Origin of the sequence: Pseudomonas sp. MF6767 (assembly GCF_016405475.1) — a bacterium.
GTDB classification, from domain to species: domain Bacteria; phylum Pseudomonadota; class Gammaproteobacteria; order Pseudomonadales; family Pseudomonadaceae; genus Aquipseudomonas; species Aquipseudomonas paracarnis.
In genome coordinates this window covers 1-57671 of the sequence record NZ_JAEKCY010000012.1, presented here as the reverse complement: position 1 = coordinate 57671, position 57671 = coordinate 1, and the positions used below count along the sequence as shown (strand labels likewise).

Annotated in this window: 49 protein-coding genes (1 of these 49 running past the window's edge); 24 read left to right on the top strand and 25 right to left on the bottom strand. The window is 62.3% G+C overall.

Annotation, left to right across the window (positions count from 1 at the left end):
* Positions 1-691: the beginning of a type VI secretion system protein TssA gene (tssA, locus tag JFT58_RS19055; protein WP_054898525.1), read on the bottom strand. The gene continues 851 nt to the left of window position 1, outside the view; the window shows 691 of its 1542 coding nt (coding positions 1-691); its start codon is at positions 689-691; the stop codon falls past the left edge of the window.
* Between the two features lie 468 nt (positions 692-1159).
* On the opposite strand from tssA, the gene JFT58_RS19050 reads away from it, so the two are divergent.
* A complete protein-coding gene (locus JFT58_RS19050) occupies positions 1160-1678 on the top strand; it encodes an Hcp family type VI secretion system effector (RefSeq protein ID WP_034126109.1) in 519 nt (172 codons plus the stop codon).
* 234 nt (positions 1679-1912) lie between these two features.
* Positions 1913-2401, top strand: coding sequence for an HIT family protein (locus JFT58_RS19045; protein WP_054898524.1), 489 nt, complete (start codon positions 1913-1915; stop codon positions 2399-2401).
* Here JFT58_RS19045 and JFT58_RS19040 read toward each other — a convergent pair.
* Complete coding sequence (locus tag JFT58_RS19040; RefSeq protein WP_054898523.1) at positions 2385-2867, bottom strand: GNAT family N-acetyltransferase; 483 nt, start codon at positions 2865-2867, stop codon at positions 2385-2387. The genes JFT58_RS19045 and JFT58_RS19040 overlap by 17 nt on opposite strands.
* 176 nt (positions 2868-3043) lie before the next feature.
* Between JFT58_RS19040 and JFT58_RS19035 the strand changes: the two genes are divergently transcribed.
* Positions 3044-3379, top strand: a complete 336-nt coding sequence (locus JFT58_RS19035) for a hypothetical protein (RefSeq protein WP_044273082.1) — start codon at positions 3044-3046, stop codon at positions 3377-3379.
* Here the strand turns inward: JFT58_RS19035 and JFT58_RS19030 are convergent.
* Positions 3369-4982 carry an ATP-binding response regulator gene (locus JFT58_RS19030; RefSeq protein ID WP_034126112.1) on the bottom strand — a complete coding sequence of 538 codons (1614 nt, stop codon included), beginning with the start codon at positions 4980-4982 and terminating at the stop codon, positions 3369-3371. The genes JFT58_RS19035 and JFT58_RS19030 overlap by 11 nt on opposite strands.
* Positions 4983-5162: 180 nt before the next feature.
* Between JFT58_RS19030 and JFT58_RS19025 the strand changes: the two genes are divergently transcribed.
* From JFT58_RS19025 to argE, 5 genes are all read left to right on the top strand, one after another.
* On the top strand, positions 5163-5765 hold the full coding sequence (locus JFT58_RS19025; RefSeq protein WP_054898522.1) for a LuxR C-terminal-related transcriptional regulator: 603 nt from the start codon (positions 5163-5165) through the stop codon (positions 5763-5765).
* Positions 5766-5954: 189 nt separating this feature from the next.
* Complete coding sequence (locus JFT58_RS19020) at positions 5955-7286, top strand: flavin-containing monooxygenase (RefSeq protein WP_371264156.1); 1332 nt, start codon at positions 5955-5957, stop codon at positions 7284-7286.
* Between the two features lie 23 nt (positions 7287-7309).
* On the top strand, positions 7310-7720 hold the full coding sequence (locus JFT58_RS19015) for a RidA family protein (protein WP_014718154.1): 411 nt from the start codon (positions 7310-7312) through the stop codon (positions 7718-7720).
* Positions 7721-7731: 11 nt separating this feature from the next.
* The gene (locus tag JFT58_RS19010) at positions 7732-8409 is read left to right on the top strand and encodes a DUF1028 domain-containing protein (protein WP_054898520.1); all 678 of its coding nucleotides are present in this window, start codon (positions 7732-7734) and stop codon (positions 8407-8409) included.
* Positions 8406-9548: an acetylornithine deacetylase gene (gene argE, locus JFT58_RS19005; RefSeq protein WP_054898519.1), complete on the top strand. Its 1143-nt coding sequence runs from the start codon at positions 8406-8408 to the stop codon at positions 9546-9548. Before JFT58_RS19010 ends, argE begins: the two co-directional genes overlap by 4 nt.
* Positions 9549-9663: 115 nt before the next feature.
* Here argE and uvrA read toward each other — a convergent pair whose 3' ends face one another.
* The 7 genes from uvrA to JFT58_RS18970 form a co-directional block, all read right to left on the bottom strand.
* Entirely contained in the window at positions 9664-12183 is a 2520-nt protein-coding gene (gene uvrA, locus JFT58_RS19000) for an excinuclease ABC subunit UvrA (RefSeq protein WP_054898518.1), read from the bottom strand.
* A complete protein-coding gene (locus JFT58_RS18995) occupies positions 12180-13892 on the bottom strand; it encodes an ATP-binding protein (RefSeq protein WP_054898517.1) in 1713 nt (570 codons plus the stop codon). The genes uvrA and JFT58_RS18995 overlap by 4 nt, the downstream gene beginning before the upstream one ends.
* Positions 13893-13992: 100 nt before the next feature.
* Positions 13993-17064: an error-prone DNA polymerase gene (locus tag JFT58_RS18990; protein WP_054898516.1), complete on the bottom strand. Its 3072-nt coding sequence runs from the start codon at positions 17062-17064 to the stop codon at positions 13993-13995.
* A gap of 157 nt (positions 17065-17221) precedes the next feature.
* Positions 17222-18637, bottom strand: coding sequence for a Y-family DNA polymerase (locus tag JFT58_RS18985; protein WP_054898515.1), 1416 nt, complete (start codon positions 18635-18637; stop codon positions 17222-17224).
* Positions 18638-18644: 7 nt separating this feature from the next.
* A complete protein-coding gene (gene imuA / locus JFT58_RS18980) occupies positions 18645-19259 on the bottom strand; it encodes a translesion DNA synthesis-associated protein ImuA (RefSeq protein WP_003191873.1) in 615 nt (204 codons plus the stop codon).
* Positions 19259-19876, bottom strand: a complete 618-nt coding sequence (lexA, locus tag JFT58_RS18975) for a transcriptional repressor LexA (RefSeq protein ID WP_054898514.1) — start codon at positions 19874-19876, stop codon at positions 19259-19261. Before lexA ends, imuA begins: the two co-directional genes overlap by 1 nt.
* A gap of 678 nt (positions 19877-20554) precedes the next feature.
* Positions 20555-21142, bottom strand: coding sequence for an NUDIX domain-containing protein (locus tag JFT58_RS18970; protein ID WP_054898678.1), 588 nt, complete (start codon positions 21140-21142; stop codon positions 20555-20557).
* A 165-nt stretch (positions 21143-21307) separates the two neighbouring features.
* Between JFT58_RS18970 and JFT58_RS18965 the strand changes: the two genes are divergently transcribed.
* A complete protein-coding gene (locus JFT58_RS18965; RefSeq protein WP_054898677.1) occupies positions 21308-22234 on the top strand; it encodes an alpha/beta hydrolase in 927 nt (308 codons plus the stop codon).
* A gap of 191 nt (positions 22235-22425) precedes the next feature.
* Here the strand turns inward: JFT58_RS18965 and JFT58_RS18960 are convergent, their stop codons facing one another.
* Positions 22426-23586, bottom strand: coding sequence for an alpha-hydroxy acid oxidase (locus JFT58_RS18960; RefSeq protein WP_054898676.1), 1161 nt, complete (start codon positions 23584-23586; stop codon positions 22426-22428).
* A gap of 120 nt (positions 23587-23706) precedes the next feature.
* On the opposite strand from JFT58_RS18960, the gene JFT58_RS18955 reads away from it, so the two are divergent.
* Positions 23707-24492 carry a DeoR/GlpR family DNA-binding transcription regulator gene (locus tag JFT58_RS18955; RefSeq protein ID WP_054898675.1) on the top strand — a complete coding sequence of 262 codons (786 nt, stop codon included), beginning with the start codon at positions 23707-23709 and terminating at the stop codon, positions 24490-24492.
* Positions 24493-24860: 368 nt separating this feature from the next.
* Here JFT58_RS18955 and JFT58_RS18950 read toward each other — a convergent pair whose 3' ends face one another.
* Positions 24861-25766, bottom strand: coding sequence for a LysR family transcriptional regulator (locus tag JFT58_RS18950; RefSeq protein WP_054898674.1), 906 nt, complete (start codon positions 25764-25766; stop codon positions 24861-24863).
* A gap of 212 nt (positions 25767-25978) precedes the next feature.
* Here JFT58_RS18950 and JFT58_RS18945 point away from each other — a divergent pair, with 212 nt between their 5' ends.
* The 6 genes from JFT58_RS18945 to JFT58_RS18920 all read left to right on the top strand — a co-directional run bounded on the left by JFT58_RS18945 (position 25979) and on the right by JFT58_RS18920 (position 32853).
* Positions 25979-26590, top strand: a complete 612-nt coding sequence (locus JFT58_RS18945; RefSeq protein ID WP_054898673.1) for a cysteine dioxygenase — start codon at positions 25979-25981, stop codon at positions 26588-26590.
* Positions 26587-28170: a rhodanese-related sulfurtransferase gene (locus tag JFT58_RS18940; RefSeq protein ID WP_054898672.1), complete on the top strand. Its 1584-nt coding sequence runs from the start codon at positions 26587-26589 to the stop codon at positions 28168-28170. Before JFT58_RS18945 ends, JFT58_RS18940 begins: the two co-directional genes overlap by 4 nt.
* A gap of 82 nt (positions 28171-28252) precedes the next feature.
* Positions 28253-29227 carry an ABC transporter substrate-binding protein gene (locus JFT58_RS18935; RefSeq protein WP_054898671.1) on the top strand — a complete coding sequence of 325 codons (975 nt, stop codon included), beginning with the start codon at positions 28253-28255 and terminating at the stop codon, positions 29225-29227.
* Between the two features lie 10 nt (positions 29228-29237).
* Positions 29238-30578, top strand: coding sequence for an LLM class flavin-dependent oxidoreductase (locus tag JFT58_RS18930; RefSeq protein ID WP_054898670.1), 1341 nt, complete (start codon positions 29238-29240; stop codon positions 30576-30578).
* Positions 30579-30739: 161 nt separating this feature from the next.
* Entirely contained in the window at positions 30740-31909 is a 1170-nt protein-coding gene (locus JFT58_RS18925; protein WP_198834492.1) for an acyl-CoA dehydrogenase family protein, read from the top strand.
* Positions 31906-32853 carry a D-isomer specific 2-hydroxyacid dehydrogenase family protein gene (locus JFT58_RS18920; protein ID WP_054898668.1) on the top strand — a complete coding sequence of 316 codons (948 nt, stop codon included), beginning with the start codon at positions 31906-31908 and terminating at the stop codon, positions 32851-32853. Before JFT58_RS18925 ends, JFT58_RS18920 begins: the two co-directional genes overlap by 4 nt.
* Positions 32854-32957: 104 nt before the next feature.
* On the opposite strand, the gene JFT58_RS18915 is transcribed toward JFT58_RS18920, so the two are convergent.
* From JFT58_RS18915 to JFT58_RS18895, 5 genes are all read right to left on the bottom strand, one after another.
* Positions 32958-33719: an energy transducer TonB gene (locus JFT58_RS18915; protein ID WP_054898667.1), complete on the bottom strand. Its 762-nt coding sequence runs from the start codon at positions 33717-33719 to the stop codon at positions 32958-32960.
* Positions 33716-34162, bottom strand: a complete 447-nt coding sequence (gene tolR / locus JFT58_RS18910) for a protein TolR (RefSeq protein ID WP_054898666.1) — start codon at positions 34160-34162, stop codon at positions 33716-33718. Before tolR ends, JFT58_RS18915 begins: the two co-directional genes overlap by 4 nt.
* A gap of 15 nt (positions 34163-34177) precedes the next feature.
* Positions 34178-34870, bottom strand: a complete 693-nt coding sequence (tolQ, locus tag JFT58_RS18905; protein ID WP_054898665.1) for a protein TolQ — start codon at positions 34868-34870, stop codon at positions 34178-34180.
* 47 nt (positions 34871-34917) lie between these two features.
* Complete coding sequence (locus JFT58_RS18900; protein WP_054898664.1) at positions 34918-36783, bottom strand: phytase; 1866 nt, start codon at positions 36781-36783, stop codon at positions 34918-34920.
* Positions 36784-36953: 170 nt separating this feature from the next.
* On the bottom strand, positions 36954-39464 hold the full coding sequence (locus tag JFT58_RS18895; protein ID WP_054898663.1) for a TonB-dependent receptor: 2511 nt from the start codon (positions 39462-39464) through the stop codon (positions 36954-36956).
* 757 nt (positions 39465-40221) lie between these two features.
* Between JFT58_RS18895 and JFT58_RS18890 the strand changes: the two genes are divergently transcribed.
* Together JFT58_RS18890 and JFT58_RS18885 are read left to right on the top strand one after the other, a co-directional pair.
* A complete protein-coding gene (locus tag JFT58_RS18890; protein WP_054898662.1) occupies positions 40222-41136 on the top strand; it encodes a GGDEF domain-containing protein in 915 nt (304 codons plus the stop codon).
* A gap of 1 nt (position 41137) precedes the next feature.
* Complete coding sequence (locus JFT58_RS18885; RefSeq protein ID WP_034127395.1) at positions 41138-42175, top strand: AraC family transcriptional regulator; 1038 nt, start codon at positions 41138-41140, stop codon at positions 42173-42175.
* Here JFT58_RS18885 and JFT58_RS18880 read toward each other — a convergent pair.
* The 5 genes from JFT58_RS18880 to JFT58_RS18860 all read right to left on the bottom strand — a co-directional run bounded on the left by JFT58_RS18880 (position 42162) and on the right by JFT58_RS18860 (position 47473).
* On the bottom strand, positions 42162-43043 hold the full coding sequence (locus JFT58_RS18880; RefSeq protein ID WP_054898661.1) for a LysR family transcriptional regulator: 882 nt from the start codon (positions 43041-43043) through the stop codon (positions 42162-42164). The two genes, JFT58_RS18885 and JFT58_RS18880, sit on opposite strands and share 14 nt — an antisense overlap.
* A 244-nt stretch (positions 43044-43287) precedes the next feature.
* Complete coding sequence (gene ycaC / locus JFT58_RS18875) at positions 43288-43905, bottom strand: isochorismate family cysteine hydrolase YcaC (protein WP_003191905.1); 618 nt, start codon at positions 43903-43905, stop codon at positions 43288-43290.
* A gap of 29 nt (positions 43906-43934) precedes the next feature.
* Positions 43935-45773 (bottom strand): amidohydrolase, encoded by a 1839-nt coding sequence (locus tag JFT58_RS18870; RefSeq protein ID WP_057974876.1) that lies wholly within the window; start codon positions 45771-45773, stop codon positions 43935-43937.
* Positions 45770-46360: an antibiotic biosynthesis monooxygenase gene (locus tag JFT58_RS18865; RefSeq protein ID WP_054898659.1), complete on the bottom strand. Its 591-nt coding sequence runs from the start codon at positions 46358-46360 to the stop codon at positions 45770-45772. Before JFT58_RS18865 ends, JFT58_RS18870 begins: the two co-directional genes overlap by 4 nt.
* 204 nt (positions 46361-46564) lie before the next feature.
* The gene (locus JFT58_RS18860) at positions 46565-47473 is read right to left on the bottom strand and encodes a LysR family transcriptional regulator (RefSeq protein WP_003191909.1); all 909 of its coding nucleotides are present in this window, start codon (positions 47471-47473) and stop codon (positions 46565-46567) included.
* Positions 47474-47678: 205 nt separating this feature from the next.
* On the opposite strand from JFT58_RS18860, the gene JFT58_RS18855 reads away from it, so the two are divergent.
* Both JFT58_RS18855 and JFT58_RS18850 read left to right on the top strand, forming a co-directional pair.
* Positions 47679-48077: a helix-turn-helix domain-containing protein gene (locus tag JFT58_RS18855; RefSeq protein ID WP_034127392.1), complete on the top strand. Its 399-nt coding sequence runs from the start codon at positions 47679-47681 to the stop codon at positions 48075-48077.
* A 58-nt stretch (positions 48078-48135) separates the two neighbouring features.
* Positions 48136-50898 carry an ATP-binding protein gene (locus JFT58_RS18850; RefSeq protein WP_054898658.1) on the top strand — a complete coding sequence of 921 codons (2763 nt, stop codon included), beginning with the start codon at positions 48136-48138 and terminating at the stop codon, positions 50896-50898.
* Here the strand turns inward: JFT58_RS18850 and JFT58_RS18845 are convergent.
* Together JFT58_RS18845 and JFT58_RS18840 are read right to left on the bottom strand one after the other, a co-directional pair.
* The gene (locus tag JFT58_RS18845) at positions 50845-52299 is read right to left on the bottom strand and encodes a winged helix-turn-helix domain-containing protein (RefSeq protein WP_054898657.1); all 1455 of its coding nucleotides are present in this window, start codon (positions 52297-52299) and stop codon (positions 50845-50847) included. The two genes, JFT58_RS18850 and JFT58_RS18845, sit on opposite strands and share 54 nt — an antisense overlap.
* Before the next feature lie 150 nt (positions 52300-52449).
* On the bottom strand, positions 52450-53400 hold the full coding sequence (locus tag JFT58_RS18840; RefSeq protein ID WP_054898656.1) for a GlxA family transcriptional regulator: 951 nt from the start codon (positions 53398-53400) through the stop codon (positions 52450-52452).
* A gap of 181 nt (positions 53401-53581) precedes the next feature.
* On the opposite strand from JFT58_RS18840, the gene JFT58_RS18835 reads away from it, so the two are divergent.
* Positions 53582-54304: a pirin family protein gene (locus JFT58_RS18835; RefSeq protein ID WP_034127388.1), complete on the top strand. Its 723-nt coding sequence runs from the start codon at positions 53582-53584 to the stop codon at positions 54302-54304.
* A 145-nt stretch (positions 54305-54449) separates the two neighbouring features.
* Positions 54450-54797 (top strand): hypothetical protein, encoded by a 348-nt coding sequence (locus tag JFT58_RS18830; protein ID WP_072448803.1) that lies wholly within the window; start codon positions 54450-54452, stop codon positions 54795-54797.
* Positions 54798-54906: 109 nt separating this feature from the next.
* Here JFT58_RS18830 and JFT58_RS18825 read toward each other — a convergent pair whose 3' ends face one another.
* The gene (locus JFT58_RS18825; protein WP_014718112.1) at positions 54907-55377 is read right to left on the bottom strand and encodes an Lrp/AsnC family transcriptional regulator; all 471 of its coding nucleotides are present in this window, start codon (positions 55375-55377) and stop codon (positions 54907-54909) included.
* Between the two features lie 123 nt (positions 55378-55500).
* Between JFT58_RS18825 and JFT58_RS18820 the strand changes: the two genes are divergently transcribed.
* Both JFT58_RS18820 and JFT58_RS18815 read left to right on the top strand, forming a co-directional pair.
* On the top strand, positions 55501-56745 hold the full coding sequence (locus tag JFT58_RS18820; protein WP_103299654.1) for a methionine gamma-lyase: 1245 nt from the start codon (positions 55501-55503) through the stop codon (positions 56743-56745).
* A 229-nt stretch (positions 56746-56974) separates the two neighbouring features.
* Positions 56975-57634, top strand: a complete 660-nt coding sequence (locus JFT58_RS18815; protein WP_169918831.1) for a helix-turn-helix transcriptional regulator — start codon at positions 56975-56977, stop codon at positions 57632-57634.
* The last annotated feature ends 37 nt before the right edge of the window (positions 57635-57671 follow it).

Sequence of the window (57671 nt, the reverse complement as noted above, 5' to 3'; positions counted from 1 at the left end):
GGGCCTGCTCCTGTAAAGTGCGCAGCAGTCTGTGCGCGTCTTTTTCGTTATTGATCGGTTGCCCGGGACTCAGCAACTGGGTCGTCTGCTTGACCTGGGCAATGACGTTCGCGACACCGCCAGGTTCGGATACACCCTGCGCCAAGCGCTCCGACAATTGCCGGCGAATCGGCAGCAGCAAAGGTGCATCGCTTCCAAGTTGTTCGCCCCATAGCTGGTCGAGACATGCCAGGTGTTCCAACAGGGCCTGGAATAAAGGCCGTTGATCGCTGAGCGACGGTTTGAGTGCAAACGCTTGCTCAAGGCGCGACACCAGCCAGCCAAACGCCGCAGCACGGGTTCGTAGCTTGCCAGGGTAAACCTGCTCCCAATGGAGTTCACACAGGTCACGCAGCAAACCGAGACCGGCCAGCAATCCGGCAAATGAATCACGTTGATACAGGGCCCAGACCAACCAGACGGCGACGCGTAGATCCTTGGAGTGATCACGCAGCAAATGCTCGCTGATTTCGCTGACCCTCTGCCAATCCGGCTGGCCCGCAACATGGATAGACTGGGCTTTGCCAAGCTCGGCCTCCAGCGCTTCAAACTCGCTCGAAAAACGCACGTCACTACCAACAAAACTGCTTGAGCAACATGCTGTCCGTGCAAGCTTGCGGTAATGAACATAAAGTTCTTCTGAATAAGCCATTTTGAGTTGCACACATCCGTCCGAGGTAAATAGGAGGACTTAACGCCATTGTCGAAACGCCCTTGAACTTCCATTCAAAACTCATCGAAGTGAGTGAACCTTAGCCACGACAAAAACAATCAGCAAGTAACGGAACGGAACTTAAGAAACGTCCTACACACCCAACAAATAAAGGAATGCGCAACTATTTGCGCACCTCTTCATCGAAAAATCCACGCTTTATCTCCGACAGCCGCGCATTTACAACTTATAGGGCATGAGCAACTAAGTGCGCGCAGGCGTGAAACTAATAGCGCTGAAATCCACCTACCGCTCGACAATAAGCTCTGAACAAACGAACACAGAGCCGCCTTGGTCTTTATTTCATTGGTTTTCATACTTTCAGGCACGCTTCTTGTTATAGGCCTCTGCCCCTTCAGCGCTTTTGCTGTTCGGCAATACCTACTCAATCAGGCAAGGAAACCCGTCATGCCAACACCCGCGTATCTCTCCATCACCGGTGTCAAACAAGGTTTGATTACGGCAGGCACATTTACTCAGGACTCGGTAGGCAGCATTTATCAGGAAGGTCATGAGGACCAGATACTGGTACAAGCATTTGCTCACCAGGTGATCATTCCTCGCGACCCGCAATCCGGCCAGCCAACCGGTCAGCGCGTGCACAAACCGCTGATGATCAGCAAGGTTTTCGATAAATCCTCACCCTTGCTGTTCAGCGCCCTGACTACCGGCGAAGAAGTGTCCTGCCGGTTGGAATGGCTGCGCAACTCTTCCTCCGGGACCCTGGAGCACTATTTCACCATTGAACTGGAAGGCGCGACCATCGTGGACATCCAATCGCGCATGCCCAACTGCCAGGACCCCGACAACGCCCATTTCACCCATCTGGAGGACGTGCACTTCAGCTATCGCAAGATCATCTGGACTCACGAGGTCGCCGGGACGTCCGGTTCGGACGACTGGCGCAGTCCAGTGGCCGGCGGCTAAGCAGGGCGATAGGGCCCCGCTAACGAGGTGCCGAGTAATGGGGCAAGAGCGTTTTGCTTGATTTGCCGCTTTTGCAAAGTGAGCCGCCGCCATTGCGGAACCCTAGGTGGCCGTTACCTGAATAACGGATATGTACGCGGTCTGATCTGACATCTGGTCGGCTATCAGGCCGCCTTCGCGAGCAAGCCCGCAGTTTTGTTATCCTGGCGCTCCCGCCCACACGGACGCGCGCGTATGCACATCGACCCGGCCTTCATCCTTCACCAGACCGAGCACTGGCAGCTCAACCACCACCTAGCGTCGAAGCTGCCGGGCTACCTGATGCTTGGCGCCAAGGTACCGGTTGACTCCCTCGCTGACATGCCAGAAGCCGCACTGGCCGAAATGGGCGGTTTGCTCGCCAACATCCAACGAGTGATGCAAGCCCAGCTCCAGCCGAAGTGGCTATATATCAGCCGCTACGGACATATGCCGGGTTTCCCGCTGCACTTTCACTTCATTCCTGTCTATGACTGGGTGGAGCGAGCGTTCTGGCAGGACGAACGCTACCGCTCGCTGTACGCTTTCGGTACGCCGCCCCTCGAACCCATGACCGATGGCGCTGAACTGACCCTGTTTGTATGGCGCGAGTTTGGCGAGAGCCTCACCCCGCCGCAGGTTCACGGGCCAGGGGTGGCGCAGGTGATCGAGCAATTGCGCGCTGCATTCAAGCGGGACTCATAACGCGCAGCCGCTTCACCATCGGCACACACGCCAGCACCAACCCGGACGGAGAGCGATACACCGCCTGCTCATCGCCTACATACCCGCACGCGCTATAAAAACTTACCGCGTTCAAGGTCGCATCCAGCACAACCTGTTCAATCGCTTGCTGGCGTGCCACGCCTTCCAGATGAGCAAGCATTGCCTTGCCAAGGCCTTGCCCCATGTAAGCGGGCAATACAAACAAGGCCCCTATTTCACCGTCGGCAAGATCGAGCATACCGGTGGCGACAGGCTCGTCATTCAGCCAGCCCATGTAGAACTGTTTTTCCATCAACACGCTGTAGCCATCGCTGGCGTGACCTCGGGTCCAGAGCGCCAGTTGCTCAGCGCTGTAGGCGCCAATGCATTGGCCGCGAATGGCCTCGCGTCGAATCTCGAACGCACGCTCGGCGTCATCCGGCGTGGCACGTTTTATCTCCAGCATCGCAAGCTCCTTCCATGACCTCAAACTGCCACTAGCCCATTTGTGCTAATCGACCCCACCCCACGGCGGCGCTATATTCCGCGGCACTTCCAACGTTCTCACCCACACCGCGCACTCAATGCGCGCGGGTTCTTTGCGCGTTGGAAAAACCAAAACAACCCCAAGGAAGAAGCACCATGAAACTCCACTCCCCTGTCACTCGTCTTGCCCTGCTGGGCGCCTTGATTATCGGCGTCGCCGGTTGCAGCAATATCAAACCCACCGAAGATCATCTCAAGAAGCTTTCGGAAACCAATCTGGGCGAGCCGGTAAAACGTATTTCCAATGTGCGCAGCGACTCCATGACCACCTACTACGTCGCTAACACAGCCTCCGGCGAGTACAACTGCTCCGTGCCCAGCGGTGCGAGCGGCGGCGCGTTCGCGATTGCCAGCTTCGGCCTGATGAAGCCCGCGGCCTACTGCATGCCCAAGGGCGCCAAAGGCAATGGGTTGACGCCGTTCATGCAGTAATTTTTTCCTGACTGAGCTCACGCAGGGTGCCGCGCAGCTCCGCAGGGCGTACCGGTTTGGAGAGGATAGCGATCTGCCGATCATGCAACGCGGCCTGGATTTTCTCCACATCGTGCCCGGTGAGGATCAGCGCTGGCACCGCCCAGCCGCGTTGTTCGCGTAGCTGGTCGATGCATTCAATGCCGGTGGCATGGTTGCCCAGATCGTAGTCGGCAACGATGATGTCGCAGTCGCTGACCAAGCCCTGCCCCGTGGACTCGGCCTGCACCTCGCACCCCCAGCGCTCGAGCAAAGCTTGGGTGGCGAGCAGCACGTTGTAGTCATCCTCCACCAGGCACACTTTCAGACCGCTGAGCAGACCGGCCTGGCGAGCATCGTCACGCACTGCCGGTTGACGCGGCGCGGTGGCCAGGGCCAGGCCATGCAGACTCACTGAGGTGCCATGGCCCACCCGCGAACGCAGGCTCACCTGCAACCCCATCAACTGCCCCAGGCGCTTGACGATGGACAGCCCAAGGCCCACGCCTTCAACGTCCTTGTCACGCAGTTGGCGCACGCGATAAAACTCTTCGAAGACCTTTGACAGATGCTCCCTGGCAATGCCCCGCCCCTGGTCGTGCACCTCCACTACCAAGCCGTTATCGCGAACACGCACACCGATCAGCACTGGTCGTTGCGCGCCGTATTTGAAGCAATTGGAAAGCAGGTTCTGCACCATCGTTGCCAACATGGCCGGGTCGACCAGCACCCAGTGAGCGCAGGCGCGCAAGCGCAACTGCACTCCAGCCCAACGCGCAGCCTCGGCGTTCTGGCGCACCAGGTCGGCGAGAAAGTCACCCAGGTGAATCACTTGGTATTTGGGCAACAGGCGTCCGTTGTCGAGGGTGTAAAGGTCGAGAATCGAACGAAACAATTGCGACACGTTAAGCAAAGAGCGGTCGATATTGTCCACCAGGCGCTGTTCGTCCTCCCCCAAGCGGGCTTCGCGCAAGCAGGCGGTGAACAGGCCGATGGAGTGGATCGGCTGGCGCAGGTCATGGCTGGCCTGGGCAAGAAAGCGCGACTTTTCCAGGTTGGCTGCGATGGCTTGCTCGGAAGCCTTGCGTGTGCGCTCCAACAGGATATGGGCGTACACCGGGATCACTGTGCTGGTGATCATCAGCATCAGCATCATGAAGGGTTGCGCCTGCCACAGCGGCGTGAGTTGGTACACGATCAACAGCGCCAGCAACGCCAGCCCCGTCGCAATTGCCAGGTAGCGCGAACCGTAGCGCATGCCGTTGCCCAGGTTCACCCAGACCATCACCGCATACAGCGGCAATGCCGCCTCACCGCCCATCACCAGGCCGAACGAAGTGCCCGTGTAGTCGTGGATCATGCCGAAGATCCGCCGCGCCGGATAATGCCCAGGCCAGCGTGCGATCACCTGGCGCAACACGATGGATGCCAGCAGGAACAGCAAGATATACAGGATCACCGGCAGATAGGTGTCCAACGACTGCCCAGGCAAAAAGCCCAGCACGCCGATGTAAACGATAGCGATGCTGGCCACCACGATGCGCAGATTAGCCTGATCGAGTTCGGAGTTGGTCTCGGGGCTCATCGTCATATCCTTGACCTATCATCTGTAGGAGCGAGCTTGCTCGCGAAAAACGTCAACGATAACGCGTTGACCTGGGAATACGCGGTGCCGGTGCGTGCTTCGCGAGCAAGCTCGCTCCTACACCGAGGGTAAATAAAGTAGCATGCCTCGACACAACCTGGCCCCAGGAAGGAGCTCACCATGACCGGCCGGATCATCATCGCCGACGACCACCCCATGTTTCGCGAAGGCATGGCGCGCACCGTGCAACGCTTGCTGCCCGACGCCCAGGTGCAAGAGGCCGGCGACCTGGCCACGGTGAATACGTTGCTGCGCGAGGCGGGCGAGGTCGATACCCTGATCCTCGATTTGCGCTTTCCCGGCCTGACCTGCATCAGCCAACTGGCCGAAATGCGCCAGCAACTGCGACGCACCACCTTGGTGGTGGTGTCGATGGTCGACGACCCTGCGCTGATCGAACAAGTCATGGCCTTGGGCGTCGACGGTTTTATCGGCAAGAACATCGCCCCGGATGAGATCGGCCAGGCGCTGCTGGCGATACGCGCCGGCGAAGTGCTGGTCAAGTTCGCGCCGTCGGGCCTGCTGCCGCTGGACACTCATACCCTTACCACCCGCCAGCAGGAAGTGTTGCGCCTGATTGCCCAGGGCAAGACCAACAAGGAAATCGCCAAGGCCCTGGATATCTCGCCGTTTACCGTGCGCATTCATGTGTCGTCCCTGCTGCGCAGTCTGAAGGTACCGTCGCGGGCGGCGGCGGCGGTGAAGTACTCCGGAGAGCTCTAAGCTGTTTGTAGGAGCGAGCTTACTCGCGAGAAAACCACAGGCGCCGCGTTGACTCAGAAAACACGCGTTAGCGTTGACGTTTTTCGCGAGCAAGCTAGCTCCTACAGCCCCCTCTGCATCCGATATTTATGCTCAATTCCCAACTTAATAATATTTTATTAATCACCGCCCGCCCCCTAACTTGACGTCATGCCCAAGCTGAATCCAACTGCATTACGCAAGGACAGACACATGACTCAAGCAATAACAAAAATAGACACGCTGGTGGTGGGCGCAGGTCAGGCTGGCGTGGCCATGAGCGAGCATTTGAGCAAGCAAGGCGTGCCGCACCTGGTGCTGGAGCGCAGCCGTATCGCCGAACGCTGGCGCACCGGGCGCTGGGACTCGTTGGTCGCCAACGGCCCGGCCTGGCATGACCGCTTCCCCGGTCTGGAATTCGACGACGTCCCTGCCGATGGCTTCGCGCCAAAAGAGCGTGTCGCCGATTACTTTGAAGCCTACGCACGCAAATTCAATGCGCCGATCCGCACTGGCGTGGACGTGACGTCAGTGGTACGTAACATCGGCCGCCCCGGCTTCACCGTGCACACCAGTGAAGGTGTGATCGAAGCCAACCGCGTGGTCGCCGCCACCGGGCCATTCCAGAAGCCCGTGATTCCAGGCATAGCGCCGACAGGCACGGCTCTGCACCAGATCCATTCCGCCGACTATCGCAACCCTGGGCAACTGCCGGCGGGCGCCGTATTAGTGGTGGGCGCCGGTTCTTCCGGCGTACAAATCGCCGATGAACTGCAGCGCGCCGGTCGCCAGGTCTACCTGTCGGTAGGCGCCCATGACCGCCCGCCCCGCGCCTATCGCAACCGGGATTTCTGCTGGTGGCTGGGGGTTTTGGGCGAGTGGGACCAGGCGGCGATGAAACCTGGCCGTGAACACGTGACCATTGCTGTGAGCGGCGCCCACGGCGGCAAGACCATCGACTTCCGTGAACTGGCCCAGCAAGGCATGACCCTGGTTGGCCTGACCCAAGCCTTCGACGGCACAGTGGCGACGTTCCAACCCAACCTGGTGGAAAACCTGGCACGCGGGGATGAGAACTACCTGGCCCTGCTGGACGCGGCCGACGCGTATGTCGAACGCAATGGTCTCGACCTGCCCCAGGAGCCCGAAGCACGTCGCGTGTTTCCCGACGCTGAATGCATCAAGCAGCCAATCCTGACGCTGGACCTGGCCGAAGCGGGCATCACCTCGATCATCTGGGCCACCGGGTTTGTCGTGGACTACAGCTGGCTACAGGTGGACGCTTTCGACGCCGCCGGCAAGCCGCAACACCAACGTGGTGTATCCAGCGAAGCCGGCATCTACTTCCTCGGTTTGCCATGGCAATCGCGGCGTGGCTCGTCGTTTATCTGGGGGGTGTGGCACGACGCCAAATACGTAGCCGACCATATCGCTATCCAGCGTCAGTACCTCGAGTACCGCGAAGCTGCGCCGGTTGCCCGCCAGACCCCTGTCAGCGCCTGATCACTTTTTCCTGGAGTTTTTTGATGCCTACTCACACTCGCATCCGCATGTTCAACACCAAAGAAACCTATCCCAACCAGAGCCTGGATAACGACCTGTGCCAGGCCGTGCGCGCCGGCAACACCGTGTATGTACGCGGCCAGGTGGGCACTGATTTCGATGGCAACCTGGTGGGCCTCGGCGACCCTCGGGCCCAGGCCGAACAGGCGATGAAAAACGTCAAGCAACTGCTCGAAGAAGCCGGCAGCGACCTCAGCCACATCGTCAAAACCACCACCTACTTGATCGACCCACGCTACCGCGAGCCGGTGTATCAGGAAGTGGGCAAGTGGCTCAAGGGCGTATTCCCGATTTCCACCGGGCTGGTGGTCTCGGCCCTGGGCCAGCCGCAGTGGCTGATGGAAATCGATGTGATCGCGGTTATCCCAGAGTAAGGAGGCTAGCCATGACCTTTTCAATCGTTGGCCGCTGCGCGGAAACCGGCCAGTTGGGCGTTGCCATCAGCTCATCAAGTATCGCCGTAGGCGCTCGCTGCCCATGGCTGCGGCCCGGCGTGGGCGCGGTATCGACCCAGAACATCACCTTGCCGGCCCTCGGCCCAGACGTGCTCGACGGGCTGGAACAGGGCCTGGCCCCAGACGATGCCGTGGACAAAGCACTCACCCGCAACGGCTACAGTCAGTATCGGCAACTGACGGCGATTGACCACCTGGGCCGCAGCGTGCATTTCAGCGGCAGCCAGACCCTGGGTACCCATCACGCGGTATCGGGCGAGCAATGCGTGGCGGCGGGCAACATGCTCGCCGACCGTGAAGTCATCACCGCGATGGTCTCGGCCTTTGAACAGGGCGAAGGCCAGCTCGCAGACCGGTTGCTGGCAGCGATGCATGCCGCCATCGCCGCCGGTGGCGAAGCCGGCCCGGTGCATTCCGCCGCGCTGGTGGTGGTGGGCGAGTTGACTTGGCCGATCATCAACTTGCGCGTGGATTGGGCCGACGAAGCGCCGATTGGCGAATTGCAAAAACTCTGGGACGCCTACCGCCCACAGGTACAGGACTATATCGATCGCGCCCTCGCCCCCGACCGCTCCCCCGGCTACGGCGTGGCCGGAGACGAGCGATGAGCCGCAGCCGCGACCTGCTGGAAACGCTGGTGGGCTTCGACACCACCAGCCGTGAGTCCAACCTTCAGTTGATCGAGTTTGTGCGCGATTACCTGGCCGGGTTTGGTATCGCCAGCGAGTTGGTCTACAACGCGCAACGCACCAAGGCCAACCTGTTTGCCAGCGTCGGCCCGGTTAAGCTGCCAGGTATCGTGCTGTCGGGGCATACCGACGTGGTGCCAGTGGATGGGCAACCCTGGACCCTGCCGCCGTTCACGTTGACCGAGCGTGACGGCAAGCTGTTCGGGCGCGGCACCGCCGACATGAAGGGGTATATCGCGTGCGTACTGGCGTTGGTACCCGCACTGGTCAAAACACCGTTGCGCCTGCCGGTGCATATCGCCCTGTCCTACGATGAAGAAGTCGGATGCCTGGGCGTACGCTCATTGCTCGCTGTTCTGGAACAGCGCCCGGTGAAACCCATGCTGTGCATCATCGGCGAACCGACCGAACTCAAACCGGTGTTGGGTCATAAGGGCAAGTTGGCGATGCGCTGCGACATACAGGGTCAAGCATGTCATTCGGCGTATGCGCCCTCGGGGGTGAATGCGATCGAACATGCCGCCGATCTGATCTGCGAACTCGGGCGCATCGGCCAGCGCTTGCGTTCGCACCAGGACCCACGTTTCAACCCACCTTTCAGCACGGTACAGACCGGCCTGATCAGTGGTGGCAAGGCATTGAACATCGTCCCGGCCGATTGTCGCTTTGACTTTGAAGTACGCGCCCTGCCCGCCTCGGACCCCGCTGAAGTCGCTCAAGAACTGCAAGCGTACGCCATGCAGCAGGTACTGCCGCGTATGCAGGCGGTCAGCAAGCAGAGCTCCATTCGGTTCACAGAGCTGTCGGCCTACCCGGGGCTGGTCACGGATGAGCACAGCCAGGCGGCGCAGCTGATTGCGGCGTTTTGCGGCTCGCAAGCGTTCGGCACCGTAGCGTTTGGCACCGAAGGCGGGCTGTTTGATGCGGCAGGCATTCCCACCGTGGTATGCGGGCCCGGGAGCATGGAGCAGGGGCATAAGCCGGATGAGTTTGTGAGCGTAGCGCAATTGGCGGGATGTGATGCCATGTTGGGGCGCATGCTGGACTCGATCCGCTGAGCCAAACACTGCTTCCACAGACAATGCAAATGGATCGTGTTGGATCAGGCAGATAGGGGTCGGCTGGGGGCCATCATCGCAGGCAAGCCAGCTCCCACAAAAGGCCAGCCTCCAGTCAGACCAGCTCCCGAGCAAGAAACGGCGCAGTCCGGCTGGTCTTGCTCTTGGCCACCTTCTGCGGCGCCCCACACGCCACGACTCTCCCGCCCAAGTCCCCTGCTCCCGGCCCGATATCAATCACCCAGTCACTTTGGGCCACCACGCGCATTTCATGCTCCACCACAACCACCGTATGCCCCGCATCCACCAACTGGTTCAGTTGGCTGAGCAAACGATCGACGTCCCTGGGGTGCAACCCGGTGGTCGGCTCGTCCAGCACATACAAGGTGGCGCCCCGGGCATTGCGTTGCAACTCGGTAGCGAGCTTGATGCGCTGTGCCTCACCGCCAGACAACTCGGTGGCCGGCTGCCCGAGGCGCAGATAACCCAGGCCGATATCGCGCAACACGACTAACGAACGCAGGATGCCCGGCTGCTCGGCAAACACCTGCACCGCTTGCTCCACCGTCAGCCCCAGCACCTGGGCGATGTTCAAGCCCTGCCATTTGATCGCCAGGGTGTCGGGGTTATAGCGCGCGCCGTGACAGGTCGGGCATGGCGCGTACACGCTGGGCATGAACAGCAATTCAACGCTGACAAAACCTTCACCCTCACAGTTCGGGCAACGGCCCTTGGCGACGTTGAAGGAGAACTGCCCGGCATCGTAATTGCGTTTCTTGGCCGCTGGCGTGGCGGCAAACAGTTTGCGCACGTTGTCGAACAGCCCGGTGTAGGTCGCCAGGTTGGAACGCGGCGTGCGGCCGATGGGCTTCTGGTCCACCTGCACCAGGCGCTGAATGTGCTCGAGCCCGGCGCTGATGCGCCCGCCACTGGCTTGCGGTGCAGCATCTTCCAGGCTCGGTTCGTCGTCGCTTTCCAGCACACGCCCCAGGCCCGTGCCCACCAATTCCAGCAGCGCCTGGCTGACCAGGCTGGATTTGCCCGAGCCGGAAATCCCCGTCACCGCGGTGAAACAGCCCAGCGGGAAATCCACGTTCAAATCTTTCAGGTTATTTCGCGTCACGCCTTTGAGCTTCAGCCAACCGGCCGGCTCGCGGCTTGGCACATTGGCCGGGCGAGGTGAGGCAAACAGGTATTCGCGGGTCTGCGAGGCCTCGACATCCGCCAACCCTGCGGGCGGCCCGCTGTACAGCACTTGCCCGCCATGTTCGCCGGCAGCCGGGCCCACGTCGATCAGCCAGTCGGCGCGGCGCATGGTTTCCAGGTCATGTTCCACCACAAACAGCGAATTGCCCGCGGCCTTCAAACGATCAAGCGCGGTGAACAATGCTTCGCCATCCGCCGGGTGCAGGCCCGCCGAAGGCTCATCGAGCACATAAATAACACCGAACAACTGCGAGCCCAATTGGGTAGCCAGGCGCAGACGCTGCAGTTCCCCGGACGACAGGGTCGGCGTGCTGCGCTCCAGGGACAGATAGCCCAGGCCCAGTTCGATCAAGGTGTTGACCCGTTCGAGCAGGTCCTGGGCGATGCGCTGGGCCGCCAGGCGTTTTTCCACCGACAGCTTCATCGTGTCGTGCCCCGCGGCCACCGGCTGCAGCAACTCGGCCAATTGCGCCAGGGACAATTGCGACAGCTCACCGATATCCACCCCGGCAAACTTCACCGACAACGCCGCCTGGTTCAGGCGTTTGCCCTCGCACAATGGGCAGGCACTGCCTTGCATGAACTGCGATACACGCTTTTTCATCAGCGCGCTTTGGGTGTTGGCGAAGGTGTGCAGGATATAGCGCCGAGCGCCGCTGAAGGTGCCTTGGTAACTGGGCTCCAACTTGCGTTTCAACGCCTCGCGGGTCTGCTGCGGGGTGAAGCCGGCGTACACCGGTACGGTGGGGGTTTCTTCGGTGAACAGGATCCAGTCGCGCTGCTTTTTCGGCAGCTCGCGCCACGGGATGTCCACGTCATAACCCAGGGTCACGAGGATGTCGCGCAGGTTCTGGCCCTGCCACGCCAACGGCCAGGACGCCACTGCACGCTGGCGGATGGTCAAGGACGGATCGGGCACCATCAGCGCTTCGGTCACTTCATACACGCGGCCCAGGCCGTGGCATTGCGGGCACGCGCCCTGGGGCAGGTTCGGCGAGAAGTCCTCGGCATACAACATGGCCTGCCCTTTCGGATAGCGGCCGGCGCGGGAATAGAGCATGCGGATCAAGCTCGACAAGGTGGTGACACTGCCCACCGACGAGCGCGCACTGGGTGTACCCCGTTGCTGTTGCAGGGCCACGGCAGGCGGCAAGCCTTCGATGCTGTCTACGTCCGGCACGCCGACCTGGTCGATCAAGCGCCGCGCATAGGGCGCCACCGATTCGAAATAGCGGCGCTGGGCCTCCGCGTACACCGTGGAAAACGCCAGAGACGATTTGCCGGAGCCAGACACGCCGGTAAATACCACCAAGGCGTCCCGGGGAATATCCACATCGACATTGCGCAAATTATGTTCACGGGCGCCACGCACCCTGACGAAGCCCGTTTGCCGGGCGGTGAGCGGTGGGATGTTGCGCTGTGAAGTCATGGGCAACCTTGTCTTGCGCTTAGCACCCTGCGCACGCGTTGGGTCAGGGCATCGGGACTGTAGGGTTTGCTCAGCAGGTGGATATCGGCGCTGAGCAGATGATTGGAAGACAGAATGTCGCGGGTGTGGCCAGAGGTAAACAGCACCGGCACCGGCGGGTTCTGCGCGCGGGCCCAGCTGGCCAGGTCGGTGCTCTTGACCCGACCCGGCATCACCACATCGGTGAAGATCAGGTCCGGCGACACGCCGCGCTGCAACACTTGCATCGCGCGGTCGCCATCCTCGGCGGTCAGTACGGTATAACCCGACTGCTGCAGCAACTCGACCACCGTCAGGCGCACGCCTTCGTTGTCCTCGACCACCAGGATGGTTTCCTGGCCGCCGCCTTGCAGGTCCGCATCACTGTAGTCGTCGAGGCATTCAGGCTCCAGGCAGTGGGGGAAATACATCTGCACCACCGAGCCCTTGCCCTCCTCGCTCCACATGTCCACGTGCCCGCCACTTTGGCGCACAAAACCGAACACCATGCTCAACCCCAGGCCGGTGCCGTGGCCTTCGCGCTTGGTGGTAAAGAAGGGTTCGAATGCGCGCTTGAGGGTCGCCTCGGACATGCCCACGCCGGTGTCGGCCACTGCCAGGCGCACGTATTCGCCGGGCTTGATGCTTTTACCGATGCAATCGTCCGGGTTGAGGATGACGTTTTCCCCGGTGATACGAATCACACCCTCGCCTTGCATGGCATCGCGGGCGTTGATCGCCAGGTTGAGCAGCGCGTTTTCCAGCTGGTTGCGGTCGACATTGATGCACCAGGAGTCCTGGGGCAGTTGCACGTCGATATGGATGGTTTCCCCCAACGCCCGTTGCAACAGCTCGCCCAGGCCGGCGTAAATGCGCTGCGGGTTGTACACCGCCGGAGACAAGGGCTGGCGACGGGCAAAGGCCAGCAGTTGCGACGACAGCTTGGCCCCTCGCTCCACGGCGGCGATGGCCGCGGTGACGCGACGTTGCACCTGACAATTGTCCGGCTCATGCCGGGCGAGCAAATGCAGGTTGCCGGCGATCACTTGCAGCAGGTTATTGAAGTCATGGGCCACGCCACCGGTCAGGCCGCCAATCGCTTCCAGCTTCTGTGACTGGCGCAACTGGTCTTCTGCGGCAGACCGCGCCTGCACTTCAGCGGCTACGCGTTGCTCCAGATTATGGGTGAGCTCCTGGCGCACCCGCTCGGACTTCACCAGTTCGGTGGTTTCCACCACAATCGCCAGCACCCCGGCCGGCTGTTGGTTGTCCCCGGCCACGGGGCTGTAATAGAGGTCCAGCCATACGCTTTCCGGTTGGCCGTGACGCGATAACACCAGCTCCTTGTTATTGAACGACAAGGTACCGCCCGCCAGGCACGTATCCACCACATGCCGATTGAACTCGGCCACCTCCGGCCAGCCCAGTTCGACCGGAGTGCCCAAGAGGTAGGGATGGCGCCCGCCGGCAAATACCGAATAGCTGTCGTTGTAGATCATGTACCCCGCCCGCCCCCACAGCATCACCATCGGCACGGGTGAGGCGAGCATCATTTGCACGGTGCAAGCCAGGCTCGTGGACCACTGATCCAAGGGGCCAAGGTCGGTACTTGACCAGTCAAACGTGCGAATCCGCTGGGCCATTTCGCCGGCCCAGCCTTCACAGCCATGGGGGTTGGATAAAAATTGCATGATTGGGCTCTGTGCAGGGACAAGACAGTCGCAAGTTTTGGAGCGCGCCAGCGGTGGATGGTTTCATCCTGAGCACAGAGGAATGCACAAACCCCTGGAACTAATGAAAATCCCGGCTGCGCACCACCATTCCATCCAGCAACGGCGTCAAATCGGTGAGGCGCCCCGCGATCAAATGCCGCACCTCACCTACCGCCTCCCAACGGCCGTCCACCTTGAGCAAACGCGAGCCCACCAGCGCCTGGCGCTGACGCTCGGCCAGGTCGCGCCAGACCACCACATTGAGGTTGCCGAACTCATCTTCCAGGGTGACAAAGGTCACGCCGCTCGCCGTGCCTGGGCGCTGGCGCCCTGTGACCAGCCCGGCGATGCTCACGTTGCGCCCATGTTCCACCGCCAGCAACTCCTGGGAACTGCGGCAGCGGCGCCGGCGTAACTCGGCGCGCAACAACGCCAGGGGATGGGGCCCCAGGGTGGTACCGAGGGTGGCGTAATCGGCGTGCAAATCTTCGCCGACCGTAGGTTCGGGTAATGCCACCCGCGTTTCATCGGGGCTCGGCAGGCCGGCAAACAAGCCCAGTTGCTGATGCACACCGGCCACGTCCCAGCGCGCCTGATGGCGGTTGCCGGCCAGGGCGCGCAAGGCCCCGGCATCCGCCAACAGCGCCTGGGCACGCGTATCCAGCCCGGCGCGCGCGTCCAGGTCAGCGATGTCATTGAACAGCCGCTGCTGCCTCGCCGCTTCGATACGCCGCCCGTCGTCCTCGCGAAACCCCGAGATCATGCGCAAGCCCAGGCGAATCGCCGGTTGCTGGCCGTCGATGGGCTCCAGGCTGCATTCCCAGTCGCTGGCCTGCACATCTACCGGGCGGATCTGCAAGCGATGGCGCCGGGCGTCCTGCAGGATCTGGTCCGGGCTGTAGAAGCCCATGGGCCAGCTGTTGATCAGGGCGCAGGCAAAGGCCGCCGGCTCATGGCATTTGAGCCAGCAACTGGCATAGGTCAGCAAGGCGAAACTGGCGGCGTGGGACTCCGGGAAACCATAGCTGCCAAAGCCCTTGATCTGCTCGAAAATCTGCGCGGCAAAGGCTTCGGTGTAGCCATTCTTCAGCATGCCGGTGCGCAGGCGCTGCTGATGCGGCTCCAGGCCGCCGTGGCGTTTCCAGGCGGCCATGGAGCGGCGCAACTGGTCGGCCTCGCCAGGGCTGTAGTCGGCGGCGACCATCGCGATTTGCATCACCTGTTCCTGGAACAGCGGGATGCCCAGGGTGCGTTCCAGCACGGCCTTCAATTGCGGCGACGGATAGGTGGTGGGCTCTTCATTATTCCGCCGACGCAAGTACGGATGCACCATGCCGCCCTGGATCGGCCCAGGCCGCACAATGGCAACCTCGATCACCAGGTCATAAAACGTCTGCGGCTTGAGCCGGGGCAACATCGACATCTGCGCCCGCGACTCGATCTGGAACACACCGATGGTGTCGGCCTTGCTGATCATGGCGTAGGTGGCCGGGTCTTCCTTGGGAATCGTGGCCAGGCTCAAGTCCCGGTGGCGATGTCGGCGCAGCAAATCGAAGCAGCGGCGGATCGCGCTGAGCATGCCCAGGGCAAGGATGTCCACCTTGAGCAAACCGACGGCGTCGAGGTCGTCTTTGTCCCACTGGATAATGGTGCGCTCGGCCATGGCCGCATTTTCCACCGGCACCAGGGTGTCCAGCGGGTATTCGCTGATCACAAAGCCGCCAGGGTGCTGGGACAGGTGCCGCGGAAAACCGATCAGTTGCTGGGTCAATGTCAAGACACGCCGCAGCAGTGGGCTGTCCGGGTCGAAGCCGCTTTCACGCAGGCGCTCCAACGGCGGCGCCTCATCGCTCCAGCGCCCGCAGCAATCGGCCAAGACGTTGATCTGGTCCGCCGGCAGCCCGAGGGCCTTGGCCACATCACGTACCGCGCCCGTGGCGTGGTAACTGCTGACCACCGCCGTCAAGGCTGCACGGGTGCGGCCATAGCGCTGGAACACGTATTGCAGCACCTCTTCGCGGCGTTCGTGCTCAAAGTCCACGTCGATGTCCGGCGGCTCGTTGCGCTCTTTGGACAGGAAGCGCTCGAACAGCAGGTTGGTCAGGCTCGGGTTGATTTCGGTGATGCCCAGGGCAAAACACACCGCCGAGTTAGCCGCCGAACCCCGGCCCTGGCACAGGATCGAACGGCTGCGGGCGAAACGCACGATGTCATGCACCGTAAGGAAATAGCTTTCGTAACCCAGCTCGCTGATCAGCTGCAGTTCACGATGGATTTGCTGCAAGGTCTTGTCGTCGATGCCTTCGGGCCAGCGCTGGGCGATGCCTTCTTCGGTGAGGGTGCGCAGCCAGGATTGGGCGTCATGCCCCGCGGGTACCAGCTCGCGTGGATAGTGATAGCGCAACTGGCCGAGGTCGAAGGTGCAGCGCCGCGCGAGGGCGAGGGTTTCATCCAGCAAGGCCTGGGGGTACAGCGCCGCCAGCGCGTCGAGGCTGCGCAGGTGGCGTTCGCCATTGGGGTGCAGGCGCGTGCCAGCTTCGGCCACCGGCACGTGGTGACGGATGGCGGTCATGGTGTCTTGCAGGGCACGGCGGCCTCGCGCATGCATATGCACATCGCCGCAGGCCACGGCAGGGATTTGCAGGCTGTGGGCCAGTTGCAAGCGCTGTTGCAGATGGCGCGCATCGTCCTGCCCACAGTGCAGGTGTACCGCCAGCCACAGGCGCTGGTCGAAGGTGCGGCGCAGCCAGTCGAGGCTGGCCTGGGTGTCGCGGTCTTGCGCCACCCACAACGCCAACAGGCCGGGCAACGGTTGCTCGAAATCTTCCTGTAGCAGGCGATAACTGCCCTTTTCAGCCCGACGCCGGGCCAGGGTGATCAGCCGGCACAGGTGCTGGTAACCGCTCAGGTTCTCCACCAGCAGCACCAGTTTCGGGCCATTTTCGATGTGCATTTCGCTGCCGATAATCAACGGCAAGTCCACGGCTTTGGCGGCTTGCCAGGCACGCACGATGCCTGACAGCGTGCATTCATCGGTAATCGCCAGGGCGCTGTAGCCTTGGCGCTTGGCGCGCTCGAAAAGCTCCAGCGCACTGGAGGCACCACGCTGGAAGCTGAAATTGGACAGGCAGTGCAGCTCGGCATAATTCATGCGCCCCCACCCCCTGTTGTAGGAGCGAGCTTGCTGTGGCGAGGGAGCTTGCTCCCGCTGACTGCGCAGCAGTCTCCGGCTTTTATTGGGGGCGCTGCGCACCCCAGCGCAAGCAAGCGTGCTCGCCACAGTAAGTGCGCTCCAGCTGAGGGGATGCTCATGCAAACCACCCTTGCAACCACAGCCCATCGCCTTGCCCCACCGTGCGATAGGCCCAACCCTGCTGGCCGGCGCGGGTCTGGACCAAGTAATAGTCGCGGCGAACATCGGCGCCATCCCACCAGCCGGATTCAATGCGCTCCGGACCCATCAGGATCTGTACGCCGTGTTCGGCCAGCAAGGTCGGTTGCGACAATAACCAGCCTGGGCGGCGGACCTTGTTCAAGCTCGGGCACGCCTGGTGGTCGGTCGCAGCCTGCCAGGCGCATTCGGGGCGATGGTCGGCCTGAAAACGCAGGCCCTGCACCGCCTCATCCCCCAGGCGTGCACGCAGGCGTTCGCGCAACTGTTCCCACGGCAGGGTTTGTTGCGGGCGGTCGTCGAACAGGTCCTGGCGTTGCGGCACGAACACCGGCAAGTCCTCGGCCACCAGGCGCACACCCCGCACCGGCGCGGTGACCTGTACCTGCTCCAGGCGCCCACGGGCCAGTTCGAACAACATTGAAGGCTCGCGCTCGGCGCTGAGCAGGCCCACCTTGATCACGCTGTCTTGTGCCTGGGCGTGTTCCAGGTGCAGGTCAAAGCGCTGCACGCCACTGTCGCGGCCGCACAGGAACGCGGACAGGTCGCCGGTCAAACGCCGCAAGGGGAACAACAGCGCCTGGTGGGATTGCACATCGAAATTCAACTCGATGCGTGCATCGAACTGGTCGGGCGGTTGATAAAAATCCAGGGCCAATGGCCGCTGCCCGCTCAGGGCGTCGAGGTGCTTGAGCAGGCTGGCGTCAAAACGTCGCGCCAGGGTATGCCGGGGCAAGGCCTGCACCTGGGCCAGGCTGCGCAGGCCCATGCGCGACAAGGCGGTGGCGGCTTGGGGTTCAAGGCCTGCACGGTCGACAGGCAGCGACGCCAGGGCCTGCATCAGGGCGCTGTCATCGGCCACGGCCAGGCCGTCGTAGCCGTTTGCCAATATCCGCGCCGCCGCCGGGTTGGGCGCAGCGACGATGCGATGACGAAAGCCAAGTTCGGTCAGCTCTTTGCGCAAACGCGCCTCAAGTTGCGGCCAGGGCCCGAACAGGCCCAGGCTCGATTCGATCTCGAACAACAAGGCCCGTGGGTAATACAGGCTGACTTGGGAGCTGAATCGGTAGGCCCAGGCGGCCAGAAACTGCTGCAGGCGCTCGATCTCCAGCGGGTCGTATTCGACACAGGCAAACTGCTTGACCAGGGCATGGGCTGCCGTCAACGATTGCCCGGGGCGCAGGCCCAAGGCGCGTGCGGCGGCGTTGACGGTTTGCAACACGCGCCGCTGCGGCGTGCCGGCCAGCAGCGCCAGCGGCTGCTCGGGTTCGGGGTGCACACGCTGTGCCCCGTCCAGCGCCAATTGCGGGAAGACAATACACACCCAACGCATGGCAACCTCAATGCCCCGCCAGGGCAATTGGCGCCGGATGGGCCAGCCCGCCACGGCACTTGAGCACCCGCACTTGCGCGGGCCTGGCCTCGACCGCCAGGCGCAGGGCGGCAGGCGAGGCATTGATCGCCTCGCTCAGGGAGCGCCAGGCAAACGCCAGGGTCTGCCCGGTTTCGGCCGCCACCTGCAAACGCCGCAAGGCACGATCATCGGCCTTGCGCGGCCAACACAACACCGCCCCGCAACTGCCTGAACGCAGGCATTGCTCCACCGCCCACAGCGCGTCACGCTCCTCGGCCCGGATGATGGACAGCTGGCGCACATCCACCCCGGCGTTCTGCCACGCATGGGGATAGGGGGTATAGGGCGGCGCCACCAGCACAATGCGCTCGCCCAGGGCCGACAGGCGCGCCAGGGTAGGCAGCACCAGTTGCAACTCGCCCACCCCGTCCTGGGCCATCAGGATTTCACTCAAGGCCGATTCCGGCCAGCCGCCACTGGGCAGCACCGCATCCAGCGCCGCCAGCCCCGTAGGATGTACGCTGGCCGGGGGCGCGGCGGGCCGGCCCTTCCAGACTCGCCCGCCATTGAACAGCGAGTCCAGGGCAACCACGGCGCCCATCAGCCTTGCCTCACCAGGCCGCAGAACACGCCTTCGATGGCCAGGTCCTGCTCGGGCCCGACCACGATGGGTTGATAGGCCGGGTTGCGCGGCAACAGGCGAACACTGTCGCCGTGGCGCTCGAAACGCTTGATGGTGACGTCGCCGTCCAGGCGTGCCACCACAATCTGCCCGTTCAAGGCTTCGGCACTGCGGCGCACGCCCACCAGGTCGCCATCGAGAATGCCATCTTCAATCATCGAATCGCCCTGCACCCGCAGCAGGTAATCGGGGGTTTTGGCGAAAGTGGCGGGGTCCAGTTGCAAGCGGCTGTGCACCTCGGCATCGGCGCCAATCGGCCGACCGGCCGCCACACGGCCGAGCACCGGTACATCCAGCCACTCGGGACGCGCAGGTTGATTGAGCAAGCGAATGCCACGGGCCTGGTTGGGGTTGACCTCGATAAACCCAGCTTCGGTCAGCGCCACCACATGCTTGCGGGCGACGCTGCGCGAGGCGAAGCCGAACGCCTCGGCGATCTCGGCGAGGCTGGGAGGCTGGCCTTGTTGCGCGATGCGCTCGCGAATGAAGGTCAGGATGGCGGTGCGGCGGGGAGTCAGGTTTGTCATGGAGTACATTTGTACTCCTGTGGGAAACTTCTGACAATAACCGTCAGTCTGCTAGTTGCCACCTACTTGTGGGAGCGGGCTTGCTCGCGAAGGCGATGTATCCGCTAGCACATGTGAAAACTGACCCACCGCTTTCGCGAGCAAGCCCGCTCCCACATGAAGGCATAGGTATCTACATAACTCTGTAGGTTGTAGCCGACGACGGTAACTACGATGCGAAGCGAGCCGCTCTTGATCTTGATCTTAGGCGCCCCGTTAAACCACGCTGGCCGGAATTCGACAGGGATTTGGGGGGTAAACCGGCAGGGATGCCGGTTTAGCCGCCCCGCGCCATGGATGGCGCGTGGCGGCGGCCCCCCAAATCACTGGCGGATTACGGGCACACCGAGCCTGGGCGAGGTGCCGAGTGGTGGGGCAAGAGCGTTTTGCTTACTTTTGCGCTTTTCAAAAGTGAGCCGCTGTAAAAGCGGAACCCTAAGTGGCCGCTACCGCAGGAATGGATATGTACACGGTCCAACTGTGTTGACTGTCAGGCCGTCTTCGCAGGCAAGCCAGCTCCCACATTGGATCGCGGGGCATCAGTTATATCTGTGTCGGCTGCCAGGCCGTCACGGGAGCAAGCTCCCTCGCCACAGATTCAGCGTCGTGCCAAAGTTGTGTAGATACCTATGCACATGAAGGCATACCTCACCACCCCTCTTTCAACATCCGCAGCTCCAGATGCTGCAACAACATAATCGTCTTGCCATCCACAATCTCCCCGCTCTGCACCATCGCCAGTGCCTGCTCAAAGCCCAGCTCCAGTACCTCGATATCCTCGCCCTCTTCTTCCAGGCCTCCGCCCGCTCCCACTCGGTCGCCTGGCTGGTATTCACCGATAAAAAAGTGAATCCGCTCCGTCACAGATCCCGGGCTCATGAACGCCGCGTAGATTTTCTCAACATGCCCGACGCGATAGCCGGTCTCTTCCTCGGCCTCCAGGCGGATGCGTTCTTCGGCGCTGGCGTTATCGAGCAAACCGGCCGCCGCTTCAATCAGGTAGCCGGGGTAATCGTTGACGAAAGTGGGTATGCGGAACTGGCGAATCAGCAAGACTGTGCGTTGCTCATGGTTGTACAACAGGATGGTCGCACCGTTGCCCCGGTCATACACCTCGCGGGTCTGGGCTTGCCAACTGCCGTCGCGACGGCGCAGGTCGAAGCTGTATTTCTTCAGCAGGTACCAGTTGTCCGAGAGGGTTTCTTCGGCGGTGATGCGCACGGGGCTGTTGTTCATGTGTAGGCCTTTGCAGGTAGGGCAGGTTCGAGCCGTCCACCCTATCAACCCGCGCGAGGATTGTTCAATGCTGTAACACTTTCATCCGTCACGGCCGTCGCATTAATGCCTACCCGCCCAGGCCATCTGGTAAAACCCGTGCTTCATCTTTGTTCTGGAACCTTCATGTCTTCTGTTTCTATGCCCCGCCGGGGCCTGCGCTGGCTTGTCTGGCTGTGCATGGCCGTGTTGATTGTCGGCCTGCCGGTCGGCTGCGCCGTGTTGCAACACAAGGAGCGCGAACTTGTGTTTCGCATCGAGCCGGGAACCGCCGGCTGGTACACCGGCCTGCCCAAGGCGGTGCAGGAATTCGAACTCACGCCCGCCAGTTTCAAAGCAGGGCAGAACATTCATGGCTGGTGGTACCCGGCAGCCAACAAAGACGCGCCCGCCATCCTCTACCTGCACGGGGTACGCTGGAACCTCACGGGCCAATTGTTTCGCATCGAGCAATTGCATGCCCTGGGCTTTTCGGTCCTGGCCATCGACTATCGCGGCTTTGGCCAAAGCCAGGGCGACCTGCCCTCGGAAGCCACGGTGTACGAGGACGCACGCATTGCCTGGGAGCGTTTCCAGACCCTGCAACCAGACCCCGGCAAACGCCTGATCTACGGGCACTCCCTGGGTGGCGCGGTCGCCATCGACCTCGCTGCCGAGTTGGGCAAGCAGGTGCCATTGCCGGTGCGTGGGCTGGTGATCGAGTCCACGTTCACCTCCCTGGCGGATGTCGCCACGGCCGTTGCCAACACCTCATTGCCGGTACGCTGGTTGCTGTCGCAGAAGTTCGATTCCATCGACAAGATTGCCGACATCCACATGCCGCTGCTGGTGGTCCACGGCCTCGACGACCGCTACGTGCCGCCGCGCTTCAGCCAGCAGTTATTCGAAGCCGCCCAGCAACCCAAACACCTGTTGCTGGTGCCAGGTGCCAGCCATAACAACAGCATGAACCTCGCCGGACGCAGCTATGGCCAGGCGCTGGAAAACCTGATGCGCACGAAGATGCCGGCTCAGGTGGTAACACACTCCACAGGCCGCGATAACGCCTCATAAATACGCTTTTCGGCACTGGGTTAGCGCTTGGCTGTCAAGCGCAAACCCTGGCCATGTTGGCCCGAAATACAAGTTGATCAAATAATGACCTTCGCTGAAATCGCCAACGCTGCCGGGCCTTCGCAAAGTTATCCACAGAGATACCCACGGTTTTCGTGGACAACTCTTTTTATATTTTTACGTTTTTTTGCTCAAGCCGTGCTTCCAGGAAAGGTACCGGGCAACAGGATTTCGCGATTCACTTCGCGTATATCCTTATAGCCACAGAGCGCCATCGACACATCCAGTTCGCGGGCGATGATATCGAGGGCCTTGGTCACGCCCGCCTCGCCCATAGCCCCTAGCCCATACAAGTGCGGGCGGCCAATCATGGTGCCCTTGGCGCCCAGCGCCATGGCCTTGAGCACGTCCTGGCCGGAACGAATACCGCCGTCGAGCCACACTTCAATGCGGTTGCCCACGGCCTCGACAATCGCCGGCAATTGGCTGATGCTCGACGGCGCGCCATCAAGCTGGCGGCCACCGTGGTTACTCACCACCAACGCATCGGCACCGCAATCGGCTGCCAAGCGCGCATCCTCCACATCGAGAATGCCCTTGATGATCAGCTTGCCGCCCCAGCACCGCTTGATCCACGCCACATCGTCCCAGCTCAGGCGCGGGTCAAATTGCTGGGCGGTCCACGACGACAGCGAACTCATGTCGGCCACGCCCTTCACATGCCCGACGATATTGCCAAAACCACGCCGCTGGGTACCCAGCATGCCCATCACCCAGCGCGGCTTGGTGATCATGTTGAGAATGTTCGGCAGGGTCAGCTTGGGCGGCGCGGACAAACCATTGATCAAGTCCTTGTGGCGCTGCCCCAGAATCTGCAAATCCAGGGTCAGCACCAATGCATCCACCCCGGCCGCCTTGGCGCGCTCGATCAACTGCTCGATAAAACTGCGGTCGCGCATCACATACAACTGGAACCAGAACGGCTGGCCGACATGCTCGGCGATGTCTTCCAGCGAACAGATACTCATGGTCGACAAGGTGTAGCGCAGCCCGAACGCAGCAGCGGCACGGGCAGTGAGGATTTCGCCATCGGCGTGCTGCATGCCCGCCAGGCCAGTCGGCGCCAACGCCACAGGCATGGCCATGTGCTGGCCGATCATGCTGGCGCGGATCGAACGCTCGTCGATATTGCGCGCCACCCGTTGGCGGAACTTGATACGCGCAAAATCAGTTTCGTTGGCGCGGTAGGTGCTCTCAGTCCAGGAGCCGGAATCGGCGTAGTCGTAGAACATGCGGGGGACACGTTTTTGCGCCAGCTTGCGTAAGTCTTCGATGGTTGTGATCAACGGCATCGGGTCACCTCTCCCTGAACTGAACACAGAGAGTAACCGGCAGGAGCGTGGGCAACCAGCCGTTGCGTTTAGATGGGCCGGCGATTAATCTCGCACAAACCCGCAATAAAGCGCACAAACATGCATAACACTCATCAAGCCATCGACCTGCCTTCCCTGCGCAAACAGAAGATCTTGTTGTTGCTGGAACGCGACGGCAAGGTCACTGCCTCCGAGTTGGTCGAGCATTTTGCCGTGTCCCAGGACACCATCCGCCGCGACCTCGGCGAACTCGCTGCCGCCGGCCTGTTGCAACGCGTACATGGCGGCGCCCTGCCCCGACCCAAGGACACCGGCAAGGATTTCTTTACCCGTGTCGGGGAAACCAACGAGGTCAAGCGCCACCTCGCTCGCGTGGCGGCGGAGCGGGTTGAAGACGGCCAGATCGTGCTGTTCGATTCTGGCTCCACCACCTTGCAGATCGCACAGTGCTTGCCCCATGCACTGCACCTGACCGTGGTCACGCCATCCCCCATGATCGCCATCGCCCTGGCCGACCATCCGCATATAAAAGTGATCCTGGCCGGCGGCCAACTCAACCCCGCCACGCTCTCCACCGGTGGCCATGACGCGGTGCGGCTGATCCAGAGCGTCAAGGCCGACCTGTTGTTCACCGGAGTTTGCGCACTGCATCCGCAAGTGGGCATCACCTCGCTGCATTTTGGTGAAGTCGCCGTCAAGCAAGCCTTGCTCGACAGCGCGTCCCACGTCATCGCCGTGACCACCTCAGACAAGCTCGGCGCGGTGGAACCCTTTGTGGTGGCGCCTTGCAGCCGTATTCATACGCTGATTACCGAGTGGGACGCGCCGGAGGTGCAAGCATATGAACAGTTGGGGTTGCAGGTGCAGCGGGTGGACGTGCAGTGATGCAAACCCTGTGTAGGAGCGAGCTTGCTCGCGAAAACGTCAACAATAACGCGTGTTTCCTGAATGAACGCGGCGCCTGAGCGTTTTTCGCGAGCAAGCTCGCTCCTACAAAAAGGGCACACCGAGCCTGGGCGAGGTGCCGAGTGGTGGGGCAAGAGCCTTTTGCTTACTTTTGGCTGGGCCGGCATTCCGGCTCTTTTCAAAAGTGAGCCGCTGTAAAAGCGGAACCCTAAGTAGCCGTTACCGCAGGAATGGATATGTACTCGGTCTGACACCCTGTATCGGCTGTCAGGCCGCTATCGCAGGCAAGCCAGCTCCCACAGTTTAATCGCGGGGTGCCAGGTGGATAGGCGTCGGCTGGCAGAGCGTCAGGCAGCGCTGCGGATCTTGCGCAAAGCATCCGCCACCCATTGACCAAACGCATCCACCGGCCCTTGCAGGTTGCCGAGAAAATGCGGATAGATCAGCCACAAATCCATCACCGGCTTGAAGTCCTTGAGGGGCATCGCCGCCAGGTGCTCGCGATGAGCACTGCGTTCCAGCAACGGACGCGGCACCAGGCCAAGGCCGAGGCCGTCGGCCACCAGGCCCAGTTGCAGTTCGGTGCCGAAGGTTTCCAGGTTCACCCGCAACGCCAGGCCCTGGTCAGACAAGGTGCGCTGCAACCCCGCACGGAACCCGCAACCGTCCGGGTTGAGGATCCAACCGCTCTGGTACACGTCCGCCAGCTTGCAAGGCTTCTTCGGCAACTGCGCCTTGGCACAGACCACCACCAACTCCATCTTGCCGATGGACTCACCGACCAGGTTGTCCGGGAAGATCTTGCCCGCGGGGAACAACGCCACCGCCGCATCCAGTTCGCCGCGTTCGATCTTGCCGACCAATTGGCTGCCCCAGCCGGTGGCAACTTGGGCGCGCAAGTCGGCGTATTCGCTGCGCAGATGCTTGAGTGCGTCCAGCAGCACCACATCGCCGATGGTCTGCGGTACGCCAAGGCGCAGCACGCCGCTGGGCGGCGCATCGGTGGCCACCAGTTCGCGCAGGGCATCCATCTCGCGCAGGATCAACCGGCATTGCTCATAGACACGGGTACCGATCAGCGTTGGCTTGAGGGGCTTGGTGTTGCGGTCGAACAGCTCCACTCCCAGAGCCTGCTCGAAGTTCTGCACGCGGCGGGTGATGGCTGGCTGGGTCAGCTGCAACGACGCGGCGGCATGGCTGATGGACTGGCAACGAATCACTTCGACAAAGGCATCGATATCGTCAATTTTCATTTGGGCCGCACATACAGATCAGTCATTAAGATGTGCGTGAAGCATAGTGGCCGCACACAGGTCTGGATAGCCCAGCCAGTGATCAATAACGTCTAACACTATTCAAACCGGTTCTAAATTACCTCCGGCTATAAGCTAATCATTAAAAAATAGCATATTAAAAATAAACATTATGCTTAGATAAAGCATGCCAACAGCCCGATGGAATGGTCATGACCCAGGCCCGACACCCCGAGAGACTCAGAGCCTTCATAGGCGCCCTGGCGGAATTGATCGACGGCAACCCGCGTGAAGGCGACCTGCTGCACCGTGGCGGCAAGCTGCTGGCGCAACTGGTCAGCCACGATGATTGGCTGCCCGACGAGTTCGCCCAGCCCGACCCCGAGCGCTACCAGCAATTTTTGCTGCATGCCGATTCGCGCCAGCGGTTCAGCGTGGTCAGCTTTGTATGGGGGCCAGGGCAACGCACGCCGATTCATGATCACAGGGTGTGGGGTCTGATCGGCATGTTGCGCGGGGCGGAGGTTTCCCAGGGGTTTGCCCGGGCGCCGGGCGCCAGCCTGATAGCGCGAGGCGAACCCGTGCAATTGCTGCCGGGCCAGGTCGAGGCAGTGTCGCCCAAGGTCGGCGATATCCACCAGGTCAGCAATGCCCACGGCGATCAGGTGTCCATCAGCATCCATGTATACGGCGCCAATATCGGCGCGGTGCGCCGGGCGGTGTATCAACCCGACGGCAGCGAGAAACTGTTTATCTCCGGTTATTCCAACGCCTATCTCCCGAACATCTGGGACCTGTCCAAAGAAAAGAGCCCTGCCCTATGACCACCCTATCGACCCGCAGCTTTGCGCAGATTCGCCAGGCCCTGTTGGCACGTGAAGAAGTCGCGCTGATCGACGTGCGTGAGGAAGCCCCCTTTGCCGAGGCCCACCCGCTGTTCGCCGCGAATATCCCCTTGTCCAAGCTGGAACTGGAGGTGTACGCGCGCATTCCACGCCGCGATACCCAGGTCACCCTGTACGACAACGGCGAAGGGCTGGCCCACCGCGCCGCCGAACGCCTGGTTGCACTGGGCTACACCCAGGTCAGCCTGCTGGAGGATGGGCTGGACGGTTGGCGCCGGGCCGGTGGCGAGCTGTTTATCGACGTCAATGTACCCAGCAAGGCGTTTGGCGAACTGGTAGAGAACCAGCGTCACACGCCGTCCCTGGCCGCCGAAGAGGTCCAGGCCCTGCTCGACAGCCAGGCCGATGTGGTGGTGCTCGATGCGCGCCGTTTCGACGAATACCAGGCCATGAGCATCCCCACCGGCATCAGCGTGCCGGGAGCCGAGTTGGTATTGCGCGCCCGTGAGCTGGCGCCCGATCCGTCTACGCGCATTATCGTCAATTGCGCCGGGCGCACCCGCAGCATTATTGGCACCCAGTCGTTGATTAACGCCGGCCTCCCCAACCCGGTGGCAGCCCTGCGCAACGGCACCATCGGCTGGACCTTGGCCGGGCAGACCCTCGCCCATGGCCAGGCGCGCCGCTTTGCGCCGACCTCGGAAAACCATCGCCAGCTCGCCGCCCAAAAGGCACGTGGTGTTGCCGATAAAGCCGGGGTCAAGCGTGCGACGCTCAATGACCTGCAGCGCTGGCAACAGGACGCGACCCGCACCACCTACCTGTTCGATGTGCGCACCGTAGAAGAATTCGAAGCCGGCCACCTGCCGGGCGCCCGCGCCACCCCGGGCGGGCAACTGGTGCAGGAAACCGATCACGTCGCCAGTGTGCGCGGTGCGCGCTTGGTACTAGTGGACGACGACGGCGTGCGCGCCAATATGTCCGCGTCATGGCTGGCCCAGTTGGGCTGGCAGGTCTCGGTGCTGGACGACCTGCAAGCCACGCACTTCAGCGAACGCGGTGCATGGGTCGCACCCGTGCCGCCACCGCCCCAGGCCGAACTGATCAGCCCCCACACCCTTGCCGACTGGCTCAGCCATGGCGACACGCAGGTGCTGGACTTCACCGCCAGCGCCAACTACGTGAAACGTCATATCCCCGGCGCCTGGTGGGTGCTGCGCGCGCAACTGCCCGAGGCCCTGAGCAAGGTACCGAGCGCCCAGCGCTATGTGTTGACCTGCGGCAGCAGCCAACTGGCGCGCCTGGCCGTGCCGGAAGTCGAGGCCCTCACCGGCAAGCCGGTCTTTTTGCTGCAGGACGGCACGGCTGGCTGGATCCATGCGCAACTGCCCCTTGAGTCAGGCGAAAGCCACCTGGCTTCCCCGCGTATCGACCGCTACCGCCGCCCTTACGAAGGCACCGACAACCCACGGGAAGCCATGCAGGCTTACCTGGATTGGGAGTTCGGCCTCGTGGAGCAACTGGCCCGCGACGGCACCCATGGCTTCTACGTGATCTGATTCACAGCTGCATCGTTTCGCCCAACCGACCCCTTCTCCAGGCGGAGGTATCTCCCTTTACCCAACGCCTGGAGTTTTTCCCATGCTGTATGCCCTCCCATTCAAACGCCTGCTGTGGGGCGCCGCCCTGGCCTTCGGCGTGCTTTTTACCGTCCAGGCTGGCGACCTGCAACCGCTGCGCGTGGCCAACCAGAAATCCACGATCAAGGCACTGCTGGAAGCCTCGGGCGAAAGCCAGAACGTGCCCTACGAGATCAAATGGTCGGAATTCCCCTCGGCCTCGCCCCTGGGCGAAGCGCTGAACGCCGGCGCTGTGGATGTCGGCGCCCTGGGTGATGCCCCTTATGTGTTCGCCCTCGGCGCCGGTGCCTCGATCAAGGTGATCAGCATCATCCATGCCGAAGGCCGTAACACCACGGCGCTGCTGGTGCCCAAGGATTCGCCGATCAAGACCGCGGCCGACCTCAAGGGCAAGAAGATCGTCACCGGGCGCGGCTCCATCGGGCATTACCTGGCGATCAAGGCCCTGAACGATGCCGGGCTGACCACCCAGGATGTGCAGTTCATCTTCCTGCTGCCCGCCGAGTCCCGGCTGGTACTCGACAACGGCACCGCCGATGCCTGGGCGACATGGGACCCTTACACCACCGTGGTCACCTCACAAAGCAATGCTCGTGTGTTGGTCAGCGGCAAGCACCTGCTGAGCAATCACCTGTACTTCGCCGCCACCGGCCAGGCCATTGCCGACAAGCGCGTGCAACTGGACGACTTTGTCGCCCGCATTGATCGCGCCTACGCCTGGGCCAATACCCATCCCGAGCAATACGCCGCTGCCCAAGCCAAGATCACTGGCCTGCCACTGGCCGTGCATATCGAAGTGGCCCAGGACACCCATCTTTCCCCGGTCACGATTGACGATACGGTGATCCATGGCCTGCAAACCACCGCCGACACCTATGTAAAAGAAGGCCTGCTGAGCAAACACATCGACGTCTCCCAGGGCTTCGATTCCAGCTTCAACGCCAAGCGTATCCCCCTCGAACAAGCCTCGCGCTAAGGAGCAGAACATGAGCAAGCCACGTCAATTGAAACTCGGTGCCATGGTGCACGGTGTCGGCCACGGTTGGGGCGAATGGCGCCACCCGCAGGCACAACCCGACGCCAGCACGAATTTCGGCTTCTACAAGCAGCAGACCGAACTGGCCGAAGCCGCCCGGTTCGACTTCGTGTTCATCGCCGACAGCCTGCATATCCACCCCAAGTCCAGCCCCCATTACCTCAACCGTTTCGAGCCGCTGACGATCCTCTCGGCCCTGGCCGCGCTGACCACTCACATCGGCCTGGTCGCCACCGTGACCGTCAGTTACACCGAGCCTTACCAGGTAGCACGCCAGTTCGCCTCCCTGGACCACATCAGCGGCGGCCGCGCCGGCTGGAACGTCGTCACCTCGTGGCTGAGTGGCACCGCCGATAACTTCGGCAAGGCCGAGCATCCGCCCCACGCCGTGCGCTACCGCATCGCCAAGGAACACCTGAATGTGGTCAAGGGTCTGTGGGATTCCTGGGAGGACGACGCCTTTGCCTATAACAAACACAGCGGCGAATTCTTCACCCCAGGCAAGTTGCATGCGCTTAACCACAAGGGCGAATTCTTCTCGGTCAAAGGGCCGCTGAACATCGCGCGCTCGCGCCAGGGCCAACCGGCGATTTTCCAGGCGGGCACTTCGGAGGACGGGCGTAACTTTGCGGCTGAAAACGCTGATGCGATTTTCGTGCATGTGGAAACTATCGACGAGGGCAAGGCCTACAGCGCCGATTTGAAACGCCGCGCCAAGGGCTTTGGCCGCGACCCGGACAGCCTGTCGATCCTGCCGGGCATCCGCCCGATTGTCGGGCGCGATGCCGCCGAAGTGGAAAGCCGCTACCAGCAAGCCGTGGCGCTGGTCACTGTGGAAGACGCCATCGTCGCCCTCGGCCGACCGTTCAACGACCATGATTTCAGCCAGTACCCGCTGGATGCGCCCTTCCCTGAACTGGGCGACCTGGGCGCCAACAGCCAGAAAGGTGGCTCCGAACGTATCAAGCAACTGGCCCGTGACGAAGGCCTGACCCTGCGCGAAGTGGCCCTGCGTTTCTCACGGCCCCAGCGCGACTTTGTCGGCACCCCGGAACAGGTCGCGGATGCCATTCAGACCTGGTTCGAGAGCGGCGCCAGCGATGGTTTCATCATCAACTCGGTACTGCCGGATGGCCTGCAGTATTTCACTGAGTTGGTGGTGCCTGTGCTTCAACAGCGAGGGTGGTTCCGTACCGAGTACAGCGGCCACACCCTACGGGACAACCTCGGCCTGGAAGTGCCAGCGAACCGCTACAGCGTGATCGAAGCCACCGAACAAGCCCTGGCCTGAATGCTACCCCCTGTAGGAGCGAGCTTGCTCGCGAAGAACGCCCACGATAACGCGTACTTCCTGAATAAACGCGGCGCCTGTGAGTTTTTCGCGAGCAAGCTCGCTCCTACAAGGGGGTCAGGGCTTGCCACCCTCCCACATTTTTGACCGAGTACAGACTTATGACTCAACCGTCTCTCAAGGCTGTGGAAGCCGTCGATTTCGACGCCCTGCTTGATCATCTCAGCGCCGAGCTGGCAAGTACGGCGCCCCTCTATGACGAAAGCGGCGCCTTCCCCTACGCTAATTTCAAGCTCCTGCACCAACACCAACTCATCGCCCTGACCGTGCCGAAAAAACTCGGCGGCGGTGGCGCCAGCCTGTCCCAGGCGCGCAAGGTCATCAGCGCCATCGCCAAGGGCGAACCGTCCACGGCATTGATCCTGGTGATGCAATACCTGCAACACGCCCGCCTGCAAGACAACCAGAGCTGGCCCGCACACCTGCGCGTGCAGGTCGCGCAGGAGGCAGCGCAGAACGGCGCGCTGATCAATGCCCTGCGTGTCGAACCTGACCTTGGCACCCCAGCCCGTGGCGGTTTGCCGGCCACCACCGCCGTGCGCACCGCCGACGGCTGGCGTATCAGTGGGCGCAAGCTCTACTCCACCGGCAGCCATGGCCTGAGCTGGTTCAGCGTGTGGGCGCGCAGCGATGAGGCCGACCCGCTGGTAGGCGCCTGGCTGGAGCCCAAGGCCAGCCCCGGCGTCAGCATCATCGACACCTGGGACCACTTGGGCATGCGCGCCACCTGCAGCCATGAGGTGGTGTTGGACAACGTATGGGTGCCCCTGGACCATGCGGTCAGCGTCAGCCCCTGGAGCGCCCCGCAAGCGGAGCTGGATGGCGAAGGATTCCTCTGGATGTCGGTGTTGTTGTCCTCGGTGTACGACGCCGTGGCCCAGGCGGCACGAGACTGGCTGGTGGACTGGCTGGAGGAGCGCAAGCCGTCGAATCTCGGCGCGGCACTGTCCACCCTGCCGCGTTTTCAGGAGACCGTCGGCCATATCGACACTTTGCTGTTCGCCAACCGTAGCCTGCTCGATGCTGCTGCCGCAGGGCACACGCCGACGGCCAATGCCGCACAAGTGAAGTACCTGGTGACCGGCAATGCGATCCGTGCGGTCGAGCTGGCCATCGAAGCCTCGGGCAACCCTGGCCTATCACGGCACAGCCCACTGCAACGGCATTACCGCGATGTGCTGTGCAGCCGCATCCACACTCCGCAAAATGACGCCGTGCTGCAAGGCGTCGGCAAAGCTGTGTTCAACCAGCGCCAAAAGGAACGCACATGAGCCAGGTGATTATTGCCAGCCAACTGGACGAAGATTACAACCAGGTGATCCGGGAGCGCCTTGCCCCACTGCACCCCGAAGCCCAGGTAATCGGCGTGCCGGTCGGTGTGCCCAGTGACTTGCCGGCCCACGCCAATATCCTGCTGCTGCGCCCGATCAATGTGCGGGGCTACACCGCCCCCGACACCCCGCCACCGGGCTGGCCCTACGGCGCACAGTGGGTGCACCTGGTGTCGTCGGGTATCGACTTCTACCCCCAGTGGCTATTCAACGGCCCACCCGTGACCACTTCCCGTGGCAGCGCCGCCGATAACCTGGCCGAGTTCGCCCTGGCGGCGATCTTTGCCGCGGCCAAGCATTTGCCGGACATCTGGGTAAAGGATGCCCAGTGGCAGTTCACCGCGCTGCGCCCGCTCAAGGGCACCACGCTGGGCCTTTTGGGCTTTGGCGCGATTGGCACAAGCCTGGCGCAAAAGGCTCTGGCACTGGGGCTCAAGGTGGTGGCGCTGCGTCAAAGCACAACCCCGTTCGGCCTCGATGGCGTGGAAGCGGCCAAGGACATCCACGACCTGTTTGCCCGCGCCGATCACCTGGTGGTGGCGGCCCCCCTGACCGAAGCAACGCGGCATATCATCGATCGTAATGTACTGGCCAGCGCAAAGCCGGGGCTGCACCTGATCAATATCGCCCGCGGTGGCCTGCTCGATCAGCAAGCGCTGTTGCACGCGTTGGATAACAACCAGATCGGCCTGGCTTCCCTCGACGTCACCGAGCCAGAGCCACTGCCCGATGGGCATCCGCTGTACAGCCATCCGAGGGTACGGCTGTCGCCGCATACTTCGGCTATTTCGACCCGCAGCAAGGAGGAAATTGCGGATACGTTCCTGGCTAATCTGGAACGGTATGTGGCGGGCCTTGAGTTAAGTAACCTCGCGAATGTCTGACGGCTTGCCCGCAAAGGGGGGGCCAGCCACTGAATATTCAACTGAGCCACCGCTATCGCCGGCAAGCCAGCTCCCACAGGTTTTGGGAAGGTGGCTGGAGAAGTTCATTTGATGCGGTAGTGGAAGGTGTTGCGCACTGCCGGTACGGCAACAGCTTTGCCATCGACGATTCTCGGCTGGTAGCGAAAAGTATTGGCCGCCGCCAATGAGGGCCTGATGAACAACGGGTGACAGCCTTCCAATACCTTGGGGTTTTCCACGTGCCCCTGGGTGTTGACGGTGTACTCCACCGAGCAGTCGCCTTCGATGTTCTTGTCCAGGGCGCGTTCGGGGTAGTCGGGGGCGGCCTTGCTCAAGGGTTGGTACTGGCGGCTGTCGAATGCAGGGGTAGGCGCAGGCACGGCGGCTCGGGCTTTTTCCGAAGCGGCACGCTCCTGACTCAGACGTTGCTGTTCCAACGCCCGATTGCGCTGCTCGGTCGCCATGCGCTGCTGTTGTTGCTCGAGTTTCTTTTCTTCAACCCGCTTGCGCGCCAGCGCGGCTTTCTCGAGCTTTTGCGCCTGCACCTGCGGATCAACCGTCGGCCTGGTCGGTACCGGGATGACAACAGGTTCTGCCAGCGCGGCAGCTACGGGCTCGGGTGTCGGCACAGGCGCCGGCGCCGGAGCGGGTAAAACCACCAACTGCGTGTGCATCACCCGCGGCGCATCCACCCCTGGTCGCTCCGTCGACCAGCCCAGCATCAACGCCACTGCCACCGCACCATGCAGCGCCACGGCCAGACTCGCTGCCAGGCTTTTACGCCATAAACCATCGCCGTTGGGCGCCAAGGCCAGTGCCGGACTGTGCATGATCATCGCCGTCATTGCGGGGCCTCGGTGACGAGCCCAAGATTGCTGACGCCGCCCTTCTGCAGCACCGCCATGGCCGCCACTACACGGCCATAACCTGCATTGTCGTCAGCACGGATATACACCTGGGTATCGCTGCGCGCCGCCACCACCTGCATGACCTTGGCGCTCATTTCTTCCAGGGTCACCGCGCTGTCGGTCTGCTGGAGCGTATCCAGCTCGCCACCCAGGTTCCAGTAGTAGCCACCGTCCGCCTTCACCGACAACGTCAGGATCTGCTGGCGCGTATCGGTGGCCAGCGCCTCGGCGGCGACCTTGGGTAGTTCGATCTTCACGCCCTGGGTGAGCATGGGCGCGGTGACCATGAAGATCACCAGCAGCACCAGCATCACGTCGATGTAGGGCACCACATTCATCTCGGCCTTGGGCCCGTGCTTGCGTTGCGGCCTGATCAACATCGCTTTGCTCCTTGTTCAGGCGGCCACGGCCAGGTTGTTCGAGGTACCGCGCAGTGTGCGGTGCAGGTGCACTTGCAGTTCATTGCCGAAAGCGTAGTAGCGTGTGAGCAGGGTCTGGCTGCGGGCCGCGAAACGGTTATAGGCGATCACTGCCGGAATCGCCGCAAACAGGCCAATGGCCGTAGCAATCAAGGCTTCTGCAATACCGGGTGCCACGGTCGATAGCGTGGCCTGTTGCACCTGCGACAAGCCGAGGAACGAATTCATGATGCCCCACACGGTCCCGAACAGGCCGATATAGGGGCTGACCGACCCCACCGTCGCCAGAAACTGCAAGCCCTTTTCCAGCTCCAGCTCCTGCTCGGTGATCGCTACCTGCAAGGCGCGCTCCACACCCTCGAGCACTGCCGGATCGTGGTGGTGCAGATGTTGGTATTCCTGCATGCCGGCAATGAAGATCGGCGCCACACCGCCCTCGCCCGCCTGCACGGTTTCGCGATACAAAGGTTGCAGGTCCGACACGACGCGAAAGCGCGCCAGGAAGCCGTTGAGCTGCCGTTCCAGACCACGCAGTACACTGCTGCGCTGAATGATCAGGTACCAGCTGAGCAAGGAAGCCAGCAGCAAAGTGACCATCACAGCCTTGACCAACAGGCTGGCGTCGCTGATCAAACTCCAGATCGTCATATGTTCCATCGTCGCGTGCATGGTAAAGCTCCTATTCGATTAAAAACGGATGACTGCGTGATGACAGCTCAGGGTAATTTCAACGCGCGGCTCACCTCGGCCCAGGGCACGAACTTGAAGTTCTGGGCTTGCTCGGGCATGCGCTTGCGCCCGTCCTGCACCACCAGCATGCCCTGGCTCCATGGCCCACCGAGGTTGACGGCAGTGACCTCCAGGCCATCGGTTTCCGAGGCGCCATCAATGCCTGCGGCCGCATTGAGGCCAACGCGCAAGGCGCCGTGCACAGCGAATGGCGGCTCGGCGTCCAGCACCAGATAGCTGTCATTGCCTTGGCTGGAGATCACCAGGTAATCCCGCGCGGGGCTTTGATACAGCGCCAGGCCTTCGACATCTGCGTGCAGTTGCGGGCCGACTTTGATCACCGGAGTGAGCGTGGCCGGTTGGTCGGCACGGGCATCCATCGCCCACACGCCGACATCTTCCTCACCGATAAACAAGCGTTGACGCTGGTCATCAGCCACACAGCCCTCGGGCTGGCTGTCGACCTTGAACTGACGCACCAACTCGCCCTGCACACGGCCAGCCGGTGCACTCAGGCGGTATTGCAGGAAGGTGCCATCCTTGTCATTGGCGAACGCGTAGAGCTCACCGCTGGCGGGCTGGTACAGGCAGATGCCGTAGATGTCCTTGAGTGGCGTGGGGACCTCACCGGCTTCAAGCAACTCGCCGCTCTGGCGGTCGATGCTGAACAGGCTCAGGCTATTGCGGTCGCGATTACTCGCCACGGCCAGGTCGACGGTGTGCGTACCGAGTTTGAAGCCAGGGCGTATGTCGACATTGTTCAGGCGCCCCACTGCCAGCTCCTGCAGCAGCTTGCCGTCGAGATCGTAGGCCAACAGGCCCTGTTTCTTGTTGGTCCCCAGCACGCGACTTTTGGCCGGCGTTTCAGGGTGAACCCAGATGGCCGGGTCATCCGCAGCGTCGCCTTGGCGACCCACGGGTTCGGTCTGGCGCAGTGCGGCGACTTGCGCAAGTATCGGCGCAACCGGCACCGGCGTGGCTTGCCAGTCAAGGCGGCCCTGATAGAGCTGCTCGCTGTCGTCGTCCCGCACCAGCACCTGCCGGCCCTGTATCACCAACTGCTCCGGTTCCTTGAGGCCCGGCAAGGCCAGGCTGGGTTGCTCAACCCAACGTTCCCCGACTTGCTGGAACAGGTGCAATTGCGCGGTTTTCGAGTCCAACGCGAGCATCCCGCCCGGCACCAGTGCCATGGCGCCTGCTTCGCGCTGGGGATCGTAGAACAGCGCCACGGGCGTGCGCTTCACCTCGGCTTCCGGGTGCGCCGGGTAGGCCCACCAGCCGACGTTTTGCTCGTTCACCACCAATCGCTCGGCCGCATCATCCACTTGGCAGTATTGCGCCGATGGCGGCAGTGGCAGGTTGCGAACACGCTGCGCCTGGGCCAACAGCGTCGAACCATTGCCCACCAGCCACTGCTCGCCCTTGCCCTCTTCACCGACCAGAAACACAAACAGGTTGGCAGCCGAATCGCGATAGAGGCACAGGCTATTTACCGCGAAGTCGCGGGTCGGCAGGTACTGCGGCGTACCCCAGGTTTTGCCGGCGCCATCGAGACCGATCAGCAAGGCCTGCTGGCGGTCGTTGTCGAGGCTGGCGATCAGCGATTGAGTGCCGGCAGTGCGTGTGTCGAGGCTGCTGAAACGGCCTTTGAAGCGCGCCAGTTCGGCGCCGTTATCGTCGAGCAGCAGCAGGCCGTCGCGGGCACTGGCGGCCACGCGCTGGGTGCCGCCGGGCAGGAAGGCCACGGCTTGGGCGTTCAGGCTGGGTGCCCACGGGGTCAACGGTAGGTCAGTGGCGAACGCATTGGCGCTGCTAACCAGTACGACCAGCAGGCACAGCTTGGAAATTCTCATGAACAGACAATCCTTCGAAAACAATGGAGATCCCGTTTGGGAGGGCTTGCCCTGATGCCCTGTAGGAGCGAGCTTGCTCGCGAAAAACTCCCAGGCGCCGCATTCATTCAGGCGCCCCGCGTCATCGTTGAAGTTTTTCGCGAGCAAGCTCGCTCCTACAGGGGCCAGGGTTAGAAATGGGTGAAGGTCAGGCCCAACTTGTAGGTGGGGCCGTACTCTTCGTACTGGCCGTTGTAGCTACGGTGGCCGGTGTAGACGAAGTACGACTCGTCGGTGAGGTTCTGTGCCTCGAAGCTGACCTGCAGGTTCTTGGTCAGTGAGTAGCGCGCACTGAAATCAACGAAGGTTTGCGCGTCGACGTGCAGGTCATGGGCCTTGTCATTGATCGACGCCAACTCATACAAATAGGCCGATTTGTAATTGGCCGACAGGCGCAGGCTGAGGGTGTCGTCTTCCCAGCCGAGCATCAGGTTGCCGACCGTGTCCGACTGGTTGGGCAGGCTGATGTTGCGCTTGCGATTGCGCCCACTGGCACTGTCGAAGCCCTCGATGTCCGCGCTGGAACGGCTGAAGGTGCTGTTGGCACCGATCATCAGGCCGTTCCATGGCGCAGGCAGCCAGTCGAACTTCTGTGAGTAGGCCAGTTCCAGGCCATACAGTTTGGCGCTGTCGCCGTTGGCAAAGGTGTGCGCCTCGGCGAAGTTGGCCCAGGCACCGGTACCAGCCACGTCGGTGTTGTAGACGAAGTTCTGGACGTCTTTGTAGAACACGAAGGCCGACACGGTACCGGCACGGCCCATGAAATGCTCGATGCCCAGGTCCAGGTTGCTCGATTCCAGAGGCTTGAGGTCCGGGTTGCCGAACGTGGCCTCGTCATCGTCGATCACAAAACCCGGGGCCAGTTGGCCAAAGGTCGGACGCACCACCGATTTGGTCCAGGCGGCGCGCACTTGGGTGTTCTTGTCAATCTGGTAGCGCGCATGCAGGCCCGGCAGCCAGTGGTGATAACGGCGCTTGGTCTCGGTGGCGCTGAACTGGCCGTCCGTGGCACCGGTGCCCTTGGCTTCGAACTCGGTACCCTCGTAACGCATACCGGCGATGAAGCGCCAGTCGTCAATATCGACGGTGTTCATCAGGTAGCCGGCATTGATGTCTTCGCGGATGGTGAAGTCGTTGACAGTGGATTCGGTCGGGTCATAGAAGTCATCGCGATTGAGGCCGCCGATCAACTGACGGATATTGCCCGCGCTGATACCTGGGCCAAAGCGGCCGAGGCGGTAGTCGACGTTGCCCTTCTGGAACTGCGTTAGGTTGAGTTGTTCATCGCTCAAGCCCTGTTCATCCAGGTCCTTGTAGACCCAGGCCTCCAGGTCATTGTCCTTGTGGCGCCGGCTGACCTTGCCGCCGAACTTGAACTGGGATGCGTAACCGCTGAGGTCATAGTCGCGGGCCAGGTCCAGGCGCAGGTTCTTCTCGGTGTCCTGGGTGTGCTGTTTTTCCCAGTCGACTTTGTCCAGGCTGAAATTGGCGGGGTCGTAGAAACCGCTACCAACGAGCGGGCGCGGCTTGGCCGTGTCGTAGAAGCCGCTGTCGGCAAAGTCACCGCCGTCGAAGGTCGCACCGGCAATATGCCCCGGGCTGTCTTCACTGGAACGGCTGTAACCGGCCTGGCCGCTCAAGGTCCACAGGCCGAGCATGCGTTCACCGCCCACTACGTAGGACTGGATTTGCTGGGTTTCCTCGCGGTTCTTGAGCTTGCGTTTGCCCTCGGCGTCGCCCAATTCGCCGGGCGCTTGCGGGTCTGCAAACTCGAGGCTGGCAGCGTTGCGGGTTTCGGTGTCCTTGTAGCGACTGTAGAGGGTGCGCAGGTAGTAGCTGCTGAGGTCATCGGGCTTGTAATCGAAGTTAAGGCCACCACCCGCGCGTTCACGGCTGATGTCGTAGTCGCGCTGCTCGAATTCGTTGAGCCGGGCGCCGTTGCTGAAGTCCCAGGCGCCGCCGGTTTCGACGTTGTCCGAGCCGAAATCACGCTTCTGCCAACTGAGGGCCGCGGCCACGCCAAAGTTGTCGATACCGTCGCCGAGGCTGAACCGGTTACTGGCGGCGCCGGAGAATTTGGGGCTGGTCTGGTGCGTGTTCTTGTCGTAGCTGGCCTCGGTGCTGCCGGTATAGAACAGGCCCTTGTGGTCGAACGCCGAAAGGCTTTTCACATCGACGGTGCCGCCGAGGGAGTTGGCGTCCATGTCCGGTGTGAGCGTCTTGATCACGGACAGCGACTGCACCAACTCCGAAGGCAGAACATCGAGGGCCACGGCGCGGCGCTCGCTCTCGGGGGATGGCACCAGGGTGCCGTTGATGGTCACGCTGTTGAGGTCCGGGCCCAGGCCGCGCACGCTGACAAAGCGGCCTTCGCCCTGGTCACGTTCAACGCTGATGCCCGGCAAGCGCTGCACCGCCTCGGCAACGTTCTCATCCGGCAACTGGGCGACGCCGTCGGCATGCACCACGCTCTTGATACTGTCGGAAGAGCGCTGCTCCTTGAGGGCGCTGTCGATCGCAGCGGCTTGGCCGACCACATCGACATGCTCGGTGGCCGCTTCCGCGGCGTTGAGCCGCTCGCAGGCTATCGCCAGAGCCAAGGCGGTAAGCGTAAAGCTGACGAGCCCGGTGCGCTTGTACATGAAACCCTCCCCAAGAATCCGTTGGCGCCAGGCAAGGGGCCCGGCAACTGGGAGGGCACGCTAGGGATGGGGCGTGACGGTTCTGTGACAGGGTTGCGGGAAGAGCCTGTCAAAGCGGGGTTTACAGGCTTCTGGAGGGTACAAATGAGCTGAAATGACCTCACTCAACCTGTGGGAGCTGGCTTGCCGGCGAAGGCGGCGGTTCGATCGACAGAGAAGTCGAATGTGCCGCTCAGGTAACCACGATGCGAAGCGAGCCGCTCTTGATCTTGATCTTGCTCTTGATCTGCTTTTGATCTCAGGCGCCCCGTCAAACCACGCTGGCCGGAATTCGACAGGGATTTGGGGGGTAAACCGGCAGGGATGCCGGTTTAGCCGCCCCGCGCCATGGATGGCGCGTGGCGGCGGCCCCCCAAATCACTGGCGGATTACGGGCACACCGAGCCTGGGCGAGGTGCCGAGTGGTGGGGCAAGAGCCCTTTTGGTTACTTTTGGGGCTCTTTTCCAAAAGTGACCCGCTGTAAGAGCGGAACCCTAAGTGGCCGTTACCGCAGGAAGGGATATGTACTCGGTCTGACACCCTGTGTCGACTGTCAGGCCGCTATCGCAGGCAAGCCAGCTCCCACATGGGTTCCATGTTCAGCTGAAAAATGTGCCAAGGGCATGAGCTGATTCGACCCTCCCCGCCCGTCATCCAACCGTCACATCCATCTGCTGTGCTGGCGCCCATTACTCATTTGCCCAAGGACCCGTGGCCATGTTTTCCGTGCTCAAACCCCACCGCTGGAAACTCGCATTGCTCCTGATCGCCGCCAACCTCGGACTGATCCTGCACCTGGCCTGCGGCGAGCTCAAAAGCGTCAGCGAATGGGTGTGGCTGGATATCATCGGCGAAGGCGGTTCGGCGCTGCTCGCGCTGATCTGGCTGGGCCTGGTATTGAAAAGCCGCCCCGCCGGACGGGTCACCCAATACCTGGCGCTGGGGCTGTCGTGCATCTTTTTTTCCTGGTGGATCGACAGCCTCGACGAATTCATCCGCCTGCCTGACAGCATCTCCTGGGATCACTGGCTGGAGTCAGGGCCAATGCCGGTGGGCATGATCCTGCTGACGATTGGCATTTATCACTGGCACCACGAACAACTGGCGATCAGCGCACAGATGGAAAAACGCGAGCGGTTGTTTCGCGAGCATCGGCTGTTCGACAAACTCACGCCCCTGGCCGGTGCCGACTACCTCAAGCGCCAACTCGCCGACAGCCTGCGTGACAGCCAAGCGCAGCAACAACCACTGTCGTTGTTGGCCCTGGACCTGGACAACTTCGCCACCATCAACCAGGCCTACGGGCATGCCGAGGGTGATGCGGTGCTACAGGCGGTCAGCCATGTGCTGCTGCTCAACCTGCGCCGCCAGGACCTGTTGTGCCGCCTGGCGGGCGATCGTTTTGTGGTGCTGCTGCCCAACACCGGCGAGCGCCAGGCCCAGGGCCTGGCGCTGGAGTTGCAACACGCGGTGCAGAGCCTCGCCCACAAGAGCCGGCAACAGGGCGAACGCCTGCAACTGACGGCGACCACGGCGGTGGTGATGGCCTTGCAAGAGTCACCCCACGAGCTGCTCAAACGGCTGAATATGGGCCTGGCCCGGGCCAAGCAACCCCTTGCGAAAAGTGCCTGAAATGGCCGTGAAAACCAGCTGGTATGAAAACGACAGCCGCTTCATCCCCGGTCACTATCAACCCGCCACGTTGATCGACCTGGGCTTGTCCCGGGACATCGACAGCCATCGCCTACTGCGCGGCACCGGCCTGTTCCACGAAGACATCCTGGCCGGCAATGCGCGGTTGAGCCCGCAGCAGTTCCTGGGTTTGATCGGCAACAGCCGCAAACTGCTGGATGCCGATGACAGCAGTTTCCTGTTTGGCCAACGCCTGCTGCCCGGCTACTACGGCGCCGCCAGTCATGCGCTGGGGCATGCACAGAACCTTCATCAGGCCCTGGATATCCTGATCCAGCAACAAGTGCTGCTCAGCCCGCTGGCCACGCTGCAACTGGAGCTGGATGAGCACCACGCTTACCTGTATTGGTTGGACAGTTGCGGCGCCGGCGAACACTGGCGCTTTCTGCTCGAAGCCAGCATGACTTCACTGGTTGCCATGAGCCAATGGCTCAGCGGCCAGCGCTTGCCGTGGGTGTGCAGCTTCAGCCACGCCGAACCTCGGTATGTCGAGCAATACTGGGTGCATCTGGGCGAACACACGCGCTTCGAACGCCCTCTGAACATGATGTGCCTCCCCCGTGAATACCTCACCCACACCTGGCCGGGTGCTTCGGCCACGGCGGGCCAGGTCGCGCGCCAGCAAGCCCTTGAACAAATCGAGCAACTGGGCTTTGCCACAAGTTTTCTGGACTGCCTCGATGCCTACCTGCGCGAACACGTGCGCCAGCCACCAAGCCTGGAACAGGCCGCCCACACCTTCGCCATGAGCCCGGCCACGCTAAAGCGCAAGTTGCAACGGCACGACACCGGTTTTCAGCAACAGGTCGACCGGGTGCGCAAGCATGTGGCGTTGCACCTGTACCAGGCCAAGGGGTGGAGTAACGAGCAAGTAGCGGCGTACCTGAATTTCAACGATGCGGCGAATTTTCGGCGCTCGTTCAAGCGGTGGACGGGCAGCACGCCCAACCTGATCCGCCAACTGTTCAGCAGCCGCTAGCCAGGCGTTCGCGCAGGAACTCCACCAGCGCTTGCACCGGGCGTGAACTCTGGCGGTGCTGCGGGTACACCGCCGACAGGGTCAAGGCCTCAGGAGCGAAGTCCTCCAGTACCTTGACCAGACGCCCATCCTTCAAGGCCTCGCTGACAATGAACGTCGGTAGGTAGGTAACGCCCAAACCGGCTATCGCGGTATCGCGCAGCAGGTCACCGTTGTTGACGCGCATGCGCCCACTGACGCTCAACGCTTGCACCTTGCCTTTGAAACGCCATTGCACCTGACGGCCGTGGCCGTAAGGCAGGCAGTCGTGCGTGGCTAAATCCTCGGGTTTCAATGGCGTACCCCGCAGCGCCAGGTAGTCGGGGCTGGCGCAATACACCCGCTCGATAGCGGCGATCCGCCGGGCGATCAGGGTGGAGTCTTCCAGGGTGCCGATGCGCAGCACCAGGTCGTAGCCTTCGCCGATCAAGTCCACCGGGCGGTCGCTCAGGTCGACTTCAACGCAGACCTGCGGATGCTGGCGCAGGAACAACGGCAACAGGCAACCCAGGTGCGCCATGGCGAACGACAAGGGTGCACTGAGGCGAATGGTGCCGCGGGGTTCGCTGTTCTGGCCGGCGATGCCTTGCTCCACTTGCTCCACCTCACCGAGCAGGCGCAAGGCCGACTCGTAGTAACTCTGGCCCAGCGGCGTGACGTCCAGGCGCCGTGTGGAGCGGTTGAGCAGGCGTACGCCCAGGCGGTCTTCCAGTTGGATCAGGCGGCGGCTGACGAATTGCTTGGACAAGCCCAATTGCTCGGCGGCGGCAGTGAAACTGCCGGATTCCATGACCTGGCAGAACAGGCGCATGTCTTCGAAGGGGTTCATTGTCGCTTCTCAGGGGACGATAGGCTGTTTTATAGCCCGTCAGTGGTCACACCACAAACCAAAATGTGAACACCATCAAATGTTGGAGCTGTGTCAGGCGCTGATGTTGTGGGCAATATAAACCCATGTGGGAGCTGGCTTGCCTGCGATAGCGGTGTATCAGCCAGCAATACTGTTGACTGATGCATCGCAATCGCGGGCAAGCCCAGCTCCCACAGGGTTTTGCGGTGTTTTACAGAGCAGGTTACTTGGCAGCGAACGCCGAGTAGCTGTTCATCAGGTTGCGGTAGTTGGGAATGCGCGGCGAAAGCAGGTTGGCCAGGCCTTCCATATCGTTGCGCCAGTCCACTTGCAGCTCGCAGGCCACGGAGAACCAGTTGACCAGTTGCGCACCGGCGGCGGTCATACGCGCCCAGGCGGCTTGTTGCACGGTTTCGTTGAAGGTGCCGGAAGCGTCGGTGACCACGAAAACCTCGAAGCCTTCGTCAAGGGCACACAGGGTCGGGAATGCCACGCACACGTCGGTCACCACACCGGCAATGATGATCTGCTTGCGGCCGGTCGCCTTGACGGCCTTGACGAAATCTTCGTTGTCCCATGCGTTGATCTGGCCAGGGCGCGGAATGTACGGCGCGTCGGGGAACAGTTCTTTGAGCTCAGGCACCAGCGGGCCGTTGGGGCCGCTTTCAAAGCTGGTGGTCAGGATGGTCGGCAGGTTGAAGAACTTCGCCACGTCGGCCAGGGCCAGCACGTTGTTCTTGAACTCGTTGGGGGAGAAATCCTGCACCAGGGAGATCAGGCCGGTCTGGTGATCAACCAACAGCACAACAGCATCGTCTTTGTTCAAGCGCTTGTAAGTCATGGGTAACTCCTTTGGGGATGGGGTGTTTTTCAAAAAGCAAAGCAGGAGCAGCCGAACGCCCCCCAGAAACCCTGGAAGTCGCTGACCGGCACGCTGGAAAGGCGCGCTTTTTCATGGCTGTGGGCATGCACGCCACAGGGGCCGCTGCACTGGTGAACCTGGGCCTGCATCGGCGACGTCGGGCGCCAGTGCCCTGGCACCTTGACCACCGGCGACCAGTCGGGCAGCACCGGTACTCGTGGCGGTGCGAAATCTTCGAAGTCGCCAGCGCCGTACACGACCTTGCCGCCGACCACTGTCAGCACCGACTCGATCCACTTGATAGCTTCTTCCTCGACACTGAAAAAGTCCGCCGACAACGCGGCGACATCCGCCAATTGACCGACCTTGATCTGGCCTTTCTTGCCCTGCTCGGACGAGAACCAGGCGCTGCCGTGGGTGAACAGCTCCAATGCGGTAAGGCGCGGCAAGCCCTCGGCGTGCAGCTCCAGGCCACCGACGGTACGGCCGCTGACCATCCAGTACAGCGAGGTCCAGGGGTTGTAGCTCGACACGCGGGTGGCATCGGTGCCCGCCCCAACCGGCACGCCTTCGGCCAGCATGCGCTTGATCGGCGGTGTGGCTTCGGCGGCCTTGGCGCCGTAGCGCTCGACAAAGTATTCGCCCTGGAACGCCATGCGATCCTGAATCGCAATACCGCCACCGAGGGCACGCACACGTTCGATGTTTTTCGGGGTGATGGTTTCGGCGTGGTCGAAGAACCACGGCAAGCCATTGAACGGAATATCGCGGTTGACCTTCTCGAACACGTCAAGCATGCGCGAGATGGACTCGTCGTAAGTGGCGTGCAGACGGAACGGCCAGCGCTGTTCCACCAGGTGGCGCACCACCGGTTCCAGCTCCTGTTCCATGGTCAGCGGCAGGTCCGGGCGGGGCTCGAGGAAGTCTTCAAAGTCCGCCGCCGAGAACACCAGCATTTCGCCGGCCCCGTTATGGCGCAGGTAGTCATCGCCCTGATGCAGGGTGACGCTGCCGGTCCAGTTCTTGAAATCGCTGAGCTCTTCCTTGGGCTTCTGGGTGAACAGGTTGTAGGCGATGCGCACCGTCAACTGTTGATCCTTGGCCAGTTGCTCGATCACCGCGTAGTCATCGGGGTAGTTCTGGAAGCCGCCGCCGGCATCGATGGCGCTGGTCAGGCCCAGGCGATTGAGTTCCCGCATGAACTGGCGGGTGGAGTTGACCTGGTATTCCAAAGGCAGTTTCGGGCCCTTGGCCAAGGTCGCATACAGGATCATCGCGTTAGGCCGCGCCACCAGCATGCCGGTGGGGTTGCCGTTGCTGTCGCGCACGATCTCACCGCCCGGCGGGTTCGGCGTGTCCTTGGTGTAGCCCGCCACCCGCAGGGCTGCGCGGTTGAGCAAGGCGCGGTCGTACAAGTGCAGCACGAACACCGGGGTGTCCGGGGCGGCCTGGTTGAGTTCTTCCAGGGTGGGCATGCGCTTTTCGGCGAACTGGAATTCGTTCCAACCGCCCACCACGCGTACCCATTGCGGCGTGGGCGTGCGGTCGGCCTGGTCCTTGAGCATGCGCAAGGCATCGGCCAGGGACGGCACGCCTTCCCAGCGCAGTTCAAGGTTGTAGTTCAACCCGCCACGAATCAGGTGCAAGTGCGAGTCGTTGAGGCCGGGAATTACGGTGCGGCCCTTGAGGTCGATGACCTGGGTGCCGCTGCCGCGCAGGGCCATGGCTTCGCCGTCGGTACCCACGGCGACAAAGCGCCCTTGGTGGATGGCCACGGCGGTGGCGCGTGGGTTTTCCCGGTCCACGGTGTGGAACTGGCCATTGAACAGAATCAGATCGGCGTTCATAGGGTTTCCTTTACAGAGGCTTCAAGCCAGGGAGCGAACAGGCGGGTGGCCGCCGGCATCAGCAGGTACACCACCAGCAACACGATGGTCAGGGTGACCAGGAAGGTGGAGACCACGTAATTGGACAGAAACGGGTGCAACCGCAGGATCGGCCCCCAGATAAACGGCAGCAGCAGGGTTTGCGGCAGGATCACAAACAGGCTGACCACCGCCTGCTTCCAGCGCGGCGGCTTGGCACCACCCTCGGCCTGGGGCGTGAACCAGAATTCATTGGCCGCGCCGATTTCCGTCTGGTCGCCGTCCGCCAGCATCGGCGCGGCTTCGTCGATCAGGGCCTGGCGTTGCGGGGAGCCGAGCCACAGCTCAAGGGCGCTGGTGGAGCTATAGCGCAGCACGCAAGTGAACAGCGCCATGCCGTTTTGCTGGCTGCGCACCACGTCAACACCAAGGTGCCCAGGGCGTTCGCCCGCGATGCGCACGATGCGGCGCAACCAGGCTTCGTACTCGACTTCAAAACCGGGTTTGACCCGGTGCTTGACGACCAGGGTGACGACTTCGTCGGGGCCGGTGTTGGTGGTTGAATCCATGGCTGAGTGCTTCCCCGGAGTATTGAGCGATGGGGAGAGTCTGGCGGCTTGGCGGCTGGGGAGAATTGGATGTATGTGCTGTTTGGCTTGTTGCAGGAGCGGGCTTGCGCGCAAAAAACGTCAACGATAACCCCTACTTTCTGAATAAACGTGGCGCCTGGGAGTTTTTCGCGAGCAAGCTCGCTCCTGCAATGGCCGGCAAATCTATGTGGCCCGCGCCATATGCTCCGCAATCCTGCCCCTCAGCCACCGCTCCGCCGGGTCGTTGTCATGCACCCCGCTCCACACCATCGACAGCTCCGCAGCATCAATCGCAAACGGCGGGTCCTCGGCGCGCAGGCGTGTGCCTTCGGTCAACGCGCACGCGGCGTAATCCGGCACGGTCGCGATAATCTGCGTCCCCGCCAGCAACGCCCGTAACCCGCTGAACTGCGGCACCGCCAGTACCACGCGGCGCGAGCGGCCGATGCGGGCCAGGTCCAGGTCGATATTGCCGCTCAGGTCACCGGAGAACGACACCATTGCATGGGGCCTGGCGCAGTAATCATCCAGGGTCAGCGGCGCCTCGCCGTCATCGCCGCGCAGGACCTTGCAGGGGATATCGCGCAGTTTCTTGCGCTTGGCATTGGCCGGCAGATCGGTGGTGTAGCTGACCCCCACGGAGATTTCACCGCTGGCCAGCAGCGAAGGCATCAACAGGTAATTGGCGCGGCGCACCACCACGATGATGCCTGGCGCTTCTTCGCGCAGGCGGCTGAGTAACGACGGAAACAGCCCGAACTCCGCATCATCGGACAGGCCGATACGAAACACCGCGCAGCTGGTGGAGGGGTCGAAATCCTTGGCGCGGCTGACGGCGCCCGAGATGGTGTCCATGGCAGGTTGCAGCTCCTTGAGTATCGCCAGTGCGCGCGCCGTGGGTTCCATGGCACGGCCGTTACGCAGCAGCAACGGGTCGTCGAACAAATCGCGCAAACGGCCCAGCGCGGCGCTCACTGCCGGTTGGCCGATAAACAGTTTTTCGGCGACTCGGGTCAGGTTTTTCTCGAACATCAAGGCTTCGAAAATCACCAGCAGGTTCATATCGACGCGGCGCAGATCGTTGCGGTTCATGGGCGCTATCCAAACGTTTTCCAGGGGGCCAGGGAAGCATGCACTGCACGCCTGGGATTGCATAGCTGTGCTGTCTTTTCCGGCACCGCACCTGGCGAAATTAACAACGATTAACTCGTCAGCCAGGCGCTCCGGCAACAAGATGAAGCGCGTCTACACTGCACCCATCCACCGGGAACGTTCCCATCGACTGCGGATATTTGTCATGGCCCGACTCGAGCAATATTCCCCCCGGTTGCCCGCCACCGGTGGCCTGTGCCCCCGGCGCGAGCGCATCGCCAAGCAACTGATCCTCGCCAACCTCGGCGAAAGCCTGGCGATCGCCGACCTGGCCCAGGCCTGCGCCTTGTCGCGCAGCCATTTTTCCCGCGCCTTCAAGTGCACCACCGGGCTGTCGCCCCAGGAATGGATTCGCCAGCAACGCATCCAGCGCGCCAAGGAACTGATTACCGGCTCGTCCCTGAGCCTCACCCAGATCAGCCTGGAATGTGGCTTTTGCGACCAGGCGCACTTCTGCCATATGTTCACCCGCAGCGAAGGCGTCAACCCGATGACCTGGCGAAATCACCACTCGCGCAGCAAACCTGATGTGATCGCTGCCTAGTGGTCTGCACGTACCTGGAATATGCTGGTCGCTCCCTTCCTCCAGAACCTGGGCAGCCATGAATGACTTGAGCGACCAGGCCGTGCATTTCGGCCCCTACCGCATCCACCCGCGCCAGCGCCTGGTGCTGGAGGCCGGCCGCCCGCTGCGCCTGGGGCGGCGGGCGGTGGACATTCTGCTGATCCTGCTGGAGCACGCCGGCAATGTGGTGAGCAAACAGGAGTTGATCGCAAGGGTCTGGCCCAAAAGCGTGGTGGAAGACGGCAACCTGCGGGTGCACATGGCTGCGTTGCGCAAGGCACTGGGCGACGGCCAGGCCGGGCAGCGCTATATCGTCACGGTCGCCCAGCGCGGCTACAGTTTTGTTGCGCCACTGAGCATCGAACCCATGACGCTGCCCACCGACGGTGCGCCCCAACGCCCCAGCCATAACCTGCCCCTGCGGCGCACGCGCATGATCGGCCGCCAAGCGCTGATCGACGCCCTGGTACAACAACTGCCGCAGCAGCGCTTTATCACCCTGACCGGCGCCGGAGGCATCGGCAAGACCACCGTCGCCCTGCGGGTCGCGGAATTGCTGATCGGGCATTACCGCGACGGTATTCACCTGCTGGACCTGGCGCCGCTCAGTGCCGCGTCCATGATCCTGCCCAACCTCGCCGCCCTGCTCGGCCTGACACCGGGCGAGAATGCCTCCCTGGCCAGCCTCGCCCGCAGTCTGCAGGCACGCCAGATGCTGCTGGTGATCGACAACTGCGAGCACCTGCTCGACGACATCGCCCTGATCAGTGAAACCCTGCTGCGCCATGCACCGCACCTGCACATCCTCACCACCAGCCGCGAAGCCCTGCGCGCCGAAGGTGAATATGTGCAGCGCCTTGAGCCGCTGGCCTGCCCGCCCGCCACCGGCAACCGCGCCCAGGCCCTGGGTTACCCGGCCATGCAATTGCTGATCGAGCGCGCCATGTCCCACCAGGAGAGCTTTGCCCTCAGCGACGCTGAACTGCCCCTGGCGATTGATATCTGCCAGCGCCTGGACGGCATTCCCCTGGCGATCGAACTGGTGGCCGCGCAAATCGAACGGTTTGGTTTGCCGGGCCTGCTGGTGCAGATGGAAGACAACTTTCGGCTGCTGACCCGCGGCCGACGCAGTGCCCTGCCCCGCCAGCAGACCCTGCGCGCCACGCTCGACTGGAGCTTTGACCTGCTAACGGCGTGCGAGCAAATCTGCCTGCGCCGCCTGGCGGTCTTCCGTGGCGGCTTCAGCCTGGTCAGCGCAGCGGCGGTGATCGCCGGGGAGCAAGTGGCCCCCGCCGAAGTGCTGGGCTCCATTACGCAACTGGTGGCCAAGTCGTTGTTGAACGTGGAAGCAAGCGATGACGAGATGGTCTATCGCCTGCTGGACATCACCCGCACCTACGCCCTGGAAAAGCTCAGCCAGGCCTGCGAACTGCATGCCACACGAGAGCGCCACGCTGCACGCTGCCTGGCGCTGATGGAACAGGCCCAAGGCGACTGGGACCTGATCGCCACACAGCCGTGGATCGACCGTTACGCACCGCTGCGCGAAGACGTGCGTGCCGCCCTCGACTGGGGCTTTGCTGACGACGGTGCGCAGCTGCTGGCTATCCGCCTGACGGTCAGCGCGATGCCGCTGTGGCAAGAGTTGTCGTTGCTGCGTGAGCACGGCGGCTATGTGGACCAGGCGCTGGCGCTGATCGGCCAGGTCACCGCGCCCTGCACGCAATTGACCCTGCAACTGCAATTGGCCCTGGGCAGCCTCTCCTACCACGCCATGGGCGCCGCACCTCGGACCATTGCGGCATTCGAGGGTGCCGCACGCCTGGCCGAGACAACCCAGGACCTTGGCGGCCAGTTGCGGGCGGTCTCCGGGCTGATGGCGGTGAACCTGTGCGCCGGGCGCTACGGCCCAGCGCAGGCGCTGAGTGTGCAGTTTGAACGCCTCGACCCACGCACCGAGCCGTTGCTGGGCCTTAGCGCGCAGCGGCTGCGTGCGCTGGGTCAGCATTACACCGGCAACCAGACGCTCGCCCGGCACCACGCCGAGCAGGTGCTGCAGCGCATGTCCCAAAGCGGTCACGTGAACCGCTTTGCCTTCGGGGTTGGCGTGCAGTACGACCAGGGCGTCGCCTCCTTGACCGTGCTGGCGCGAATCCTGTGGTTGCAGGGCTTTCCCGAGCGCGCCTGGCGCACCGCCAGTCAGGCTTTGGAGTTGGCGCTACAGATCAACCACGGCACCTCGATTTGCTACACCCTGGCCCTGGCTGGGGTGGTGATCGCCCGCTACAACGGCGCCGAAGACGACGCCCAAGCCCTGCAAAGGCTGCTGCTGGAGCAGTCGCACAAGCATTCTGTGCAGTTGTTCCAGACCTGGGCCGGACATTACGCCGGTATTCTTGGCCAACCGGATTGGCAGGGCCTGGGTCTGATCCAAGACACCTTGATCACCTTCGGCACCCATGCCGTGGATGCACCAACCCTGGAACGTGCGCGCAGTGGCGCTGCGGGCTGGTGCGCCCCGGAGATTCTGCGGGTGTACGCCTTGCAGCTAGAGGATGAGCACACCACTGAAACCCTGCTGCTGGAGGCGCTGGGCCTGGCGCACCAGCAAGGCGCCCTGGCCTGGGAGCTGCGCTGCGGCGCAGCCCTGGCGCAACTGTGGCAACAGCAGGGGCGCATTCAGCTCGCCAGGGACTTGCTCAGTTCAATCCACGCACGTTTCAGCGAAGGCTTCGCCACTCAGGATCTACTGCGCGTGCGCTGCCTGCTCGACGAGTTGCAGGACAAACGGCCGGCCTGAGAACGCCCCCAGGCAAGGCGCGTAGCCCTGCTGCAAACGCGCGACCTGACGCGGGTCGCGCAGTTGCCCCAGGGCGTAGCTGCGCACACAGTTGAGCAGCCGATAGCGCGCCGGGCCCAGGCCGGGCTCGACGCTCAGCAGCGAGACGTTGACCAGGCGCGCCAGCAGGTAAGACAGGTCGGCATGTTCGAGCTCGGTACCGGTCACCAGGTCACTCAGGGTGGGTAAGGTGACTGCCATCTTGAACAGACTCAATTGCAGAAACAGCCAGCACTCCGGCAGGCTCAAGCGCTCGTAGCTCCAATCCAGGGCCGCGGTCAGTGAGCGATGGCGCTCCACTGCCGTGCGGCGCCCACGGGCCAGCACTTGCAAGCCTGTGCGTACTTGCATCTGCACACCGCCGATGCCCAACGCATCCACCTGGGCGGCCGCCAATTCCAGGGCCAACGGCAGGCCGTCCAGACGCCGACACAGGTCGCCCAGCGGCGCCAGGTCCTGGGGCCGCAAATCAAACCCCTGCTGATTGGCACGCGCGCGCGCCACGAACAGTTGCACCGCAGGACAGGCCATCGCCTGCTCGACATTGGCCAACGCCTTTGGCGACGGCACTGCCAGCCGAGGCACACGTACTATCCACTCGCCAGGGGCCAGCAAGGCTTCGCGACTGGTGATCAGCACGCTGATGCCCGGCGCCGCCTCGCGCAGCGCACGCATCAGTTGTCGACACGCGCCCAGCAGCAGGTCAGCGCCGTCGAGTACCAGCAACACGTGGCGCGAGGCCAGGCGCCGGCCCAGTTCGTTGAGGCTCGCGGGCGTCGAATGCAACTGCAACACCCTGGCCAGGCTACCGAGCAGTTCGCTCGGGGTTTGCACAACGGCCATGTCGACCCACCATACGCCGTCGCGATAACGCGGCAATACCCGCTCGGCCAGGGCCAGGGCCAGCGTGCTCTTGCCAATGCCGGCCACGCCGGTGAGGGTCAATAACCGCTGCACAGGCAACCGTCGCGCCAGCACGCCCACCAGTTCATCTCGCCCCCACACCGGGCTGAGCCGTGCAGCCAGGTTGTGCTGAGGCAGCAGCGTCGGCAGCGCGTCCTGCGCAGGCGCAGCGAAGCAGTAACCGCGCTGGGGGTGATTGAGGATCCAGCGTTGGCCGTCAAGGGCACGACGCAGCGCGGCGATATGCACACGCAGGTTGCTGTCTTCAACGACGCTGTTGGGCCACACCCGTTCGATCAGGGTCGCCTTGCTGACGAAGTGCCCGGGCGCTTCGAGCAGTACCGCGAGAATATCCAAGGCTCGCCCGCCCAGTGGCACCGGCCAGCCCGCCTTGCTGACCAGGCGCTGCTGCCGATGAAAGGTGTAGGGGCCAAAGCTCACCGCCGTAGCATTTTGCATGTCCGTCACAGCGCTGAAACACCCGTGCTTGAGTGCCTGCGCATCCTTTTTCCATGGGCTCGACGCTATCTTGCCAGTTGGCGATGACAGGACAATGCTGGCACGGGGAGCGATACGGACAATCGGGTGCCTGAGACGGACATGGTGTCGTTAACTGAACTGTTGTCGGTATTGGGTAGGGTTCAGCCCGAGCTTTTCGCTGAACAGAAAACGCATATGCCGCACGCTGCCAAAGCCTGCGTGGAAGGCCACGGTCTTGAGCGGCAGGTCGGTGGTTTCCAGCAGGTGCCGGGCCCGGTCGATGCGCGCGCCCTGCAGGAACGCCATGGGCGTCATCTGCACGTCCTTGGCGAACAGCCGCGCGAAGTGGCGTGCGCTCATTCCGGCCAACTCAGCCATGGACTCGATGGTAAAGGGTTGATCCAGATGCGCCAGGACGTGGTTCTGCACGCGGGTGATCGGAGTTTCCTGAGGCGCCACGGCGGCAGTCATCGGGCTGAACTGGGCCTGGCCGCCCTGGCGCTTCATCACCACCAGCAGCACTTTGGCCACATCCACCGCCACTTGCTTGCCATGGTCCTGGGCCACGACCGACAGGGCCAGGTCGATACCCGCAGTGACGCCGCCAGAGGTAATCAGCCGCCCGTCCTGCAAATAGATGCGATCGGTCTCGACGATGGCGCCGGGAAACGCCTTGATCAACCGCTCGGTGTAGTGCCAATGGGTGGTCACGCGGTGCCCGTCGAGCAAACCTGCGTGGCCGAGCACAAAAGCGCCGGTGCAGATCGAGCCAAAACGCCGAGCCCGTGGCGCCGCAGCTTTGAGCCAGGGCAACAACGCGGGGTGGCATTCGTTATAGGCGCCGGGGCCGCCCGGCACCAACAGCAGGTCATAAGCCGCCTGGGCCTGTTCCAACAGCAGGTCGGTCTGCACGCTCACGCCATTGGAGGCCTGCAACGGACCGGGCTCAGTGCCGATGGTCAGGATCTGGTAGTGGTCGGCCGCCGGCAGGTAGCGGTTGGCAATCGAAAACACTTCCAGCGGCCCGGCCATGTCGAGCAGCAGGAAGTCCGGGAACAGCGCCATGGCCACGGTTTTCATAAGCGGGAAATGTCCATCGAGAAGGAGTGCGACGGGCATTATGGCACGACTTTGACTGTCAACTTCAAAGAGACAGTTATTCTATTTTCATCTTCTTAATCAATCATTCGTTAACCATTAACCTTCTTCTCAACGCAAGCGCTCTGCATCTCGCAGCCCGCGCTCACTTGAGGACTGGACCATGCTGACCCTTCGCAAAGCTTCCGAACGCGGCGCCGCCAATCACGGTTGGTTGAAGTCGTTCCACACCTTCTCTTTCGCCAACTACTGGAACCCCAAGGAACAGGGTTTTTCCGACCTGCTGGTGATCAACGACGACCGCGTCGCCGCAGGCAAAGGCTTCGGCCAGCACCCGCACCGTGACATGGAGATCTTCTCCTACGTGCTCGAAGGCGCGCTGGAACACAAGGACACCCTGGGCACCGGCTCGGTGATCCGCCCCGGCGATGTGCAACTGATGAGCGCGGGCAGCGGCGTAGCCCACAGTGAGTTCAACCACAGCCAGCGTCATGGCGTGCACTTCCTGCAAATCTGGATCGTGCCCAACGAAGCAGGCGCCAAGCCGCGCTATCAGCAGGAGCACTTCACAGAAGCGCAAAAACGCGGGCGTTTGCAGTTGATCATCTCGCCGGAGGGCGCCAACGGTTCGCTGAAAGTGCGCCAGGACGCACGGGTGTATGCCGGGCTGTTCGACGCTGACGAAAGTGCCCGCCTGGAGCTGGCACCGGATCGCTACGCCTACATCCATGTGGCGCGCGGCAGCGTTGAACTCAACGGCCAGCGCTTGCAGGAAGGCGACGGTGTACGCGTACGGGACGAACGCCAGATCCGCCTGAGCCACGGCGAAGACGCTGAAGTACTGGTGTTTGACCTGCGCCCCAACGAACTGCCGCAAATGCCATGACGGCCGCAGTGATGGTCCCGCCAGCGGGACCATCGTTGGCATCGATAGTCACCATCAGCGCAATGAAGTTCTCTAAAAAAATGCAACGCGTAACATCAAACCCATGCCAAACGGCACCCAACTAAAACACTCGGAGCACATCATCATGAAACGCCAACTCTTGCTTAGCCTCGCTTTCTCGGTACTCGCTGCAAACGCTTTTGCCCACCCGGTTGTCGCTGAAGGCGGCGCGGATCGCCTGATAGAAACCCGTGTTGCCGAAGGTGGCGCGGATCGTCTGCAAGAACGTGGTTTGGCTGAAGGTGGTGCTGATCGCTTGCAGGAAAGTGGTCTGGCTGAAGGCGGTGCTGATCGCTTGCAGGAACGTGGCCTGGCTGAAGGCGGTGCCGATCGCCTGCAGGAACGTGGCCTGGCTGAAGGCGGTGCTGATCGTCTGCAGGAACGTGGCCTGGCTGAAGGCGGTGCCGAGCGTCTGCTGAGCACCCACGTATAACCCCGCACTGTTGGCGGCCCCCCCCAAACCGGCCTGATCAGCCGGTTTTTTTTCGTCTTCGATTTGCCTGGGTATCCACACGATGTCGACTGAAGCGCTAAGCCGTGCCTCAACCCGGCAGCGGAATTACCCGCAGCGGCCTTACCGACTTGTAGGAAAAACTCGAATAGATCTCCTTGACGCAAGGCAAGGTCTGCAAGACCTCTCGGGCAAATTCACCGAACGATTCCAGGTCCTTGGCCACCACTTCCAGCAAAAAATCATAGCGCCCAGAGACGTTATGGCACGCCACAATTTCTGGGATGGCCAACAGACGTTGCTCGAACGCCCGGGCAATTTCCTGGGTGTGGCTTTCCATCATGATGCTGACGAACGCGGTCACCCCGTAGCCCAGTGCCTTGGGCGAGAGAATCGCCTGGTAGCCACTGATCACCCCACTTTCTTCCAGGGTGCGCACCCGACGCCAGCACGGTGAAGTGGTGAGCGCCACCCGCTCGGCCAACTCGGCCACGGTCAGGCGGGCATTGCCCTGCAACGCGTTCAAAAGGGCTTTATCGGTGCGGTCCAGCTTGATGGGCATAACGTGCCTCTAATCATTATTTTTATCGGTGTTTGATCCACAAACGCAGGTTTTTCCGGGCTTTTTTGCAAGGTTCATCCGTGGTTATGAGCATAGCATTGTAGGAAATAAGGAGCGCCCGACATGCACAATAAACACACCACATTCGGCTTTTCCACCCGTGCCATACACCACGGCTATGACGCCCAGGACCACCACGGCGCACTCGTCCCGCCGATCTATCTGTCTGCGACCTTCGCCTTTCCCACCGTCGAATACGGCGCCGCCTGCTTTGCCGGCGAAGCCAGCGGCCACTTCTATACGCGCATTTCCAACCCGACCCTGGCCCTGCTGGAGTCACGCATGGCCAGCCTGGAAAACGGCGAGGCCGCCGTGGCGTTCAGCTCCGGCATGGGCGCGATTGCCGCGACGTTCTGGACTCTGTTGCGCCCGGGCGACGAGATCATCGTCAGCCAGACGCTCTATGGTTGTACGTTCGCCCTGCTGCACCACGGCCTGAGCGAATTCGGCATCAAGGTGCGGCATGTCGACCTGACCGACCTCACCGCCCTGCAAGCAGCGTTCTCCCCGGCCACCCGCATGCTCTACTGCGAGACCCCGGCCAACCCCAACCTGCGCCTGATCGACATCGCCGCCGTGGCCGAACTGGCCCATCAGCAGCCAAATGTCACCGTGGTGGTCGATAACACTTATTGCACCCCCTATCTGCAACGTCCCCTGGAACTGGGTGCCGATGTGGTGGTGCACTCGGCCACCAAATACCTCAGTGGCCACGGCGACATTACCGCAGGCATCGCGGTGAGCAACCAGGCCCTGGCGCAGCGCATTCGCCTGCAAGGGCTCAAGGACCTGACCGGCGCGGTGATGTCGCCCCAGGACGCCGCATTGCTGATGCGCGGCCTCAAGACCCTGGGCCTGCGCATGGACCGCCATTGCAGCAACGCCCAAGCGGTGGCCGAGGCGCTGCAGGCGCACCCTGCGGTGCAGTGGGTAACCTACCCCGGTCTGCGTTCTTTCCCACAATACGAACTGGCAAACCGGCAAATGAAACTGCCCGGCGGCATGATCGCCTTTGAACTCAAGGGCGGCCTCGAAACCGGCCAGCGCTTCATGAACGCACTGCAACTGTTCACCCGCGCAGTCAGCCTGGGGGATGCCGAATCACTGGCCCAACACCCGGCGAGCATGACCCACTCCACCTACACGCCCGAACAACGGGCGCAGCACGGTATCAGCGAGGGGCTGGTGCGTTTGTCGGTGGGGCTTGAAGACGTTGCCGACCTGCTGGCCGATATCCATCAGGCCCTGGCCAAGTGCAGCGCTGCCAACCTGCGGCCCATTGCGACAGCGGCGTATGCGATGAAATAGCGTCCAACCCCATGGGTTATGCGGTGCCTGGGCGGCGGTCGGAAGGATCCGACTGCCGCTCTGCCTGTTTAATGTTTTTTTTCGCAGATTGGATCCCCCTCCTTTAGCCAGGCTGTACTAGCATGTCAGCGGCGGGACGCACTATCACTGCAGGTTATTCACATTAGTTACCTTCTTAACCCCCGTCGCTATAAGGCCCAATACCTGCACGAAACTCATGGACGAATTGATGAACTCACACCTGTTCCCACAGATAGGCAAGGTCATCGCCAGCACCGGCAGCCGCCATTTCCCACGCATGCTGCATGACCTGATCCTTACCCAATTGGCAGTGGACGCCACCCATATCACCCAATTGCAAGTCAGCCGCGAAGGCCTTGGCCGCCGCAAGATCAGCCCGGTGTACACCGATTCGGTGGCGGCTCTGGGCAGCGAGCAACTCGCCGCACAACTGCACCTCACGCGCCGCAAGGACGATGTGCGCTATGTACTGTCGGTGTATCGCTCGCACCCGTCCGACAGCTTTTCCGCGCAAGAGCGCAGCATGCTCCAGGACTTCTCCACGCTGTTGCTGCCCATGGTGGAAAAACACATCACCGCGCTGCAGCCATCGCTCCCGGACAGCCCGTGCGCAGTGCCTCAACCCCAGGGCATCGACACCTTGCGCCGACGCATCCAGGAGCGCCTGCTGCAATCGGGGCTGACCTTGTCCAACCGTGAACTGGAAGTGTGCGTAGGCCTGCTGGCCGGGCGCACCGCGCCGGAGTTGGCCGAGCAATTGGCGTTGAAGGTCAACACTATCGAGAGCTACCTCAAGCGTGCGGCGATCAAGTTGGGGATCAGCGGACGGCACTCGTTGTTGCGGTGGATGTACTCGACCGAAGACTAAGATCGTTCCCACGCTCCGCGTGGGAATGGATCCCGTG

Bases quoted from the DNA above. Each gene is read 5' to 3' on its own strand.
- tolQ (WP_054898665.1), bottom strand. From the start codon at position 34,870: ATGCACGCGACGATGGAACATATGACGATCTGGAGTTTGATCAGCGAC.
- JFT58_RS18995 (WP_054898517.1), bottom strand. From the start codon at position 13,892: ATGCAATTTTTATCCAACCCCCATGGCTGTGAAGGCTGGGCCGGCGAA.
- JFT58_RS18915 (WP_054898667.1), bottom strand. From the start codon at position 33,719: ATGACGGCGATGATCATGCACAGTCCGGCACTGGCCTTGGCGCCCAAC.
- JFT58_RS18935 (WP_054898671.1), top strand. From the start codon at position 28,253: ATGCTGTATGCCCTCCCATTCAAACGCCTGCTGTGGGGCGCCGCCCTG.
- uvrA (WP_054898518.1), bottom strand. From the start codon at position 12,183: ATGACTTCACAGCGCAACATCCCACCGCTCACCGCCCGGCAAACGGGC.
- JFT58_RS18970 (WP_054898678.1), bottom strand. From the start codon at position 21,142: ATGAACAACAGCCCCGTGCGCATCACCGCCGAAGAAACCCTCTCGGAC.
- JFT58_RS18925 (WP_198834492.1), top strand. From the start codon at position 30,740: ATGACTCAACCGTCTCTCAAGGCTGTGGAAGCCGTCGATTTCGACGCC.
- JFT58_RS18940 (WP_054898672.1), top strand. From the start codon at position 26,587: ATGACCACCCTATCGACCCGCAGCTTTGCGCAGATTCGCCAGGCCCTG.
- JFT58_RS18855 (WP_034127392.1), top strand. From the start codon at position 47,679: ATGGCCCGACTCGAGCAATATTCCCCCCGGTTGCCCGCCACCGGTGGC.
- JFT58_RS19035 (WP_044273082.1), top strand. From the start codon at position 3,044: ATGAAACTCCACTCCCCTGTCACTCGTCTTGCCCTGCTGGGCGCCTTG.
- JFT58_RS19020 (WP_371264156.1), top strand. From the start codon at position 5,955: ATGCCCAAGCTGAATCCAACTGCATTACGCAAGGACAGACACATGACT.
- JFT58_RS19050 (WP_034126109.1), top strand. From the start codon at position 1,160: ATGCCAACACCCGCGTATCTCTCCATCACCGGTGTCAAACAAGGTTTG.
- JFT58_RS19015 (WP_014718154.1), top strand. From the start codon at position 7,310: ATGCCTACTCACACTCGCATCCGCATGTTCAACACCAAAGAAACCTAT.
- JFT58_RS18815 (WP_169918831.1), top strand. From the start codon at position 56,975: ATGAACTCACACCTGTTCCCACAGATAGGCAAGGTCATCGCCAGCACC.
- JFT58_RS18870 (WP_057974876.1), bottom strand. From the start codon at position 45,773: ATGAACGCCGATCTGATTCTGTTCAATGGCCAGTTCCACACCGTGGAC.
- tolR (WP_054898666.1), bottom strand. From the start codon at position 34,162: ATGTTGATCAGGCCGCAACGCAAGCACGGGCCCAAGGCCGAGATGAAT.
- JFT58_RS18985 (WP_054898515.1), bottom strand. From the start codon at position 18,637: ATGCGTTGGGTGTGTATTGTCTTCCCGCAATTGGCGCTGGACGGGGCA.
- JFT58_RS18890 (WP_054898662.1), top strand. From the start codon at position 40,222: ATGTTTTCCGTGCTCAAACCCCACCGCTGGAAACTCGCATTGCTCCTG.
- ycaC (WP_003191905.1), bottom strand. From the start codon at position 43,905: ATGACTTACAAGCGCTTGAACAAAGACGATGCTGTTGTGCTGTTGGTT.
- JFT58_RS18920 (WP_054898668.1), top strand. From the start codon at position 31,906: ATGAGCCAGGTGATTATTGCCAGCCAACTGGACGAAGATTACAACCAG.
- JFT58_RS19010 (WP_054898520.1), top strand. From the start codon at position 7,732: ATGACCTTTTCAATCGTTGGCCGCTGCGCGGAAACCGGCCAGTTGGGC.
- JFT58_RS18830 (WP_072448803.1), top strand. From the start codon at position 54,450: ATGAAACGCCAACTCTTGCTTAGCCTCGCTTTCTCGGTACTCGCTGCA.
- JFT58_RS18895 (WP_054898663.1), bottom strand. From the start codon at position 39,464: ATGTACAAGCGCACCGGGCTCGTCAGCTTTACGCTTACCGCCTTGGCT.
- JFT58_RS18840 (WP_054898656.1), bottom strand. From the start codon at position 53,400: ATGAAAACCGTGGCCATGGCGCTGTTCCCGGACTTCCTGCTGCTCGAC.
- JFT58_RS18885 (WP_034127395.1), top strand. From the start codon at position 41,138: ATGGCCGTGAAAACCAGCTGGTATGAAAACGACAGCCGCTTCATCCCC.
- JFT58_RS18880 (WP_054898661.1), bottom strand. From the start codon at position 43,043: ATGAACCCCTTCGAAGACATGCGCCTGTTCTGCCAGGTCATGGAATCC.
- JFT58_RS18965 (WP_054898677.1), top strand. From the start codon at position 21,308: ATGTCTTCTGTTTCTATGCCCCGCCGGGGCCTGCGCTGGCTTGTCTGG.
- JFT58_RS18955 (WP_054898675.1), top strand. From the start codon at position 23,707: ATGCATAACACTCATCAAGCCATCGACCTGCCTTCCCTGCGCAAACAG.
- argE (WP_054898519.1), top strand. From the start codon at position 8,406: ATGAGCCGCAGCCGCGACCTGCTGGAAACGCTGGTGGGCTTCGACACC.
- JFT58_RS18990 (WP_054898516.1), bottom strand. From the start codon at position 17,064: ATGAATTATGCCGAGCTGCACTGCCTGTCCAATTTCAGCTTCCAGCGT.
- JFT58_RS18950 (WP_054898674.1), bottom strand. From the start codon at position 25,766: ATGAAAATTGACGATATCGATGCCTTTGTCGAAGTGATTCGTTGCCAG.
- JFT58_RS18825 (WP_014718112.1), bottom strand. From the start codon at position 55,377: ATGCCCATCAAGCTGGACCGCACCGATAAAGCCCTTTTGAACGCGTTG.
- JFT58_RS18860 (WP_003191909.1), bottom strand. From the start codon at position 47,473: ATGAACCGCAACGATCTGCGCCGCGTCGATATGAACCTGCTGGTGATT.
- JFT58_RS19040 (WP_054898523.1), bottom strand. From the start codon at position 2,867: ATGCTGGAGATAAAACGTGCCACGCCGGATGACGCCGAGCGTGCGTTC.
- JFT58_RS18820 (WP_103299654.1), top strand. From the start codon at position 55,501: ATGCACAATAAACACACCACATTCGGCTTTTCCACCCGTGCCATACAC.
- JFT58_RS18835 (WP_034127388.1), top strand. From the start codon at position 53,582: ATGCTGACCCTTCGCAAAGCTTCCGAACGCGGCGCCGCCAATCACGGT.
- JFT58_RS18850 (WP_054898658.1), top strand. From the start codon at position 48,136: ATGAATGACTTGAGCGACCAGGCCGTGCATTTCGGCCCCTACCGCATC.
- JFT58_RS18930 (WP_054898670.1), top strand. From the start codon at position 29,238: ATGAGCAAGCCACGTCAATTGAAACTCGGTGCCATGGTGCACGGTGTC.
- JFT58_RS19025 (WP_054898522.1), top strand. From the start codon at position 5,163: ATGACCGGCCGGATCATCATCGCCGACGACCACCCCATGTTTCGCGAA.
- JFT58_RS18900 (WP_054898664.1), bottom strand. From the start codon at position 36,783: ATGAGAATTTCCAAGCTGTGCCTGCTGGTCGTACTGGTTAGCAGCGCC.
- imuA (WP_003191873.1), bottom strand. From the start codon at position 19,259: ATGGGCGCCGTGGTTGCCCTGGACTCGCTGTTCAATGGCGGGCGAGTC.
- lexA (WP_054898514.1), bottom strand. From the start codon at position 19,876: ATGTACTCCATGACAAACCTGACTCCCCGCCGCACCGCCATCCTGACC.
- JFT58_RS18960 (WP_054898676.1), bottom strand. From the start codon at position 23,586: ATGCCGTTGATCACAACCATCGAAGACTTACGCAAGCTGGCGCAAAAA.
- JFT58_RS18845 (WP_054898657.1), bottom strand. From the start codon at position 52,299: ATGCAAAATGCTACGGCGGTGAGCTTTGGCCCCTACACCTTTCATCGG.
- JFT58_RS18945 (WP_054898673.1), top strand. From the start codon at position 25,979: ATGACCCAGGCCCGACACCCCGAGAGACTCAGAGCCTTCATAGGCGCC.
- JFT58_RS19045 (WP_054898524.1), top strand. From the start codon at position 1,913: ATGCACATCGACCCGGCCTTCATCCTTCACCAGACCGAGCACTGGCAG.
- JFT58_RS18865 (WP_054898659.1), bottom strand. From the start codon at position 46,360: ATGGATTCAACCACCAACACCGGCCCCGACGAAGTCGTCACCCTGGTC.
- JFT58_RS19030 (WP_034126112.1), bottom strand. From the start codon at position 4,982: ATGAGCCCCGAGACCAACTCCGAACTCGATCAGGCTAATCTGCGCATC.